General features: G+C 53.5%; 46 protein-coding genes, 1 tRNA gene and 1 other RNA gene (1 of these 48 running past the window's edge). 15 read left to right on the top strand and 33 right to left on the bottom strand.

Going from position 1 to position 57,671, the window contains the following annotated elements; translation table 11 throughout:
• Nucleotides 1-1,065, bottom strand: partial view of a TolC family protein gene (locus ABQ298_02165; protein MEQ9823168.1) — the 5' portion only. It extends 117 nt beyond the left edge of the window; the window shows 1,065 of its 1,182 coding nt (coding positions 1-1,065); it begins with the start codon at nt 1,063-1,065; its stop codon lies beyond the left edge, outside the window.
• Between the two features lie 1,109 nt (nt 1,066-2,174).
• Nucleotides 2,175-2,249, bottom strand: a tRNA-Asn gene (locus tag ABQ298_02160).
• A 192-nt stretch (nt 2,250-2,441) separates the two neighbouring features.
• Here ABQ298_02160 and ABQ298_02155 point away from each other — a divergent pair.
• Nucleotides 2,442-3,101, top strand: a complete 660-nt coding sequence (locus ABQ298_02155) for a M50 family metallopeptidase (protein MEQ9823167.1) — start codon at nt 2,442-2,444, stop codon at nt 3,099-3,101.
• 67 nt (nt 3,102-3,168) lie between these two features.
• Here ABQ298_02155 and ABQ298_02150 read toward each other — a convergent pair whose 3' ends face one another.
• The gene (locus tag ABQ298_02150; protein MEQ9823166.1) at nt 3,169-4,434 is read right to left on the bottom strand and encodes an MgtC/SapB family protein; all 1,266 of its coding nucleotides are present in this window, start codon (nt 4,432-4,434) and stop codon (nt 3,169-3,171) included.
• Between the two features lie 186 nt (nt 4,435-4,620).
• Here ABQ298_02150 and ABQ298_02145 point away from each other — a divergent pair, with 186 nt between their 5' ends.
• The gene (locus ABQ298_02145) at nt 4,621-6,810 is read left to right on the top strand and encodes an alpha-glucuronidase family glycosyl hydrolase (protein ID MEQ9823165.1); all 2,190 of its coding nucleotides are present in this window, start codon (nt 4,621-4,623) and stop codon (nt 6,808-6,810) included.
• A gap of 58 nt (nt 6,811-6,868) precedes the next feature.
• Here the strand turns inward: ABQ298_02145 and ABQ298_02140 are convergent, their stop codons facing one another.
• The 5 genes from ABQ298_02140 to ABQ298_02120 form a co-directional block, all read right to left on the bottom strand.
• On the bottom strand, nt 6,869-7,333 hold the full coding sequence (locus ABQ298_02140; GenBank protein ID MEQ9823164.1) for a hypothetical protein: 465 nt from the start codon (nt 7,331-7,333) through the stop codon (nt 6,869-6,871).
• 185 nt (nt 7,334-7,518) lie between these two features.
• The gene (locus tag ABQ298_02135) at nt 7,519-8,568 is read right to left on the bottom strand and encodes an IS630 family transposase (protein ID MEQ9823163.1); all 1,050 of its coding nucleotides are present in this window, start codon (nt 8,566-8,568) and stop codon (nt 7,519-7,521) included.
• Nucleotides 8,569-8,592: 24 nt separating this feature from the next.
• Nucleotides 8,593-9,390, bottom strand: coding sequence for a nucleoside phosphorylase (locus ABQ298_02130; GenBank protein MEQ9823162.1), 798 nt, complete (start codon nt 9,388-9,390; stop codon nt 8,593-8,595).
• A gap of 63 nt (nt 9,391-9,453) precedes the next feature.
• Nucleotides 9,454-10,068, bottom strand: coding sequence for a molybdenum cofactor guanylyltransferase (locus ABQ298_02125; GenBank protein ID MEQ9823161.1), 615 nt, complete (start codon nt 10,066-10,068; stop codon nt 9,454-9,456).
• Nucleotides 10,061-10,567: a molybdenum cofactor biosysynthesis protein gene (locus ABQ298_02120; protein ID MEQ9823160.1), complete on the bottom strand. Its 507-nt coding sequence runs from the start codon at nt 10,565-10,567 to the stop codon at nt 10,061-10,063. The genes ABQ298_02125 and ABQ298_02120 overlap by 8 nt, the downstream gene beginning before the upstream one ends.
• A gap of 158 nt (nt 10,568-10,725) precedes the next feature.
• On the opposite strand from ABQ298_02120, the gene ABQ298_02115 reads away from it, so the two are divergent.
• Nucleotides 10,726-10,971, top strand: coding sequence for a hypothetical protein (locus ABQ298_02115; GenBank protein MEQ9823159.1), 246 nt, complete (start codon nt 10,726-10,728; stop codon nt 10,969-10,971).
• 113 nt (nt 10,972-11,084) lie between these two features.
• Nucleotides 11,085-13,262 carry a serine hydrolase domain-containing protein gene (locus ABQ298_02110; protein MEQ9823158.1) on the top strand — a complete coding sequence of 726 codons (2,178 nt, stop codon included), beginning with the start codon at nt 11,085-11,087 and terminating at the stop codon, nt 13,260-13,262.
• A 19-nt stretch (nt 13,263-13,281) separates the two neighbouring features.
• Here the strand turns inward: ABQ298_02110 and ABQ298_02105 are convergent, their stop codons facing one another.
• The 3 genes from ABQ298_02105 to ABQ298_02095 all read right to left on the bottom strand — a co-directional run bounded on the left by ABQ298_02105 (nt 13,282) and on the right by ABQ298_02095 (nt 15,467).
• Nucleotides 13,282-14,172, bottom strand: coding sequence for an NAD(P)-dependent oxidoreductase (locus tag ABQ298_02105; protein MEQ9823157.1), 891 nt, complete (start codon nt 14,170-14,172; stop codon nt 13,282-13,284).
• A 177-nt stretch (nt 14,173-14,349) separates the two neighbouring features.
• Complete coding sequence (locus ABQ298_02100) at nt 14,350-14,643, bottom strand: hypothetical protein (GenBank protein MEQ9823156.1); 294 nt, start codon at nt 14,641-14,643, stop codon at nt 14,350-14,352.
• A 179-nt stretch (nt 14,644-14,822) separates the two neighbouring features.
• Nucleotides 14,823-15,467: an MBL fold metallo-hydrolase gene (locus ABQ298_02095; GenBank protein MEQ9823155.1), complete on the bottom strand. Its 645-nt coding sequence runs from the start codon at nt 15,465-15,467 to the stop codon at nt 14,823-14,825.
• A gap of 146 nt (nt 15,468-15,613) precedes the next feature.
• Between ABQ298_02095 and ABQ298_02090 the strand changes: the two genes are divergently transcribed.
• Genes ABQ298_02090 through recD form a run of 3 tightly spaced genes read left to right on the top strand, consistent with a single transcriptional unit; the run spans nt 15,614 to nt 24,128 of the window.
• The gene (locus tag ABQ298_02090) at nt 15,614-18,799 is read left to right on the top strand and encodes an exodeoxyribonuclease V subunit gamma (protein ID MEQ9823154.1); all 3,186 of its coding nucleotides are present in this window, start codon (nt 15,614-15,616) and stop codon (nt 18,797-18,799) included.
• Nucleotides 18,799-22,305, top strand: coding sequence for a UvrD-helicase domain-containing protein (locus tag ABQ298_02085; protein MEQ9823153.1), 3,507 nt, complete (start codon nt 18,799-18,801; stop codon nt 22,303-22,305). Before ABQ298_02090 ends, ABQ298_02085 begins: the two co-directional genes overlap by 1 nt.
• Nucleotides 22,302-24,128, top strand: a complete 1,827-nt coding sequence (recD, locus tag ABQ298_02080; protein ID MEQ9823152.1) for an exodeoxyribonuclease V subunit alpha — start codon at nt 22,302-22,304, stop codon at nt 24,126-24,128. Before ABQ298_02085 ends, recD begins: the two co-directional genes overlap by 4 nt.
• Before the next feature lie 27 nt (nt 24,129-24,155).
• On the opposite strand, the gene ABQ298_02075 is transcribed toward recD, so the two are convergent.
• From ABQ298_02075 to ABQ298_02065, 3 genes are read right to left on the bottom strand one after another with little or no spacing between them, the layout of a single operon-like run.
• On the bottom strand, nt 24,156-26,024 hold the full coding sequence (locus ABQ298_02075; protein ID MEQ9823151.1) for a hypothetical protein: 1,869 nt from the start codon (nt 26,022-26,024) through the stop codon (nt 24,156-24,158).
• A 22-nt stretch (nt 26,025-26,046) separates the two neighbouring features.
• On the bottom strand, nt 26,047-27,123 hold the full coding sequence (locus ABQ298_02070) for a glycosyltransferase (GenBank protein ID MEQ9823150.1): 1,077 nt from the start codon (nt 27,121-27,123) through the stop codon (nt 26,047-26,049).
• Nucleotides 27,120-28,385: a beta-ketoacyl-[acyl-carrier-protein] synthase family protein gene (locus ABQ298_02065; protein MEQ9823149.1), complete on the bottom strand. Its 1,266-nt coding sequence runs from the start codon at nt 28,383-28,385 to the stop codon at nt 27,120-27,122. Before ABQ298_02065 ends, ABQ298_02070 begins: the two co-directional genes overlap by 4 nt.
• Before the next feature lie 133 nt (nt 28,386-28,518).
• Here ABQ298_02065 and ABQ298_02060 point away from each other — a divergent pair, with 133 nt between their 5' ends.
• Nucleotides 28,519-28,854, top strand: a complete 336-nt coding sequence (locus ABQ298_02060) for a glutaredoxin (GenBank protein MEQ9823148.1) — start codon at nt 28,519-28,521, stop codon at nt 28,852-28,854.
• A 127-nt stretch (nt 28,855-28,981) separates the two neighbouring features.
• The gene (locus ABQ298_02055; GenBank protein MEQ9823147.1) at nt 28,982-30,421 is read left to right on the top strand and encodes an FAD-linked oxidase C-terminal domain-containing protein; all 1,440 of its coding nucleotides are present in this window, start codon (nt 28,982-28,984) and stop codon (nt 30,419-30,421) included.
• Between the two features lie 214 nt (nt 30,422-30,635).
• Here ABQ298_02055 and ABQ298_02050 read toward each other — a convergent pair whose 3' ends face one another.
• From ABQ298_02050 to ABQ298_02015, 8 genes are read right to left on the bottom strand one after another with little or no spacing between them, the layout of a single operon-like run.
• Nucleotides 30,636-32,042, bottom strand: a complete 1,407-nt coding sequence (locus tag ABQ298_02050; protein MEQ9823146.1) for a tetratricopeptide repeat protein — start codon at nt 32,040-32,042, stop codon at nt 30,636-30,638.
• A gap of 25 nt (nt 32,043-32,067) precedes the next feature.
• A complete protein-coding gene (locus tag ABQ298_02045) occupies nt 32,068-32,721 on the bottom strand; it encodes an energy transducer TonB (protein ID MEQ9823145.1) in 654 nt (217 codons plus the stop codon).
• 16 nt (nt 32,722-32,737) lie between these two features.
• On the bottom strand, nt 32,738-33,391 hold the full coding sequence (locus ABQ298_02040) for an energy transducer TonB (GenBank protein ID MEQ9823144.1): 654 nt from the start codon (nt 33,389-33,391) through the stop codon (nt 32,738-32,740).
• A 48-nt stretch (nt 33,392-33,439) separates the two neighbouring features.
• A complete protein-coding gene (locus ABQ298_02035; GenBank protein ID MEQ9823143.1) occupies nt 33,440-33,835 on the bottom strand; it encodes a biopolymer transporter ExbD in 396 nt (131 codons plus the stop codon).
• Between the two features lie 21 nt (nt 33,836-33,856).
• The gene (locus tag ABQ298_02030; GenBank protein MEQ9823142.1) at nt 33,857-34,261 is read right to left on the bottom strand and encodes a biopolymer transporter ExbD; all 405 of its coding nucleotides are present in this window, start codon (nt 34,259-34,261) and stop codon (nt 33,857-33,859) included.
• A gap of 23 nt (nt 34,262-34,284) precedes the next feature.
• Nucleotides 34,285-34,884 (bottom strand): MotA/TolQ/ExbB proton channel family protein, encoded by a 600-nt coding sequence (locus ABQ298_02025; GenBank protein ID MEQ9823141.1) that lies wholly within the window; start codon nt 34,882-34,884, stop codon nt 34,285-34,287.
• Between the two features lie 40 nt (nt 34,885-34,924).
• On the bottom strand, nt 34,925-36,316 hold the full coding sequence (locus tag ABQ298_02020; GenBank protein ID MEQ9823140.1) for a MotA/TolQ/ExbB proton channel family protein: 1,392 nt from the start codon (nt 36,314-36,316) through the stop codon (nt 34,925-34,927).
• Nucleotides 36,317-36,337: 21 nt separating this feature from the next.
• A complete protein-coding gene (locus ABQ298_02015; protein MEQ9823139.1) occupies nt 36,338-37,234 on the bottom strand; it encodes a DUF3450 family protein in 897 nt (298 codons plus the stop codon).
• Between the two features lie 221 nt (nt 37,235-37,455).
• On the opposite strand from ABQ298_02015, the gene ffs reads away from it, so the two are divergent.
• Both ffs and rny read left to right on the top strand, forming a co-directional pair.
• Nucleotides 37,456-37,554: signal recognition particle sRNA small type (gene ffs / locus ABQ298_02010), an RNA gene on the top strand.
• 117 nt (nt 37,555-37,671) lie between these two features.
• Nucleotides 37,672-39,174 carry a ribonuclease Y gene (gene rny / locus ABQ298_02005; GenBank protein ID MEQ9823138.1) on the top strand — a complete coding sequence of 501 codons (1,503 nt, stop codon included), beginning with the start codon at nt 37,672-37,674 and terminating at the stop codon, nt 39,172-39,174.
• 559 nt (nt 39,175-39,733) lie between these two features.
• On the opposite strand, the gene ABQ298_02000 is transcribed toward rny, so the two are convergent.
• On the bottom strand, nt 39,734-40,627 hold the full coding sequence (locus tag ABQ298_02000; GenBank protein MEQ9823137.1) for an IPT/TIG domain-containing protein: 894 nt from the start codon (nt 40,625-40,627) through the stop codon (nt 39,734-39,736).
• Between the two features lie 70 nt (nt 40,628-40,697).
• Between ABQ298_02000 and hemW the strand changes: the two genes are divergently transcribed.
• Complete coding sequence (gene hemW / locus ABQ298_01995) at nt 40,698-41,912, top strand: radical SAM family heme chaperone HemW (protein MEQ9823136.1); 1,215 nt, start codon at nt 40,698-40,700, stop codon at nt 41,910-41,912.
• Nucleotides 41,913-42,081: 169 nt separating this feature from the next.
• Here the strand turns inward: hemW and sucD are convergent, their stop codons facing one another.
• The 4 genes from sucD to ABQ298_01975 form a co-directional block, all read right to left on the bottom strand.
• A complete protein-coding gene (gene sucD / locus ABQ298_01990) occupies nt 42,082-42,957 on the bottom strand; it encodes a succinate--CoA ligase subunit alpha (GenBank protein MEQ9823135.1) in 876 nt (291 codons plus the stop codon).
• 11 nt (nt 42,958-42,968) lie between these two features.
• Entirely contained in the window at nt 42,969-44,168 is a 1,200-nt protein-coding gene (gene sucC / locus ABQ298_01985; protein MEQ9823134.1) for an ADP-forming succinate--CoA ligase subunit beta, read from the bottom strand.
• Nucleotides 44,169-44,278: 110 nt separating this feature from the next.
• Nucleotides 44,279-44,677, bottom strand: a complete 399-nt coding sequence (locus tag ABQ298_01980; protein MEQ9823133.1) for a response regulator — start codon at nt 44,675-44,677, stop codon at nt 44,279-44,281.
• A gap of 63 nt (nt 44,678-44,740) precedes the next feature.
• Complete coding sequence (locus ABQ298_01975; GenBank protein MEQ9823132.1) at nt 44,741-45,589, bottom strand: hypothetical protein; 849 nt, start codon at nt 45,587-45,589, stop codon at nt 44,741-44,743.
• 66 nt (nt 45,590-45,655) lie between these two features.
• On the opposite strand from ABQ298_01975, the gene ABQ298_01970 reads away from it, so the two are divergent.
• Nucleotides 45,656-45,979: a hypothetical protein gene (locus ABQ298_01970; GenBank protein ID MEQ9823131.1), complete on the top strand. Its 324-nt coding sequence runs from the start codon at nt 45,656-45,658 to the stop codon at nt 45,977-45,979.
• 31 nt (nt 45,980-46,010) lie between these two features.
• Here the strand turns inward: ABQ298_01970 and cobA are convergent, their stop codons facing one another.
• Entirely contained in the window at nt 46,011-46,775 is a 765-nt protein-coding gene (gene cobA, locus ABQ298_01965) for a uroporphyrinogen-III C-methyltransferase (protein MEQ9823130.1), read from the bottom strand.
• 179 nt (nt 46,776-46,954) lie between these two features.
• Here cobA and ABQ298_01960 point away from each other — a divergent pair, with 179 nt between their 5' ends.
• Nucleotides 46,955-48,847: an assimilatory sulfite reductase (NADPH) flavoprotein subunit gene (locus ABQ298_01960; protein MEQ9823129.1), complete on the top strand. Its 1,893-nt coding sequence runs from the start codon at nt 46,955-46,957 to the stop codon at nt 48,845-48,847.
• Nucleotides 48,837-50,564, top strand: coding sequence for an assimilatory sulfite reductase (NADPH) hemoprotein subunit (gene cysI / locus ABQ298_01955; GenBank protein ID MEQ9823128.1), 1,728 nt, complete (start codon nt 48,837-48,839; stop codon nt 50,562-50,564). Before ABQ298_01960 ends, cysI begins: the two co-directional genes overlap by 11 nt.
• Nucleotides 50,565-50,762: 198 nt before the next feature.
• On the opposite strand, the gene ABQ298_01950 is transcribed toward cysI, so the two are convergent.
• The 5 genes from ABQ298_01950 to ABQ298_01930 all read right to left on the bottom strand — a co-directional run.
• Nucleotides 50,763-51,494 carry a phosphoadenylyl-sulfate reductase gene (locus ABQ298_01950; GenBank protein MEQ9823127.1) on the bottom strand — a complete coding sequence of 244 codons (732 nt, stop codon included), beginning with the start codon at nt 51,492-51,494 and terminating at the stop codon, nt 50,763-50,765.
• Nucleotides 51,495-51,637: 143 nt separating this feature from the next.
• On the bottom strand, nt 51,638-52,228 hold the full coding sequence (gene tsf / locus ABQ298_01945; GenBank protein ID MEQ9823126.1) for a translation elongation factor Ts: 591 nt from the start codon (nt 52,226-52,228) through the stop codon (nt 51,638-51,640).
• An 83-nt stretch (nt 52,229-52,311) separates the two neighbouring features.
• Nucleotides 52,312-53,355 (bottom strand): 30S ribosomal protein S2, encoded by a 1,044-nt coding sequence (gene rpsB, locus ABQ298_01940; protein MEQ9823125.1) that lies wholly within the window; start codon nt 53,353-53,355, stop codon nt 52,312-52,314.
• 191 nt (nt 53,356-53,546) lie between these two features.
• Nucleotides 53,547-56,585 carry a DUF4214 domain-containing protein gene (locus ABQ298_01935; protein ID MEQ9823124.1) on the bottom strand — a complete coding sequence of 1,013 codons (3,039 nt, stop codon included), beginning with the start codon at nt 56,583-56,585 and terminating at the stop codon, nt 53,547-53,549.
• A 212-nt stretch (nt 56,586-56,797) separates the two neighbouring features.
• A partial coding sequence (locus tag ABQ298_01930; GenBank protein ID MEQ9823123.1) for an HDOD domain-containing protein occupies nt 56,798-57,671 on the bottom strand: 874 nt, incomplete at its 5' end.

The raw sequence follows: 57,671 nt of genomic DNA, 5'->3' as shown, positions 1-57,671 counted from the left end.
CAATACGGCCAATTGCGTGAACTGCCCGCGCTCGTAGCCAGCTTCGGTTTCAAGCAGTGTGGCTTCAGCAGAAGGGATGAGTTCGGTTTGAATCGCCATGGCCTCAGCGTGTGCGCTCAACAGCTGCTGATAGGCTCGATTCAGGGCGATCAAAAGCTCACGGTGCTGAGCATCCCGCTCCTGCCAGACGGCCCGTAGTTGTGCCCTTGCCGTGCGAATGTTGCCCTGATTCTTATCAAATAGAGGCCAAGGGATTTCGACGCCCATCCGAAACCCTATGTCACCATTCCTCTCATTGAAGTAGCGACTGCCCGCAAAAACCTCAACATCGGGGGTGGCACGGGCTTGCTCCAGTTCGAGCGCGGCCTCGCGCGCCCGCTCCTCCGCCGAATAGCGTGCCAGTGTCGCCGTATTGACCAGCTTGGACGCCAATTCGACAAACTCCGGCGTAGTCGGTTGGATCCGAATTTCACCCTGCACGGAGAAATCGGAATGTGCCTCTTCTTCCCAATAGCTTGAAAGCACCGTTTTTGCGGTCTGATATTTCCTCTCGGCTTGTTGCAACACAAACTGCTGACGCCGCACAGCAAGTGTTGCCCTTGCCTGCTCTACCTGAGCGGAACGTGCAGCCTCGACCAGTCGGGCAGTCTCCTCGGCACTCCGCTCCGCCAGGGCAAGCTGTTCGGTTCGCAGATTGCGTTGCTGTTGCGCCAGCAACACATCCATGAATGCCGAGCGCACAGACGCTTCAATGTCGGCCAGGATACGTTCGCGTTCCCAGCCGATCAGATCTCGTTCTGCCTCTGCGAGAGCCTTTCGTTTTTCAAGTTTGTCCGCCGTTTCGATCAGCTGTCGTATCCCGAGCGAGATCTCCAGACCATCGACACCCGATAAAGGTCCTGTGCCGAGGAAATTCTCCAACTCGGCACCGACAACGGGATTCGGGCGAAGCCCTGCCTGAGTGATCTGTCCTTCGGCGGCATCCTCAAGGGCGGTGTACCACTCCAGCCGAGGGTCGGCGGCAAGTGCACGCTGTAGAACCTGCACATAGGAAAGGGTCTCCATATCGGAACCCACGCTTGTCTGAGTTGTAAGGCTTCCCAAAGGAAGCAACAAGAAAAGTGGTGTGAATCTAATTTTTTGAGAAAAGTACATGTGAAATCCTGATTACGTAAGTCCATGATCACGGGCACGTTGCCCGATGAACGAAGACGGGAAGTTCGCACTGAACCACCGTCACGACTTATGGAATCAGGATTTTCAGAGACGCAGCACGATGAAACGGCTGACGAGCTTGGACAAAGCCTCACAGACTGGTGGTCCTCTGGGAAGCTGAGGTCTCACAATTGCTGACCTCAGATGCAATGCAGCTTCAGGTAGATTTCCTGCAATCAGGGGCAAAGCAACGGGTAGTGGAGCCTGCACCGATTCCAGATCACTTGACCGGAAAGAACCCAAATCTACCGAAGCGAGCGAGATGTCTGTGCAAGGAGGGCAATCTGAATCAGAAACCCGGGTATCAGAACCCGCGCAGTTACTCTCCTCATCGGGTGCATCCTTCGCCAACAGTTCAATGTGCGCCTTCCCTTCCTGATGAAGGCAGAGCACAAGCGCATTCATTCCACAAAGAAGCGAGTTCCAAGTGAAAACGAATAAAGAAATGGCTGTGAGAAATGAACTCAAGGATTTGCAGACTACCACAAATGCTCACGAGGGACAAACGATCTTTCGCAGAATCTACTGGGTGACGTTTGTGCCCTTTGAGAAACCCAGCCCAAGCCTTGCCAGGGTTCTTCCAATACAATTCGTTTGCGAGGTTCGAGATGAGGGGATATGGCTGCCCGGGCTGGGATCGAACCAGCGATCCCGACACGTCGGGATTAACAGCCAGGTGCTGCAAAAACGGCTCGAACCTTGCCAGGATTCTTCCATCGCTTCAGTTCTCTTTCCCGAAGCACAGCTTCGGACCGTGTCGAGTAGCTCTCGCTTCCCAACAGTTTCCACGGTCCATGTTTGTGAGTCCAACTCGGTGCTATCGTTTCCGTCTCCGGAGAGTTGTGCGAGTGCAGGCGATGCACAAGATTCTCGGTTTGGCCAATGTAGAGCCGACCTTCAGCGTTTTCCAAAACGTAGACCCAATACAATTCGTTTGCGAGGTTCGAGATGAGGGGATATGGCTGCCCGGGCTGGGATCGAACCAGCGACCAATCGGTTAACAGCCGATCGCTCTACCGCTGAGCTACCGGGCAACGCCTGAGCTTCAAGCTCAAAAACCTGACTAAAAGCCATGGGTTGGGATTCGTCAAGAGGAGAAAATTGGAAACTCATTTTTTTATACTACTTCCTGGAGATCCAAGCTTTGCTCTGATTTGCATCCATTAAGACGATTCTCAATCTGCCTTGCGAAATGCCAGGGACCTCACACACTTCCAGCCATCATCATGATTGAATTCCGACTTTTCCGTATTCCCATTTCCATTCACTGGACGTTCTTTCTGCTCACCGCATTTCTGGGAGGTGCATTGTACGCACAAGCGGCTGACGACTGGTTTCGTGTGCTGCTCTTCATGCTCGCTGCAATTCACTCGGTTTTGATTCACGAACTCGGGCACGCGCTGGCTGGAATCAAGGTGGGGGCCAGTCAGGCGGTGATCCAACTGCATGGCATGGGGGGCACAGCCTCTTTCCCTCAGCAGCAATTCAATCGCGGCAAGAGCATTCTCGTCACAGCAGCCGGCCCCGCTGCGAGCATTTTGCTCGCCCTGCTCTTTCTCGGCATCAGCGAATCCAGCTCTGGATGGCTGGATCTGGAATCCCGTGCGGGCTACTTCATCGGGTATTTCATTTCGGTGATGGTGTTCATCAACATCTTCTGGTCCATCATCAATCTCATGCCCATTCTGCCGCTCGATGGTGGACAAATTCTCCGCACCGTTCTGGGTCCCCGTCACCTGAAACTCACCTGTATCATTGGTTTTATCACCCTGGTGATTCTGGCGATTCTGCTCTGGATCTACACCCGATCCCTCTTCAACATGGTGCTAATGCTCATTCTGGGAAGTTATACATGGCGCGTATGGCAACAAGAGCGACAATCGTAGTGGTTGCTTGAAGGCAGCCCCAAAAAATCAGGTGCGCTCCTGCTTCCCAGACGGGGAGCGATTCATCTCACAGCATCCACCAGCCTGCAACACCGGCCAGCACCATGCTGCCCATGCCTACGAACACAACGCCGCGAAGTGCTTTCGAACCCGCATAAATCGCAAATCCTGCTTTGAACAGCGTGTTTGCGATGGCACCGATGACGATGCCTTTTGCCGCGAGTTCAAGGCCAACCGTTTCCTGTTTCACCATATCGGTCAGGGACAACGCAATCGCATCCATATCCGTCAACCCCGATAGAAACGAAACCAAATACAACCCTTTGTCGGCACTCCATTCCCGCGACAGCGTCACCAACAACACGATCACAGCATAAAGCAGTGCAAATTTTATCGCGACGCCGAGGCTTAATGGATTCTTCAATTCGGGGGTATCGATCTTGCCTTGATCCCACCCTCTGATCCATACGACCAGAAGCGTCACGACACCCGGTGCGGCCATCAGGCAAAACGGGAGGATCAGCAGAAAGGCCAGCTCGGAATGCAAGGTCAGCAAAATCGCCCAAACTCGCGCAAACATGATGGTGCACGCGAGCAAAATGCCAAGTCCCAGACTGGTTGACAATTCCGGCATCTGCCGACTCGCCCGGGATAGTGCCAGTGTCGTTGCTGTGCTGGACGCAAACCCACCTGCCACCCCGGTCATCAGGATGCCCGCATTGGCACCCAGGACCCGAATACCCAGGTACCCGGCAAATCCCAATCCAGAAATCAGCACGACCATCCACCAGATTTTGTAGGGATTGATTGCGTCTGCTGGACCCATTCCCGCATTTGGCACAATGGGAAGGATCAAACCTGTCACGACCAGAAACTGCAGGGCGATGCGCACATCTTCTGGACGAATGTGGCGGGTGAACGCATGGGTCGACTGTTTCACTGCAATCAACACCCCAAGCGCGGCCGCAATCGCAACTGCAACGCGAAGCTCTCCCCACATCACCATCGCCCCCATCAGAAAGGTAATCAGCCCAGCCGCATAGCTGGTCAACCCGATCCCGGCCTTTCCGGTATGTTCAAGCGCGTAACCAACGATGAGGTAGCTCCCAAACAGTGTCAGCACGATGGGAAACGTCCAGCTATGGAATTGCACACTGCAGTACACTGACAATGTTCCCAAAAAACTCCAAAGGGCATAGGTCCGCAGTCCTGCACTGGATTCCGCAGCACCGTCCTCTCCAATCTCAGATCGGTCTGCCCACTGGCGAACTAAGCCTACCAGCGCACCCAGGGAGAGGCTAAAAAGGAACAGGCGCAACGTTTCTCCAAGCATGGTTCACTCAGCCTACCGAGGCTGAACCCGAGATCAATTCGAATCCATCATGGAGTTGAGCAGATTTTCTCCATTTGCCATTGCCCCAAAATCAATTCCGCCTAGGTTCGTTGATTAAACATTTAATTCCCCTGAAACATCGGGAGTTGTCCGCAGACAACTCCATTCCGATCAACCCAAGTGACCATGACTGCATCCCATTGCCCCACACCCTTCTCCGCCATGCTGCGAAGCAGCCTGCTGTTCGTTTTGCTTACGAACGGCTTTTTTCAGATCTTCGCCGAAGATGGGTATGACCTGTGGCTTCGCTACGACGCGCTGCCAGAAACCCATGCATTTGTCAGCGATGCACATGTAATGGGTAGTGTGCAGGTTCACGGAAGTTCCGACACACTCGAAGCGGCTGCGAGTGAACTCCACACCGGACTGTCAGGGTTGCTGGGTACGACCTATAACCATGTGGGGTCGCCGCTGCATGCGGGTCCGGTTGCATCACTCCCGGCTGAGATTCGTGACCGCGTGGAATCCCGGTTGACTGACCTGAATGACGAGGGATTTCTGATCGCTCGCCTTCACGATCTTGAGGCAAAACCATGGGTGATCACCGGGCAACGGGATATCGGAGTGCTGTATGGAGCCTTCGCATTTCTGCGTTCACTGCAGGACGGCAGCATATCAACCCACATGGCTGAACCCATGCTCGACCAACCCCGCATCCAACACCGCATGCTCAACCACTGGGACAACCTCACCCGTACCACTGAGCGCGTTCAGTCTGGGCAATCGATCTGGGAATGGTTTCAGCTGCCAGACTACGTTTCTCCCCGCTACCGGGATTACGCACGCGCGAACGCCTCCATCGGGGTGAATGCAACCGTTTTGACCAACGTGAATGCCAACGCGGTCGTGCTCACTCCTGATTTTCTTGTCAAAACTTCGGCCATTGCCGATGCACTGCGTCCGTACGGTATCCAGACCTATCTCACTGCCCGCTTCAGTGCTCCTATGGAGATTGGCGGACTCGACACTGCTGATCCGCTCGATCCTGGGGTGCAGGCGTGGTGGAATGCCAAAATCAACGAAATCTACCAGCACATTCCGGATTTTGGAGGATTTCTGGTAAAAGCAAACTCGGAAGGACAACCCGGCCCGCAAGACTACGGGCGCTCCCATGCCGACGGGGCCAATCTACTTGCCGATGCTCTGGCTCCTCACGGGGGAATCGTAATTTGGCGCGCCTTTGTCTATACGCACGAGAATACTGTCGACCGCCACAAACAGGCGTATGACGAATTCGTTCCACTGGATGGAGCATTCCGAAAAAACGTCATCATCCAGGTCAAGAATGGCGCGATCGATTTCATGCCGCGAGAACCCTTCCACCCCATGTTTGGGGCCATGCCTCATACTCCATTGGGGCTTGAGCTTCAAATCACGCAGGAGTACTTGGGAGGTGCAATTCACCTGGCATTTTTGGCACCACTTTTTGAGGAAGTGCTCGATGCCGATACCTATACTTCTGGAGAGGGTTCAACCGTTGCACGCATCATCGAAGGTGCCTACTCCGATGTGGAACACTCGATGATCGCAGGTGTATCCAACATTGGAACTGATCGCAACTGGACTGGTCACCCGTTGCTCCAGAGCAACTGGTACGCCTTCGGTCGCCTCGCCTGGGACCCCGGACTGCCCAGCGAGCAAATCGCAACCGAATGGATTCACCAGACCTTCGGTTCCGATGAAGTCATCCATCAAACTTTGAAACCGATGTTGCTCGAGTCCCGGGAGGCCGTCGTAGAGTATTCAATGCCACTGGGACTCCATCACATCATGGCACGGGGACATCACTACGGTCCCGGACCCTGGGTAGAAGGAGGTCGCCCCGACTGGACTTCGGTTTATTATCACCAAGCCAGTTCGCATGGCATTGGCTTTGACCGCACCGCATCGGGGTCTAACGCGCTTGAACAATACAGCAAGACCCTCCAGGAGCAGTGGTCCGATCCCCAAACTATACCGGTTGAACTGCTCCTGTGGTTCCACCATCTTCCATGGGACCACCCCATGCCCAACGGATTGACACTTTGGCAGGAAATGGGTCGCTACTATCAACGAGGGGTGGATACCGTGCGCAGCTGGTTACCGCAATGGCAGTCACTGAAACCCCACATTGACGCGCAGCGGCATCACCATGTGGAGGTATTGTTGAAGCGGCAGGAACGGGAGGCTGTGGAATACAAGGATGCCTGCCTTACCTATTTTCACTCCTTTCACGATCATCCCTGGCCGAAAACCGCAGAACCCGCGGAGCATGGACTCGACTACTACCGTTCCATTCACCGCCATCATGTTCCAGGAAATCCCTCAGAGCACTGATCTGGCAATCCACTGATACCAATCCAGAATAATCACCCCCGGCAACTGCCGTGGGTGATTATTTCTCTGATTCAGACGAATCACGGGAGATCCGCTCCTTGGGTCTGGTGGATGCGGAATCCCCTGCAACGGACTTGAGAACAGCGTCAAACTGAGTGATGCGGGCAGTGGTTTTGCCAACTTCCATCCGGTAGTCCTGCATCTCACCCGAATCCCGGATATACCCGATTCGATCCAAATGAACCGCAAGTTCACGGGCAGCTCGTTCAAGCTCTCTTGATGGTTCGGGCGAAGCCGGATGGCATGCCCGATCAAGGATCGCTTGCAATCCTTTGGTCAACCCAGCTAACGCCTCCTGTATGCCCACTGAATCCTCTCGCATTTCTGCCAGAATCAACGCTGTCGTGTGCTGGTGCAGTTGATCCCGCAACACTGCATAGGGTTGGGCTGCCTGCTCTGAAAAGGAGAACACACTGGCGTCCAGATTTGCACTCTGATTCGACTCGTGCAAGGGATCATCCATTTCGTTTCCATTCCCCATCAATGCTGAAATCCCAGTTTCCAAGAGGAATACAAAACACAATAAATGCCAGGATTGCATCACAGCCCATCCTTGCTTCTGGAGCCGACTGTAATCTGTGTCCTGCATGATGGGGATGCAAAAACTATATCATACCGATTCGATTTAACTTTGGTATAGTCGTGATTTTAAGAAGCGTTTGCTGAAGCGCGTATCCAACCGTTACCGACCAAACGTATGACCCGTCCCGGATCTTCCCACCAATCTTTCAGAAGAAGTGCGACAACCTGGTCGAGCCTTTCGATGTTCGGCCAGAGTTTGTTCGAGGTATGATCCTGAATCAGGTCCCATAGTCTTTCGATGGGGTTCAACTCCGGGCTGTATGGCGGAAGCATCACGATGTGCACATCGGCGGGCACCTGTTCATGGTAGCTGTCTTTCGGGTGGAAGCCCGCACCATCCCAGACAACGATATGCTCATGCTCGGGATACTGGGATTTGATTTGCAGTAGGAAAGCCTCCGTCCAATCCAGATTAACGGTTGGGGTTTGCACAAACACTGTGCTGCCGTCGACCACGTCGATCGCTCCGTAGCAATAGCTCCATTTGTATTCGCTTTTCCAGCGCTTGTGGGGACGATGGCCTTTCTTCGTCCAGACACGCCGGAGGTTCGGCAATAGTCCGTAGCGGCTCTCGTCGGCAAACCAGACCTTCACCGGCTTATCGCCTCTCAAAGGCAGGTTTTTAAGGATGCCCAAGAAGCGGCGCTTGAACGCATCCGCTTGGGCCGGGTCCCTTTTCTCATGCACGGGGCGGGGAACCCGAAGCACCCCCGCGCATTTTTTTGCCCAAGTCCAGACTGTCTTGTAGTCGAAGCGACGCTCAAAACGACGCTCAAGCTCTGCAGTCGCTTCCACAAGGGTGTTCCAGCGCTGTGCCTCCAACCCGTCCTCCAGATAGGCCAGCACTTCATCGTTGGCTTTGCTCGGACGATGGTTGCGATCCGTGCCACGCTCCAGAGCCGCATCAAGACCGCCATCCTTGTAGCTTGCGATCCAGCGGTTCACTGTCGTCACCCCCACGCCGCAACTCTCGGCGATCAGGCTCACGGGATTATCAGGCGAGAACGCCATCTTCAGCGCGGTTAAACGGGTCTGTTTCCAGCCCGGATTGTTCTTCTTCAGCAGTCTTTTGATCTTACGGCGGTCTGCTGCGTCACCGATTCGTCGTCTCCTCATGCAGACAACATGTCTACTCTATAATTAAATGCCAGTATTAAATCGAATCGGTATCATACCCAAGCGAATCGCCTCAACAGCCACCTGAATCGCATTCGACACAGCAACATCTTTGTGTTCCATCACCACTTCCTCGGAATCCGTGCGCTGCGCGATAATGGCACACACACAAGCTGCTCGAAATCCGTAAGCCCCCGCCATTTTGAAAAGGGTACCCGCCTCCATCTCAAAATTCAGAACATTGAGGTTGGCGAATTCTTCAACCATTCCATGGTGGCGACGAAGCAGATTGGGGTTGGCGCTGCCCTTGCGCCCTTGCCCCTCATAGAACGTATCAACACTGGCCGTGATGCCGACATGCGAGGGAATGGCGAGGCGTTCTGCCGCATTCGAAAGTGCTACGGTCAGAAAAGGGTCTGCGACTGCGGGATATTCGGCCGGGGCGATGTCAAGCGCAGCACCCTGCAGGCAGAGAGATGCCGACGAAACCACAACACTTCCCACCTTCACATAGGGTTGGATGGAGCCACTTGTGCCCACCCGGATGATCGTCGTCACTCCCAACTGCACCAGTTCATTGACAATGATTGAAAGACTCGGAGCTCCCATTCCGCTCGTTGCCGAGATCACTGGCCGACCGTCAATCGTGCCGAGGTAGCTGTTCAACCCGCGATTCTCCGAAAGACATCGCGTGTCCTCAAACGATTGCTCTGCAATCTGTAAGGCCCGACCCGGGTCCCCCGAGAGCAGTGCTGTTTTTACGGGTGAATCACCAAGGTCAGATCGACCAAATCCAAGATGATATAGCGTGTCATTAACCATAACCCAATGGATGCCAGCATGGCTCAAAAACGGGACAGGTCAATGGCGGACACCCGCTGCGAACTAGCCAGATCCGTCCCCATAGTCCACCCAATCTTTCGGGCAGTTCACATTCATGAATCGGGATGCATCCACAGGACGAATTTCAAAGCGCTTGAGCAAGCCTTCTCGAATAGCCTCCGGTATCAACTCCTGCAGGGATCGCTTTCCCGCGTCCAGCCATCGCCCGATCATCGGTAAAATCTCAACGGGATACACTGCTGCCAGAGGTTCAAAAAATGCGGAGTTTCGGTAGACAGGAACCACTCCAACGCCCGGTTCACACTGGTCAATCAACTCACGCAGGGTTGGTGCATCCATTCGTGGCATGTCCACACCGAGCACCACAACGTGTCCAGCCGCGCATTCCTGCAAACAGGTGTAGAGTCCCATCAGCGGACCTTCATCCGGACGCAGATCTTCCACGTATCGTGCATGCTCAGGCAAATCGAGTTGTCCGGACTGCCGTACCGAAACAAGGATTTCAAAGGATGACTGCTCCTCAAACAGAGCATAGAGTTTCAGAACCTGAGTGATCAGCAGGGGAACACCAAGGATTTCAATCAACGCCTTGTTTTGACCCATGCGCCGGGAACTTCCGCCCGCCATGACGATTCCGTTGAGAGGTCCACTAAGCATCACAGCGCAGCACTCCATCACTGAGAATTCGGCAGCGAAGTCCGCCCCTTCCTTCTAAAAAATCGCGGGCACCTTCACCAACTGCAAGTTCCATCCAGTCACAAGGTGCGCAGGATTCGGTCCCCTCGAAACCAAGTCCCTGAACTTCGAAGGTTTGGCCGATGAATGCATTGAGATCCACCCCGGAAACAAACACGTTTCGGCGCACGGAACTGGGGCGAATCCACTGCAAGGCCAATTCCCGGCACATCTCAGCGAACACCTCCATGGAAAAAAAAGTGATCTGCCCCTTATAGTCAGGCCGATGGTCAAAATAGCGATCACCCACCAACCCACGACCTGCGGCGCAAGTCACAGCCTCCACCTCGACCATTTCCTGACCAGCTGCGCCTTTGCCCCATCGTCCGACAAAATTGTGTCTGGGAGAGAGATAGATGTGATGGACCTTCATCTGCTGGGAAATGGTAGACTCAAATGGCATGCGAACGACTACTCCCATGATATCACAGGCTAGGATTGCTGCAAGTCATGCTGTTGAAATCAAAGCTCTACAATCCCGGCGAGGAACCACGGTTGACTTCCAGTTCGAAACCTTCCCGCTCACATCCGCATGTCTGAGGTTGAATCCCTTACAAGGAAGGTCTAAATTGATATGCTATGGCTCTGGATCCCGAATTCATCAAAAAAGTCCAAGAACGCAAAGCCAAGCGTGAAGCGCTCGAAAAAAAATATGCTGCGGGCGCGTCTGCAGGGCGCAGTGTTGGGTCGCGCAGCGGATCGAACAGCGGTCGTCGCAAATCCGGCCCCGTGTACCGATCCGTCTCCCTGCTCGATGGTCATGAAGTGATCATCACAGGAGAAGACGCCAAAAAACGTGCGCAAAAAGCCGAATACAAGGGCTGATTCGCAACCATCCGCACGCTGGCCTCATTCGACAATCTCGTTGATACGAACAAGTTTCATCCTCTGACTTGAAACCGGGGTTACTCAAACCCCTGCCACCAATCCCCAAAACCATGCATTCCATTCGTTCCCTTTGTTCCGCAGTCCGTCTGATTTCCGCCACGGTCACGCTCACGATATCCGCTTTCGCTTCCCAGCAACTGACTCAGCAGCCAGATCTCCAGGTCATCGGGGCGGACTCCGAAGCCATCGCTGAGATGGATGCGTTGCTTCAGTCCTTTGTCGATGACGGACGCCTCAACTGTGTCAGCGCACTGGTGGCCAAGGAAGGGAATGTGGTCTATCACAAGGCATTTGGGTGGAAAGACCTGGAAAACAAAATCCCTGCCCGCCCTGACGACTACTACGTGCTTTTCTCTCAGACCAAAGCCATTACAAGCGTTGCGTTCATGCTGCTCGTAGAGCAAGGTCGAGTGTCGATTGATGATCCCGTCTCGATGTATTTCCCCGGTATTCCCAATACCGTTGTCACCAAAGTGCATGAAGATGGAAGCTATGAAACCCGCCCCGCTGCGCAACCCATGACTTTTGTTCACTTGTTGTCGCATACCTCGGGACTTGGAGCGGGACTGGTTCGTGAGATTCGTGCGGCGCAAGGTGCTCCGAGTGGAGCGCCTGCCGGGTTCGGAGGTCCGATTCCCGAGAATCCACCAGCTGGCCAGCGCACTGGTGGCGGAAATTCGGAATCGCAGACTCTCGAAGAGGAAATGCTCGCCCTCGCCGAGTATCCGCTCGGATTCGATCCCGGTGAGCGCTGGGAATACCACGTGAGCACCAATATGCTCGGTTATTTGATTGAGCGCATCTCAGGACAGCCGTTGAGGGATTTTGTCAAGGAGCACATCCTCCTACCACTGGGAATGGAGGAAACGGACTGGTACTACGAACCCGAGCAGCTCTCCCGCTTCGTCAAACCCTATCGATTGGAGGACGGAGAGTTGAAAGCTGCAACCACCCTCTACAGTGAGGCAACCATTCGCACGCCGCACTCGTACGCCGAAGGTGCCATCGGTTTGAATGGACCTATCGAAGATTATGCAAAATTCTGCCAGATGCTGCTCAACGAAGGAACTTACAATGGTGTTCGCATCCTGAAACCCGAAACCGTTCGAGCCATGACGCGCATCAACCGTCTACCAGTGGATGCAGAAAACGACAACGGGTTTCGCTTTGGACTGGGGTTTGAACTGCATACACACCAAAAGCCCGTACCTGCAGTTTCAGACCTTGCATTCGCTTGGGGTGGCATGTTCGGCACCGCCTATCTCATCGATCCGGGACATGATCTCATCGCCCTCTTCTACGTGAACATGATTGACCAGGAGGCACTCTACCCATCCTTTCTTGAACAGGCGTACCAGCTCGTCCCCACTGTTCAATCCCCCGCACCTGACAACGCATCCTCCAACCCGGCCAACGTCATGATCGAAGACGGTGGCAGCGGAGCCTATTCTGCAGTTGCTACCGAGCGCGAAGCACTCCCGGGCATGACCCTTTTTCAGCCAGCAAATCTTGATGTTTTTGAGAGTAACCTCACGCTCCCGGTCCTGTTGTGGGGAAACGGAGCCTGCGCCAACACCACTCAGGAGCACAAAAATTTTCTTTCCGAAATTGCCTCACACGGGTATCTGATTCTCGCTATCGGGAGACTTGATCAAATCCATGAACGCGACGAGCGCTCCCGCGAACCAACCCACTCCGGGCAGCTTCTCGAAGCGCTGGATTGGATCCTCCAGCAAAACCGAGATCCTCAAAGCGAGTATTACGGCAAAATCGACACCCATCACATTGCGGCCATGGGCATGTCCTGTGGTGGACTTCAGGCAATTGAAATTTCGGGAGATCCGCGCATCAGCACCACCATTGTCTGCAACAGCGGCGTTTTGCCTACCCCTTCTCCCATGCCCCTGATGCCATCACTCGACAAGGATGCATTACTGCACTTTCACGGCCCCGTGCTCTACCTCATGGGGGGTCCCTCTGATATAGCCTATGGAAACGCGATGGATGATTTCGCACGCGTGAATCACGTGCCCATTGCCATGGCCAACCTTGATGTGGGACATGGTGGCACCTACCACGAACCACATGGCGGCGCCTATTCCCCTGTTGCACTCGCTTGGCTCGACTGGCATCTCAAGGGTCAATCCAGCGCATCGCAATGGTTCCTCGATGAATCGAAGTTAAGGGAGCAAGATGCAGGGTGGACGTTGGAAACCAAAGGCTTCTGAACCGTCAGCAGCCCGGGATTCAATCCAAATCGAGGAAAAACTGCTGTCGCCAGCCAGTCAAAGCCTTGATTCGGGCGTTAGAGATCAGTGCCTCACGCCCGGAAAAATCTCCCCGAATATCCTTAACTCCCGGTAAATAGGAACGGATCAAATCCGCAGACGGCAAGCTCGACGAAGTGTCATCTGCCGCAAGTATGGCTGATTCACAGCCGATGCCATCCTTCTCTATGCCCAGGCGACAGACGATTGCCACATCCCGTGCATCGATGTAGGACCAGAGGATGCGCTTGCGCATTTCGGGTTGATCGGCGATTTCGCGAATCGCGGTATGGTCTTCAGGGCACAGAATGTTGCCCAGTCGCAGCGACAGGATCTGCATGCCAGTGCGACGATGGAATGCAGCGGCTGTCGCTTCATTGACAACCTTGGACAAACCATAGGCATCTTCGGGTAGCTGCGGATGCGCTTCATCCACAGGAAGGTAGTGCGGTTCAAAAAAATCGCTCGCAAAACAAATGCCGTAAGACGACTCACTCGACGCAATAACCACCTTCTGTATTCCCAGAATCGCACAAGCTTCCAGAACATTGTAGGTGCTCATCACATTGATGCGAAACACCTCAGGGTTTGGCACCATGTGCGCCCGCGGAATCGCTGCCAGGTGAATCACTCCACAATAGGGACTGCGGTCACCAGTTCCAAACGGCGAAAATGCGGACACAACCTGCCCGGCATCCGAAAGGTCACACACGATGGTATGGCACAGTTCTTCCGAAGGCATGCGTTGATCCACATTGATCACTTCATAACCCTGCTCAAGCAGATGGCGAATGACCCAGGGTCCTGTCTTTCCGCTGCCACCTGTAACGATGATGCGTTTGGGTTTTGTAGATGGAATTGTTGCTGCCATGACATGACTACCCTACTGACAGTGGGCCGGCAATTCAAAGGGAAATCCGATGAAGGGTCCGACGGTCTCAGGGACATCCTGCATGCACGCGTTTTATTTTCCAATGGCGTACAAAAAAACACCGCCGCAGCAATGCCAGGGCGGTGAAAAAGAATGGGGATTGGGTTTTAACCCTGCTCAGAGAGCCTTAAACCAATCCTGAAAGAATTTGCCGATGAGTGGAAGTTCTTTGGGCTGACCACCGATGGCGCCAACCAGACTGATGATCCAGAATACAAAGGATACGATCCAGAGGATCCAGCCGATGACCGGAATAAAGGAGAGGATAAAACTCGCGAGCATCAGACCGAGCATTTGTCGGATGTAGAAGCTTGCAAGCTCATCCTTCTGCTCGTTCTGATTCACAACCAGAGCGATGATCCAGCCGATGAGAGTTAGGTGTGCAACGATTGCTTTTGTTTTTCCGTCCATGGAGAGAGTTTGTGATTTAATAGGTTATTGAATGCACCGACGAATCGGTTGCTTTGAACGGCATTCAATTGGAAACCTTCCAATCGTTCAGCCGGTGATGCTAGAGTTGACGCAAACCAAACACATATTCTTCATTTCCTCAAGGTGAAACATCGGTTTTCCATACGGATTCATGCTTGCTAATACCCTCGAATAAAAGGATTTAGGCCGCGTTCCTTTCCGATTGTAGTCTTGGGTCCATGTCCCGGATAGAGCACATAATCATCCTCCAGAGGAAGAATGTGCTCGGCAATCGATTGCATGAGAACTTCATGGCTGCATCCCGGGAAATCGGTGCGGCCAACGCTGCCCGCAAAAACCACATCGCCCGAAATGACCCATCTCAGATCTGGAAAGACAAACGCCACGCTGCCCGGGCTGTGTCCCGGCACATGGCGAACTTCAACTGTATGTCCCAAAATCGTTAACACCTGTGCATGCTCAAGGTAACCATCGAGTCGAGCGGGCTGAAAGCTCATCCCCGGAATCGAAAATGCAGCCATGCGCTCCGGATGGTTAATAAACCGCTCATCCTCTCGGTGACCATAGACCGGAATTCCTGCTGTATTGAACGCGTGAGCATCGAGCATGTGATCCCAATGTCCGTGGGTGAGCCACACACCAGTCAGCTCCGACTGTGCTCGCTCGAGCACCTTGTCCACCTCCTCATACGCCCCAAAGGGGGCATCAAACAGGGCTGCTTCTCCAGTGCTCTCGTTCAGCAGCAGGTAAGCGTTGGTTCCAATTGGCGGCAGTTCAAAAATTCGGAGTTTCAAAGCATTCATGACAGATGGGCAGGTGCGGAAATCGAGGCGATTTGAGATTCTCACAACTATCCACGCGGCGGAAGCAAAAAACTACCCGTCGCGGACTTTACAACAGAGTTCACAATTCGGATACTGGGATTGCTCAAGTCGAAGTTCCATCTCCAATGCCCCTGATCGCCATCACATCGCAATGCTATGAACGCCTGCTGGAACCGTGGATCGACAACATCCGCTCCGAGCAACAACAACTGGGCGTACACGAAAGTCAGATCCTGGTTCCCAATCATCGCCTCGCTGGTTGGCTCAACCAATCCCTCGCGCAGCATTGCGGGATCAGCATGAATCTTCGCTTTCGCTACATCGATTCACTCTTCGAAAGTTCAGAAGACGGTTCATTGTCCGGACACAACGCACCCGCTTCGCGTAACGCACTCATGATCGAATGGGCCGCATGGATATGGCACGGACTGCAATCCGGAGCATTCGAATCTTTCCATCACCTACTGCAACCCCGTTCCGCTACCTCAACACCCGTCCAACCAATGCAACTGGCCTGGGAATATGCCACTCAGCTGCAACGGCTCGCACTGCACCGGCCCGAATGGCTGCAGCAGTGGGCAAGAAACCTTGTTCCCCCGGGATTGCATACAGAACAGGCGCAGTTACAGCAACGTCTCTATCAATACCTGCTGCAAATGGGGGCGACTCCACACCCATGCGTGTCAGCTCCGCAGAGGGCAACATCCTCGGCACCCCGGGGCCCCAACCTGCATTGTCTGGGTTTCTGGAATTTCCCGCCCAGCGTGTGGCAGGCGCTTGAGGCACAATCTCAGGATCGCACCATCTACCTCTATTTGCCGTTTCCCAGCGCTGCATTCCTGGTCGATCTCACCCGCCAATCCCTCAGGGAACCCCAGATTCTGGATCTCGATTCCCCGGTGCATCCGACACGGTATGAACTGCTTTCAAAGCTGGGGCAACGGGCGCGCGCGATGCAGATGAATCTGCTCGACCGTGAACTCCAGAGTATGGAGTATTTTTCCGAACCCTACTCCCACACAGATGCAACGCGGTTGCAGCAACTTCAATCCCACCTGCTCGACCCGGAGCGAAGTCCCAACCGACTGCACTTTCTTCCCTTTTCCCAAGATCACAGCATTCAAGTGCACAGTGCCTGCAATCCGCGCAGGCAGGTTGAAATTGCAAAAGCCTGCATCCACCGCTGCCTCACAGAAATCCCAGATCTGAAGCTTGAATCCATCCAGGTGGTCGCACCGGACATCACCCCTTTTCTGCCCGCCATCAACGAAATCTTTGGAGGCGAATCGGAAAAAAACCATCTGCCTTACCACATTCAACGCACCAGCGAAGCCGAAGAGAGTCCGGGCATTCGATCCGTGCTCGAATTGTTCACTTGGCTAACCACCGACTGGGAACGCCCGGCCTTGCTCGACTGGCTCGCAACCGAACCCGTTCGGGAATCATTCGAATTTTCGCTTCGCGATCTGGAACTGATGGATTACTGGACCCGGGCGGCGGGCATTTTTCGGGGCAACCCTGCCCAAGGAGCCGACACTGGCGACATCAGCTGGGAGCGGGGCCAATCCCTGCTGGTTCAGGCCTACGCTGGAGAGCTGCAACCCGATGCCATCGGATTCCACGCATTCGCTGCAGATCCGCCTTACGATCATTCCGAAACCTTTTACCGCTGGGCAAATCTCTACGACTGGCTCAAACAGTGTGCCGTTGCTCTTCGCTCCGCGCCCTTTTCGATGGAAACCTGCTGTGAGGTTTTCACCCGAATCGCCAATCGCGTGATACCCCCAAGTCGGGAGTTCGAAAAACAGGTCTTGCTGAGCACACTCTCCCGCCTTCGTGAACAATGGCCACTGACAGAGGCCATCGAGCTTTCCGTCTTTCGATACCTGCTGCGCAAGTCCCTGCCACAGCTTCCTCCACCACAGGTCATGAACCGCAAGTCCGGCATCGCCTTTGCTTCCATTCAGGCCGAAGAACTGACGCCCTGCCGCATTCGCATCCTCATGGGCATGAATGAGCGGGATTTCCCCACTGCGGACACCGAACGCAGTCATGATTTACTGCAAACCGGAAACCCACAGCCCGGCGATCCTTCACTGCGCGAGGATGGCCGATACTGGCTGCTCCAGTCGATCCATCAAACCCGGGATCAATGGATTGTGATTTACGAGGGTCAGGATGCATCGGGTACCACCACTCCGTTGCTTTCCCCTGCCGTACAAGCGATTCTGGATGCATTGCCTTCACTTTTGGAAACCCCTCCTGCAGAACCCGTCGTGCCCGTCATCCAACATCCTCGCTTTGCCTACGATGCCGAATGCTTCGGAACAAATCCCTGGCTGCGCCACACATCCGGATATGACTTCGCAGTAGCACAGGCACTCCAGCAAGCTGGGAAATCCACAACACACACTGTTAGCCTGCCCACCGCCAACCCATCCCTGACGGAAGATCTGACCATCTGGGATCTCGCCCGGTTCTTCAGGCACCCCAATCAATTCGTTTGTGAACAATGCCTTGGCATGCGCTTCCCTGACACTTTTGACGACACCCCCATGCACGAACCGCTCCTGTGGTTCGGAGCGGGTGCCTCGTATGCCCTGCGATCTCATTTGCTAAAGGCACAGGCAAAGGGCCTGTCCCGAAGCGAACAATTTACCCTGATTGAATCCCACGCAGCGCAACTTCCCGGCAAACTGTGCGAACTGGGGTTCGATGCGATTCTGCAGGACCTCACAGGAACCCGAACGCTGGTGGATCCAGACCGACTGCATCTTCTGGACAGTCAGGGCATTGTCGCAACCGAACTCGAAGTCATGCCCGGACATCGACTCGCTTGCGCTGCCCTGGCGGAGCCTCTTCCTTCCAATGCATTTCTGGCCGCTGTACACGGCTCGCGCAAAGCCGAAAAATACGAGATCGAGGCATGGGTTCACCTCTTGGCAATCTGGGCACAGCAAACACCGGAGCATCGACGCAGCTTCGTCCTGCTCCACCGCGATGCGAGCTTGTGGCTGCAACCTCCGTCGAATCCCGAAAGCATACTTCGTGAGTTGTTTGAACTCTACCTCGAGTTCGGCAGCGGACCGGTTCCGTTTTTCCCTGCCACAAGCAGCTATGCACTTCGAAAACCGGAAAAACGGAACTCGATTGCGCAAAGCACTGCCTGGGAAGGAGAACGCGGTGAAAAATATGATCCGTATAATGAATTTCTCTTTCGTGGGGTATCGCCTTTTGAAACCCAGTTCGACGAGCTTGCACATGCGATTCTCAGTCCGCTCAGTTCAAGCCGTATCCAGAATCCGATGTGATGAGCACACTGATGAACCCACAACGCCTGGATCTCCGTCATTTTGTTCCTGCTCCGGGAATCACACTCATCGAAGCGAGTGCGGGCACAGGTAAAACCCACAACATTACCCACATCATCTGTAATCTGATCGCCTCGGGAAAATGCCGACTGGACCAGGTGCTCGTGCTCACGTTCACCGAAAAGGCCACGCAGGAGCTTCGCGACCGTACGCGGCGTGCATTGCAGGAGCAGCTACAGGTCCATATCCAATGTGGAAATGATCGGGAAATCCGCAGCCTGAGCGAAGCCATTGACCAGTTCGACTGTGCTGCGATTTATACCATACACGGTTTCTGTAATCGCATTTTGCGGGAGTTTTCCGTGGAAGCAGGGCTTGGCAGTGAGTTTGCAATTCTTCAGGACGCCCGGTCATTCGAGGATCAAATCGAGATCGAGGTTGCGCGTTCGGTGCAGGCGAGCGCAGCCCACAATCCTTGGATTGCATTGGGAATGAATGCGCTGGAACTCAAGTCCAACTTTTTTCGCAATGCGCTGCGCCTCAAGGAGTCGGATGACTTGAAATTCACATCTGGGAACTCACCCCAAACGAACCTTCAGCAGTGGTTCACCCATGAATTTCAACACCTGCAATCTGCATGGAAACAGGATCGCGATGCCATTCGGGCAGAGTTGCTTTCCGACACACCCCCTCTCAAAAAATCCCGAAACTGCTACAAGCCCGAACACATGCAGCTGGCATTCGAGAACTTTGACCGTGTCTTCTCGGGAGTCCCGGCACACCTGTCTTTTCTCACCGAGCTTCTTCCCTTTCAATACTCCAGCATGGTTGAACAGCTGCGCAAGGGGCAGTCAATTCAGCAGTTATCCTTCTACCTTGCCCTCGAAGCCCTGCCAGAACAGCTCGATTCCCTTGCGCAATTCCTGATCACCCACGCTCTCGAGGTCAGGGATCAGCAAGTGGAACGGCTCGTGCAAGAACAGCAAACCCTTCGGTTTGATGAACTGCTGCGTTACGCCAGAGAGATCGTGTGCATGCCTGACGGCCACTTCGCTAAACACTTGTACGATGCCTACCCCTATGCGCTCGTAGATGAGTTCCAGGATACCGATCCCACTCAATTTGCCATTCTCGACCGGATTTTCCTGCAACCTCCTTCAGGACTCGCACCCCGTCCTCTGATTTTGATTGGTGACCCGAAGCAGGCGATCTACAGCTTCAGGGGAGGTGACATTTTCACATATGGACTGGCAAAGTCCAAGGCCCAGCAAATCTTTTACCTCGACACCAATTGGCGCTCCAGTCCTGCGATCAATGACGGTGTCAACGAACTGCTCCAAGGTCCAAATCCCTTTCATTTTGAGTGGATTGACTATCAGCCCGTCAATTCAGCGCCCCGCAATCATGAATCCTGTCTGCTCACTCCCCGTTCGGATGCGGAGACGCTCCGATCCAGCGGCATTGAGTGGCGTGTGGTCGATCCTACCCACGGTCCCCATGCCAGCATTCAGGAAACTGCTGAGGATATTCGCCAATTGCTCGAGCGACCTCACTTTCTGCACACCGCCTCCGGGTTGCGCCCCCTCCGTCCAGGTGATATCGCAGTTCTCGTTCCCGACAACAAAAGCGGGGGCCGCATGCATGAGGCGCTTGGTCAGCATCGTATCCCTTCCACTCTGTTTGGTGGAGCCAGTGTGTTCCAAACGCCAGAAGCCCTTCATCTCAGTGCCATTCTTGAAGCCGTTCACCAACCTCGTGATTTCCAGCAAATCCGGGCGGCACTCTCAGCGAGTTGTTTTGATCCAAACCTGCTCAATCAGGCAACCGAGGACAACCATTGGGCTGAGATTTTGCGAGCCTTTGCCCACGCAAACCAACTCTGGCAACTCCATGGTCTCGAAGCCGCCTTCGCTGATCTGGACCAACGTTTTGAATGGAGGCTTCATCTGTCCCGGTCCACTGCAGCAGATCGGGCACTTGCCAACCATCAGCAATTGCGCCACCTCCTCATCGCCGAAGCCTGCAACACAAACCGGGGGCCACACCGACTGTTGCAGTGGTTACAGGAGCAGATCCGCGAACCCAACCGCCAAGACCCGGAGCAACTGCTGCAACTCAGTTCGGATAAAGACGCCATCACCATCCTCACGATGCACAAATCGAAGGGTCTCGAATATCCAGTAGTTTTTATCCCCATCCTGCCTCAGAAAGCCAAGCGACGCTCCGAGTTCCCAAGACAATTTCATGATCCCAGCTCCGGAAAGCTGCGAACCAGCCTGACCCGGCTCAGCACTTCCGAAAGCGATGCAACCGCATTTGCCAACGAAGTCTTTGGTGAAGCACTCCGCACCCTCTACGTCGCCATCACCCGTGCAGAAGTGTTGTGTACCCTCTATCTGGATCCCGATATGATCGAAAGTTCGGCTCTCGACTTCTGGCTCCCTGCAGGCGAAGACCTCTCATCCCGGCTAAGTGCTTTGCATCATCGTGCAATGCATGCTCCAGCATCGGAGATCCAGCAGTCGCAGTTACAAACCCTCATTCACTCGCAACAAACCTGCTTGCCCGTCGAACTGCTACCCCCCGATTCGCCTCCTGTAACTCCGGCACCTCTGGCACACCTGAGCTTCACGGGCATCGCACATGGAGTGCTGAACCGGGATATCCCGGACAGCGACGAACCCGAACTGTTGGAGCGTCGCCCTGAAGCCGCTCAACCCACAGCCCCATTGTCACTCAGCATCGCCAATTTTGATCGCGGTACCCAAGCCGGATTAATGTTTCACGATTTGCTCGAGCATTTGCCCTTTCAGGATGCGTCGTCCTGGCCGGAACATGTCAAGACAAGTTTGAGACGCTATGGATACGAGTCGGACCGCTGGACTCCCGTGCTGTTGCCGTGGCTTCACGATCTCGTCAACAGTTCGGTGCAGATGCCGGATGGCGTTTCCCTGTGCTTGGGAAATCTGCAGGAGTCTGACTGTTTCCGCGAAACTGAATTCAGCGTGTTCACGACCTGGGGAAATGAAGCATGGAACGGTTTGAGGCAACTCGTAGCGCGCTCCAGCTGGCTGCAACAGTTTTCCTTTGAATTGCCCGACACCCCGATTCATTGGGATGACCGCAGCGCATTTCTCAATGGGGTGGTGGATTGCTGGTGTCGCTATCAGGGCAAATACTACCTGCTCGACTGGAAAAGTAACTACCTTGGTTCAGAGCCAGATGCCTACACCGCCAATGCAGTGGCAGCGTCCATGCAGGAACATTACTATCACCTGCAATATCTGCTCTATATCTGCGCCCTCAACCGCTACCTGCGCTGGGTCGACCCGAACTATCTCGATGAACGCGACTTTGGTGGAGTTGCCTATGGTTACCTGAGAGGAATCCAGAGTGAGGTGCCCAACGCAGGGTGGTTTACCGCACGACCGCCTGGTGAACTTGTCAGTGCCATGGAAAAGCTGCTTCCGTTTCCTGAACTTCAGCTGAAAGGAGGAATCTCATGACTGCAATTCCATCCCGGCTCCTCACATCCATGCGTTATTGGATGGATTTGGACGGCAATGCGCTCTTCGACTCCATGGACCTGCAAATCGCGGAATTGGGCATGAAGCACCTTGGACCTGAGGCAGATCCCTCACATCTGCAGCACGCCGCATTTCTCTTTGCATGGTGTCACCGTCTCACAAGGCAGGGACATCTTTTGCTCGATATCCAGGAACTGCCATCCGACCTACCCGAATCCTGTCAACCGATCCCCACACCAGAAGCGATTCATCACCTACACGAATCGCTCCCGCCCAGCTTCAATGATAACAGGCAAAATCCCATCGTCTGGGAAACTCCCGGGGTCCTCTACTTGCGTCGACTCTGGCAAGCGGAACGCCAATCTGCCAGCCAGCTTGTCCAGATGGCTGCACAGCCCATGCTCAACGATCTGCAATTACGGGACATTCCGCTACCCGACACGCTCACAGACACACAGATTGAAGCGTGCAGGGCTGCACTTACACAACGCCTCTTGCTTCTGTCTGGAGGACCGGGAACCGGCAAAACCTTCACCATTTTTCAGATTCTGCGTACCCTTAGCCGCCACTGGCCCAATGCCCGCATCCAATTGCTCGCTCCCACAGGCAAAGCCGTTGCGCGAATCCAGGAATCCATCCGAAACTCCCTTGCCGTTGAAGATGGAAGCGATCCTTTCATCCACTCTTCGCAGGTGCAGGCCGCTACGCTGCACCGCTTTCTCCGTAGTCGTGAGTCCCGCTTCTCACGCAGCCCCATGTTTCCACGCCCAGTCGAACCTGTGGACGTGATCATCGTGGATGAGGCATCCATGGTCGATCTCACGCTCCTGTATCGCCTCCTGGGCAGTCTCGATGCAGGCAGTCGACTCATTCTCATGGGCGATCCTTACCAGCTCGCATCTGTTCAACCGGGAGCCGTATTTGCTGATGCATGCGAGGCATTTCGCGCCCATCCGTCAACAACCTTGGAGCTTCGGGCACCCTTTCGATTCAAGTCGGACTCAGCACTTCATGAGCTGTGTGAAGCTATTCGCGCAGGCGATGCACAGCGAACCCTTCAATGTCTGCGATCCGATTCGGAAAACGCTGCAATCCGATGCGTGGATCCCACTCAGCCCGACCACGTGGAGCGCACCCTTCGGGAATGGATCTCCCGCAACCTGCTGCCAGCTGCGATGGAGCTGGACCCCGCTAATGCCGCTGCGCTTTATGCACGATGCATGGTACTCTGCGCACAGAATGAGGGTCCGCTGGGGGTACACACCCTCAATCAGACGCTTTTGCGGCACTGTCGACACCATGTGATTCACTCTACCCGGCCGGAAATTCCAGCGTTCTTCTGGAAGCCCATCATGATCCGCAGGAACGATCCCGTGCTCGGATTATTCAACGGTGACGTGGGAGTTACCCAACAATTTCTCACCCCCCATCCTGCAGGAGAGGCCATCGCGTGGTTTAACAGCCCAGATGGAACATCCCGCTCACACGCAGTGCATCTGCTTCCCGAGCACAGCGATGCTTTTGCGTACACGGTTCACAAGAGCCAAGGATCGGAGGCCAACGAAGTGTTACTGCTGTTGCCAGAACGAATCAACCCGGTCCTGACACGGGAACTGCTCTACACTGCCGTCAGCCGTGCGCGCCAACACATCACATGGGTAGCGAATGAGTCGATCTGGCGTCATTGCATTTCCACCCCCACCAAACGAAACAGTCGGTTGCGCCAACGCATCGAACTGGAATGGAATCACACCACCCGTCAGGCAACAACTCCAACTGACCCTGACAACCCGTCACTTTGAAGCAGGAGAACTGACCCTCAGGTCAAATCAACCAGGGATCAGGCGCGTACCTGGAGGTTTGGGCCGAACCTTGAACGCAGACGGGATCTTTTGCGAGAGTGCCCACAGTGTCGGAATTTCGATCAAGTAGGGTTTGATGCGCTCTGGATTGGGAGCCAGCGAACCACTGGGCAATCGCGTTGGGGAATGACCAAATGCACTCACCGGAAAATAGAACACCTGACGTGCAATGCTCTCCGCATTGGCAACAATGGTCGGAGCAAGTTCAAGCAGCAGTTGCCTCACAAGATTGGAATTGTGCAATAAAGCTTCTTGGCTGAGCAGATTTCCTTCAATCGGTTGCCGGAATTGGGTGCGGTCAATCAAAGACATCCAAATGTCACATTTGCCTAACAGGATGGCGAGGGGCTTCTGAATCTTCTCGTTTACCGACAACCCCAATGCCTTGTGGATGCGAATCTCCAGTTCGGACAACAGGACATCCTGCTGATCAATGCGGCCCTGTTGTTTGAGCTGCGGATCCGGATGAAACTGCAGGCGTTGTCGAAATCCTGGCAGGGTCGTCGGATCAACGAGGAAAAACAGCGCATCCGCCGAAGCTACATGCTGGGCGCCCGGAGAAACCGATGTCTCGATTCCGGGTTCAAAGTGTTCACCAGCATTATCGTAGAACACCATGTTGCAAAGTCCCTCATGCGATTCGGAGCGCGCCAGAGTGTAAATAAAAGGTCGGGGGTAGGCCAGAACGCGCTCCCCACGCTTGATCTTGAGATACATCCTCCCTTCCATCTGTGTTTTCATGAGTGCCGCCTGTTCAATGCTGCCCCCTCCAAAAAGACAGTTCTTCATGTCATTGAGTGGAGCATTCTGAGCGGGATCCGCATCCTTGAGCACCATGCCAAACTGGTGAAAGAGCGAATTTTGAAGCGCATTGATCAAAATGCTGAGGTAGTTCGATTTCCCGGATCCCGGAGCACCGACGATGGAAAAAATAAATTGCGGTAGTTCGAGAAACCCCTGTGGGAGTCGATGGCGCGTGTGAGGGTCCGCAATTGCGGAACAGGAATTCCCATAGGCATCGATGGCATTCCCTTCCCGATCAAAGCGTGTGCTGAGAAATCGGGATAGCTCATGGGTTCCGAGCACCGGATCTCCCATCATCCGCTCATCCACAGCAATATGCATGATATCACCGTAGTCGAAACGCTCCCAGCAAAAGGGAGAGAGCAGGGGACCATCCAGTGGTTCAGTGCCAGTTTCATCGAGGGCAAGATCGATGCGACCTCCTGTGGAAAACGGATTTGGATCCGCATCCTCAGATTCAATATCCGACTCCTTCTGAAGATTTCGGAACATCGGCATGCGCGCGATCTGATGCAATGTAAATGCTCCCTCCATGCCTTCAATGCTCACCCCCATGTGGTTCCACTCGAGCGTCTCCGAAGCAATATGGGCACAAAGTTCCTCAAAACTGAATTCCTTGCCCTTTTGATCCTCGCGAAAATCAAAGAGAAACCAGCGTTTGACATCCAAGCGCTCAAGCCATTGCAGTGACTCGCAAGCATAGCGAAACACAAACAGGTGATCATCGACCTGCAGGTGGTATTCAACCCCTGGTTGCAACTGCTGATCCTCGTCCCACTCCCGTGAGAATAACAAAGAAGCATGGTTGGGAGCTACGGACCCCTTGCGCAGCATCACCGTGCCCGACTCCGTTTCAAAATAGAAGGCACGGGGCGGATCCTGTTCACGATGTTCTCCGTGGCTCCATTCCCCCGTCAGGTGAAAATGCGCGGGCAGGGCCTCCAATACCGTCGACTCTCCAGACACCAGCTCCAACAGCACAATGCTGTTTTCGGGTAGTCCATCCTGGGCGAAGAGCGTTTTGAGATTCATAGGTCGATCCGATTGAGTCGGCTCAGGAAGCAGTGCGGTATTTCATAACGCACTCGATAAAGGCGTCAAACCTAAGATTCGGCTCAAAAGTGAGATGAGCGAAGCGGTGGGCGGACTCTGCCATGGAACGCCAGCTCGCTTCATCCATCAGCACTGAACTTACGGCCTTCCCGAATTCCTGCATGTCTCCTGGAGGTACAAGCAAGCCAGACTGCCCGTGCAGCAGGCATTCCCCTACACCCGCCACCTCAAATGCCACCACCGGAAGTCCTGCATATTGTGCTTCAACCAGCGCATTCGGGAGCGATTCCTCCAGCGATGGACTGATGGCAAGATCCGCCTGCGCGAGCAACTCGGGGATATCCCGGCGATAGCCTGCAAAAACGATGTTCGCATCGAGACCCAAGCTCCGGACAAGCTTTTGCATCCTGCCCTGGAGAGGTCCTTCCCCCACCAACGTGAGGGTTAATCCCTTAAACCGGGTGAGCAAGATCGGCATGAGTCGAATCAACGATGCATGGTTCTTGCCCGGAACAAAGGCCGCTACATAAATCAAGTGCCCGTTCGCTGAACGAGGACGGGTGTGTCGCGGCGCCAGTGCATCGATATCACTTGCACGCAGGCAGGGGTTCGGGTGCACTGCAATGCGATTCCGAGCGATGCCAAGCTGCTCCAGTCGGCGGGCAGCGAAGACACTGTTGCAACAAATCAGCGGCGCGGATTTGAGCGATTTTTGATAGGCACGCGTAAAAGGACGTCCGGTGCGAACAGTCGAGACAACCAGCGTATTTCTAAGCTTGCGCTGCAGCAGCGATCCAGTTCCGTTCGCATTTCGACCCATGAGCAGCACAATTTCCGGTCGAAGGTTTTGTAACTGCCGAACCAGATCTGGTGCGAACCAGTTGAGGTGAAAGTCGAAAGCCTGCAAATTTTTGACCGCCAATCCCGATTCAAATGCCTGCGAGCGCAACCGCCCCCCTGGTCGGTTGGTCAACACGGTCACTTCATGACCCATATCGAGCAGTCGCTTCGCCAAGTAGAGACTCTGGGACTCTGTCCCACCCACACGCAGATAATCCTGATAAATGACTATCCTCACCGGGACACCACCGATTTGAACAGCAAACTAACATTTGCCCCGCCAAATCCACTGCTGTTGGACAGCGCAATGGTGGGTCGAAAATCATCATTTGCCTGTAGCACTCGCAATTGTCCTACCTCTGGATCCGGTTTCTCAAGGTGAGCAGTTCCAGGACAAAACCCTTCCTTCAAAGCTACCAGTGTTAGCCCCGCCTCCAAGATCGACGACAGCGACAGTCCATGCCCTGTCAATGCCTTCGTCGCACTTATGCGCACACTCGGAGCTTCTCCAAAGACAGTGCGAATCGCCCGCAGTTCGGCAACATCACCGGAGGGCGTTCCCGTCGCATGTGCGTTAAGATAATCGACTTGAGCGGGACCCACATCGCTCGATTTCAATGCCAACTGCATGGCTCGCGCGAGTCCTTCACCATCGGGTTCAGGCAATACCGCACTGTATCCATCCGAAGTCTGAGCCCAGCCAAGCATTTCCATGAGTGGGGCAGCATTACGAGTCGTAATCGAAGTTTCCGATTCCAGAATCAATGCAACTGCCCCGCCAGTTCCGACAAATCCACTTCGGTCCACGTCAAAGGGTTTGCTGGCCTTCAATGGGTCATGCTCCAGCGACATTGCCCTCATGCTGGCGAACGGCAACAAGGTATCCAAATCTCCGTCCTCTGCTCCTACCACAATGATGCGCTCCTGCCTTCCAGCGCGGATTTCGTCAAACGCATACCCCAGTGCATGGCCCGAAGATGCACATGCAGAAACAAATCCACAGGAATTTCCTTTAATTTTGTAGTGCGATACGAGACAGAAATTGAGCGTACCTGCAATGGACGTCACAACTGATTTGGGGCTGAGTCTCTCGACCCCAAGCTCATGCATGCGATTCATGTGATGGCGTAGATTGCGCGGAGAACCTGCCGAAGCGGTGTGAATTCCAGTGTTGGGATCGGAGAGTGTTTCTGCATGCAATCCGGCCTGCTTCAATGCCTGCTCGACCGCACAGTAGGCATACAATCCATGAGGAGCCAGAGAGCGCAAAAGGTTGCGCGAAGGTCGATAGTTCTTGGGATATACCCAATCTTCAGGATCGTCCGATTCGAGATCAAACCCCTTGATCGTTCCAACGACCTTGACAGGAATCTTATCAGTATCAAATGCTGGATAGCGTTCAATGCCAGTGGTTTGTGTGCGCAGGCTATCGCAAACTGCATCGTAGGAATTTCCAATGCTAGTGATAAATCCGGCTCCAGTGACGTAAACTTTGTTCATGAATCCAATTCGACTGCTTGGTGATGCAGCAAGTTAAGTTAGTGCAGCAATCAACCTCACCTCAACCCTATTTGACTACTGCCAAGTCGAAACCTTCATTTGACAAACCGGAAATTTCTCGGAATTTGGCCGTATGAATATCAAGGCCTATTTAAAACCCCATTGCGGATGGAGTCGTGGCGTCCGCGCGATCATGGAAAAATATCAGCTCAACTACGACGATATCGACATCATTAATAATCCATCAAACTATGCAGAAATGGTGGAGAAGTCGGGACAACCCCTCTCCCCTTGTGTTGAAATTGAAGGTGTAATGCTTGCGGATGTGAGCGGCGAGGAGGTGGAAGCCTACATGCTCGAAAATGGATTGGTTCAACCCAACGACGCCAAACCTTCGGTTCCCATCAACGAAGCTTGTTCCGATGAGGAACACGAAAAGATGCGCAGCCAGACGATTCGGTTCTTCTGATTACAAGACTCTTGATAACAAAACCAGAGCACGCCTGCAGGAGGCGTGCTTTTTTGTTGTACTTTGCCTGAATTCGGGTGAAGCGAACGCTTTACAGCCAGGGTTAACCCGCACTACGCTTTTGAGCATGCTGTCGCCATGGAATTCGGTCACAAGCGAATTGAAGCAGCGGTTTCCGCAACACGTTCATACTGACGTCGAAACCCTCTATTCCAATTCCTTTGATGGTCTCAAGATCAGTTTTCTGCCTCAGGCCGTGATTCGTCCTGATGAGGTCGGCATGATCGCACCGGTACTACGCCTTGCAAACCAGCATCGCATCCCGGTGACCACCCGCGGAGTGGGTTCCACGCTCACGGGCGCCGCCACACCTGTAAACGGAGGATGGGTGCTGGACCTGCACCAGCTCAGCCAGATCGAGATCGATCCGGTTCACCGGATTGCCAACGTGCAGTGTGGTGCCGTTGTGAAGGATATTCAGGACTCAGCAGCAAAAGTGGGGTTGTTTTACCCACCCGATCCATCCTCCTACAAGTGGTGCACGATCGGAGGCAATATTGCATGCAATGCAGGAGGTCTGCGCTGTGTAAAATACGGCGTCACCCGCGACTACGTGATGGGACTAAAAGGATTTCTCGCTGATGGCAGTGAGGTGGAATGGGGCAAACCTGTGCGAAAATTTGCAACAGGCTACAACCTTCGGGATCTCTGGATCGGATCGGAAGGGACATTGGGGATCATCACATCCGCTACCCTGAAGTTAATTCCACTGCCCACACACCGTCGAACCGCCTTGCTCGGCTTCCGCTCAGAAAAGGCAGCCCTTGATGCAACGCTGGACTTGATGACGAGCACTCTGACACCTTCCATCCTGGAGTTCATTGATACGCTCAGTGTCCGTGGAGCTCAGGAATCCATCGGGTATCCGCTTTTCGAGGATGATTCTGATATTTGCGTGCTGCTTGTCGAAATCGATGGAACGGACGCGCATTTGCTGGATGCAGAGTTGAACTCCCTCAGGCGTTGGATGGACCAGCATTCATCCCTGCAGAGTATTGCGGCAAGCGAAGCTGAGGCAGAAGCCCTTTGGACGGTACGCCGACAATGCTCGGGGGCCATGTTCAAACTGGGAAATTCGAAACTCAATGAAGATGTTGTGGTGCCTCTCAGTAAGATGCAGGACCTCATTGCGCATGTCTCGCTTCTGCGCGAAACCCACCACGTCCCTATCGCTGTATTCGGACACGCCGGAGACGGCAACCTTCACGTCAACATCATGTACGACCGCGAGGACAAGGAGATGTCGCTTCGGGCGCAAAACTGCCTCCAATCGTTAATGGAAAAGGTAGTCGACCTCAATGGTGCTATCAGTGGAGAACATGGTGTTGGATTGGCCAAATCCCATTTCATGGAACTGCAATTCAATGAGGCCCAATTGCGTCTGATGCGTGAGATCAAAGCCGTCTTCGACCCCAATGGTATTCTCAATCCTAGAAAATGGTTCGAACCCTTCTCTCCGTGGAACTACCAAAAGGAATCATTCCGATTTCCCTGGGATAAGCATTAATGGAATAAAAAAAGGGACGCTGTCTACCCCATAAACAGCGTCCCACTTATTTTCTACTTTATTCTGTTACCCCAAAACTCTCCTAAGAGAGAAATAATATAATTGAATTCATAGCACAGAGTTTTGGGTGCGCAAGTCTTTTTTTAAGAAAATCGAAAAAAAATACCATCTCCGATTTGGAGACGGTATTTTGTGAACAAAGAACCTTTGTTTGTTAACCCTGGCGGGCAGCACGCTCCACGCGAAGCAGGAAATCCTGCACGTTTTCGCGGTAGTCGATTTCCTGAGCACGGCGCAACATGCGGGCAGCGTCTTGGTACTTGCGCATGCGCACCAGCAACTTGCCATGTTCCACATAAGCTTGAGCAGCAAAATCCGTTACGTTGGCAGCACGCTCATACATCGTGGTCGCCTTCTGGTAGTCCGGTGTTTCCAGCCCAGCGTAGTATAGACCCAGTTCGATCAGAGCGCGACCGTTCATCGGATCTTCGAGAACGATTTTTTCAAGAATTTCAGAAGCCTGATCCATGTCGTCCAATGCGCGCAGACAGGTTGCCTCGAGCACCAGAAGATTCAGGCGTTTGTCCTTGTCAGCCTCAATATCACGGCTGAAGCGATCCCGCAGACGAGCAATCAAGTCCATTGCTTCTTCATAACGACCAACCGCCGCAAGTGCGTTGGTGGAATTGTAGAGTGAATCAAAGCGAGCCCCATTGGTTTCGATCGCGCGCTTATAGACGTCGTATGCGACATCAAACAACTGGTTGTTGAAATAAATGGAGCCAAGCATCTCAAGACTCTGTGCATCTGAACGACCCATGCGGTCACGAATTTCCAATACTTCCGCTGCCTCAAGGGGACGCTCGAGTCCGACATAGACATTCGCCTGGTATTTCCAGAATTCTGCGTTGTTGGGTTCAGCGGCAATCAGGGTGCGGAGCAATGCGTTGGATTCTTCGTAGCGTTCCTGGAACATCATGCACTGGAACAAATTCAATTTCCAGTTCTTGTCCTGGGGTTCCATCAGCAGAGCATTGCGGAAGGCAGATTCTGCTGCGATGTAATTTTCCTGGTTCATGTAGGCCACACCCATCATGCCGTAGAGTTGTCCAGAGACTTCACCCAAGGCAATCGTGCGGGAAATCGGCTCCAGCGCCTGTTCCCCACGGCTGGTGGTCATGTAAATCAGTGCCAGGTTTTTCCATGCACGACGGTAATTTGGAAAGCGCTTGATCGCAGCCGTGTAGGCTTCTTCCGCCTGAGCAGTGCGCGAGTTCTGAAGGTAGATGTTTCCGATCAGAAAGAAGATTCCAGCCGAAGCATCCTCCTTGCGGCTGAGTTCCTGAAGAATCGGAATCGCTGCCATCGGATTGTTTCCCTGTAGAATGGGCAACAGCTGGTCACGGATGACGATTTTTTCTTCGTTGGTAAATTCCGGCTCCAATTCCTGCAAGGGAATGTAGGAACCGAGGAAGGCGTCACGGAAAGCCGGGTCAGCCCACTTCTGGGCGGCCATCTGATTCAGGGTCGCAGTTTCAATCGGCAGCTGTCTCAAGTCTGCCTGGGCCGACAGACTGAGTCCTGCAGTGGTAGTTGCTATGAAGAATAACAGTTTTTTCATGTTTAAAGGTTCTTTTTTAAATGGGTTAGTTCACTTTGAAGATCAGCGGAGCGCGGACCCTCACCTTCACGGCCTCGCCATCCTTTTTACCTGGGGTAAATTTCCAACGGCGAATCGCGTCGATTGCCGGTTTTTCAAATTCCATGTGTGTGGACTTTTCCACACGAGGCGCAACCACGTTACCTTGTTCGTCTACGACGAATACAACCGTCACGCTGCCATTGATCTTCTGTCGCTTCAGCGCAGGCGGATAGGTGGGTTCGATTTGTCGGGTCGGAACGGGTTTCTCTTCCACATCACCGATTTCAAAAATGATGTCGGAAGTTCCCAATGACTCGGCATCCAGACTCAAGTCGATGGCAAACCCAGACATATCCCCCATGCTGGGGTTCAGGGCCAGATCGAGTTGATCGAGGGAAAGTCGCGGTGGCTCCTTCTCCATTTCCATCTGCTCCTGCTCCTCTTCCTGTTTGGGCGGAGGTGGGGGTTCCATGTCCAAAACCGGAGGTGGCGGAAGGATGAAATCAATCTCGTTGAGACGGTTGGGATCCTTGAATCCGGTCGAAATCGCCTGGATGAGCGGAATCGCCACAAAGAGTGCGAGAGCCGCAAAAAATCCGGATGCGGTGACCAGTCCTTTGGTGAAAACAGAATCCGGGGTATGAATGGTTTCGATCATAACAAACTTTCTAGGGTTAGGGTACGAACTGCAGTGGTAGGCGCACACGAACTTTGACGGCCTCGCCACCGCGTTTTCCTGGGGTGAATTTCCAGCGACGGATTGCATCGAGCGCTGGTTCCTCAAACTCGACATGTGTCGAGCGTTCAATCGTGGGAGAAAGCACGCTTCCGTTGGTATCGATCACGAAGATCAAAGACACGAGTCCTTCCACATTCTTCCGCTTCAGTACGGCTGGGTAATTGGGTTGAATACGACGAATCGCACGGGGAATCTCTTCCACATCATCGATCTCAAAAATGAGGTCGTCCGTTCCCAATGACTTGGAATCGATGCTGAGATCCACGTTGAGTCCGCTTCCCACATCCCCCATGCTCGGATTCAGCGCCATTTCCAGCTGATCGAGTGACAACCGGGGAGGTTCTTTTTCCATCTCCAATTCCTCGGATTCTTCCTCGGTCTCGGGGGGTGCAGGTGGTTGCAGGTCCAATACCTCAGGCGGAGGAATCACAAACGATACTTCGTGGATTTCATTGGGGTTTTTCAGCCCGGTTGAAATCGCCTGAATCATGGGAATCGCTACAAACAGCACAACAGCAGCAATGATGCCGCCCACAATCAGGATTCCCCGAGTTGTGGAAGATGGAGTGGACTCAAGTTGCGGATGCATGGTTCAGGATTCGGATAACACCGTTAGAGAAATTAGTCCTCAGGGTTGTCAGTCCAGGGTTGAAAAGCTGATTTTTTTGGCTCCTGCGAGCTTTGCCTCCTGGTAGACGTTTCGAAAGATTCCATGCTCCGCTTCGCGGTCTGCCTGGATGATCACGGGCATGTCTTCCTCGAGCAGCAGTTGTTTCACGACGTTGCGAACGCCCGAGATCCCAACATCTCTACCTCCATAGACCACTTTGCCTTCCGGGGTGACTGCAATGAGGATACTGTTTTTCTCGAGTCGGACTGAGCTGAACGCCTGAGGCTTGTCCACCTCAACGCCCGAATCCTCAACAAACACAGTCGTCACAATAAAAAAGATGAGCAGGATAAAGACACAATCGATCATCGGTGACAGATCAATTCCGACTTCTTCCTCCTCTACACTGGATCGGCTTAACATATTAAATTTCCTTCCAAAGGGTTATTTAAAGGATATTTTCTCCGCCCCAGCCATGCGAACCTCGCCATATACCTCGGCAAAGATGGTGTGCGGGGTTTTCTCTTCTGCCTGGATGAGAACCGGAATTTCAGGATTGTTGACCCGCATTTGCTCGACCAAACCGCGAACACCCTGCACGCCAATGTCACGACCGCGAAAGCGCACGACACCCTGGGCACTGATGTCCAGCTGAACGATATCAGCGTCATCCAGGGAGTTGGCAGCTCCAGCTGCATCGGGACGGTTCACCTCGATTCCACTCTCCTCCACAAATACCGTCGTGACGATAAAGAAGATCAGCAGAATGAAAACACAGTCGATCATGGGCGAGAGGTCGATGCGCACCTCTTCATCACCCTGATCAGATAATCTACGACCAATTGCCATGGTAAATACTTTCCTTGTGTGGGTTATGAGTCCTTACGCTGGCCAAGCACGAGTCCTTCCATGCGATTGATCGCATCTCCGATTCCCCGCATCCGGCGGCGAATCATCAGGTTCAGGAACAGCCCCGGTAGCGCAATCATCAGCCCGGTTTGGGTCGTGATCAGTGCGGTCGAAATGCCTTTCGCCACCATGTCAACAGTTTGATTGCCACCGGAGGTCGCAATGCCCTGAAACGTGGTCAACATTCCCATCACCGTGCCGAGCAGCCCCATCAATGGAGCTACAGCGACCAGTGATTTGAGGAAGCCCGACTTGCGTTCCACTCCTCCGAGCAACATCTCGCGCAATTCCATGAATCTGCGCCGGACCACATCGGGTGAGCCATGAAACGGACGCGTGTATCGCAATACAATGCCTTCCGTCCCCTCAGCTGTCTCCGGATTTTTCGCCCACTCCACCCATTTGTGCTCGTTTCGATAGTCGATTTTCTTGTTGCGTAGGTAGAAAATCATCTCGAAAGCGACCACAAAAATGAACATCGCGAGCGAGAACAGGAAAACCATCATGATTCCCCCGCTGACCCAGTTGTCCCAGATCGTCTCTTTGATGTATGCAAAATCCATAATTCCGGTTCCTAAGGTTTAAGACCGCTCTAACCGAAACTTAGTCTTCTTTTACATCGTTGAGGAAGACAATGGAGTCCTGCTCGAGTTGACCCCATTTCGTGCGAGCCATGCGGTTCAGAATTCCGTGAATGATCAAAGACGGAATAGCAACAAACAGTCCGAGCTCCGTCGTAACCAGTGCTTCGGAAATACCTGACGACAGCGAGCGGGCGTCACCCGTTCCGAACACCGTGATCAACTGGAAGGTCTTAATCATCCCCACAACGGTTCCCAACAGTCCCATCAGCGGTGCAGCGGCAGCGATGATGGCCACAAACGGGAGCAGGCTTTCAAGCTTGCGGCGCGCGATGATGATTTTCACCGAAAGATACTCTTCGATCAGGCCACGGGGTTGATCTGCATTGGCAACGGCTTCCTGGAACATGTCTCCCGCAAGTCCACCAAACGATTTTGCCTTCTCCAGTGCCTTCTCTTTTTCGCCTCGTTTCACCATCTCGGCGAGATCCAGCACAAACGAGCCGCTCGGAACGCGGAATGTGGTAATGGTCGCAATCTTGAAAATTCCGATCAGCGCAGTCACCGCACCCAGACAGAGAATCATCATACCCACAAAACCGCCCTTTGCTACGTGCTCGAAGAAGGTGTCCTTGGTTTGCAGGATAGTGAATGCTGCACCAAGCGTCGCATCCATGGGCAATTGCCCGCTGCCATTGTCAATGGTGGAGCCAATTGCTGCCACATTGAAAAAATCAGCCGTGCGAATGGTGGCGTCCGTGACTTCACCCGAAGCCATCTCCAGGTCTGCAACACCTGCAGCAAGACCATTGTCGGAGCGGAAATAAACCGTGGGTCCAATCAATGCAAATTTTCCGGGGATCTTTTCACCCTGATTGATTGCCTTCCCTTCAAAGGTATAGCCACCGATGGTTTCGGAGAGACGATCCAGACCCTTCGCAACCACACCCATCTGGATGTCGAACAATTCCTTCTCGGCAAGGTTTCCAGCGAGTGCTGCGGATTCCGCGTTCTTTACCAAGTCAGCGTAGAGTTGCTTCTCACTGACATGGATCTGTGCACCAAAACTGCGGACAAAGTCACGCAACAGGCCGCCTACGTATTCGATTTCTTCTTTCTTCGAATTGACCTCATTCTGCAGCTGCTGAAGTCCGAGTTCCCGATTGTCTCGCAAGCTCTGCTGGCGGGAAAAATCGTTGTTCAATTTAAGCACGGTTGCCTCAAGCGAGTCCACTTCCTGACTCAGCGGAATGCGCTCGGCTGCAATTTCTTCGCGCAACTGCGCGAGTTCCTGAAGGGCAGACTCAAGGTCGTTATCAACCGATGCAATCGCTTGACTCAAGCTCTGCGCCTGCAATGCACAGACCGCCATGAGCGATGCTGCAGCAAACAAAATTTTCTTTGAATGTTTCATCTGAAAGGTAACAGTTTGGGGTTAGTTGATGGTGACCGGAATCTCAACGAACTCGATATTTGGATTCTTGCGTTGATACATGTCTACGACCTTCCGGACCTGCGGAGCGATTTCCACCATCACTTCTGACTCCCAACCATTGGAAGTCGGGTATTTGTAACCCGCGTAGGTGCTGTTCTGATCTACAAAATAGGCAATGCCCATGCCCCAATAAAGCACATCCACCTGAACTTCCAGGCCGTCATGAGCAACTGTTTCACGGAAAAGGTGAAGCGTTGAGTTGAACTTGCTGGCCGCCTGGATGATACCCACGATGTTCGGAAGGCGTTCACCCACGCTCAGACGACCGGGACGATACGGATCTTCCGGAATGCGGCGCAAGAGCGGATCAATCTGCTGAAGGAAGGCTTCAGGGAAGCGCTTACTCATCTCCTTGATATTGACTTCCATGTCAGCCATCCGATCCCTTACAGAACTGGTTGCAGCTTCCAGACCTTCCTTTTCTTCGGTCAGTTCGGCGCGTCTGGCATCTGCTGCGGATTCGTTCCCTGAAAGTCCAGCCAACTTTTCTTCAACATCTGCAAGCTCCTGCTCCAGCAATTCTTTCGTGGAGAGCAATGTTTCCTTTTGGATTTTCCAATCTGTGCGCTCCTTGGAGATCACCTGGCGTGTCTGCACCCATTTCTGGATTTTTTCACGAGCCAAATCAACCTGCTGAGAGCTTTGCGCGGAGAGTCCACTGGCCAACGCCAACCCAGCAACGATGGGTATAATTTTTCGAATCATAGGTTCTTGTTTCTTAATTGGTAAATGGGTTACAGTTGTAGAATCGATTAGGAAAAACCTAAAGCGGATTAGGGAAAGTAATCCCCCATGAAAAAAGCATAAGAGAAAGGCTTGCAAGCCTTCTTTCTTCAATCGGGGGAAAAGAATTGTGACGTTTTAGGCACACAAATTGTATGGAAATCGAGTTCAGAAAGCAGATGTGAACAGGGTGGGTAATGCAGCAAAAATTCCAGGTCGAAAAAACCCTTCATCGCAGCTATTACGATGGCACTGGAAAAATATTAGAAAGTTTCTCAAAGGATCATTCAAATTTTACTCTTGAACCCCGTCATCGATGAAAATACGTTTAAATTGGCTGGGTCCTATGCAACATGACTCCAGTGAACTCCGCCAGGTCCGGAAGGAAGCAACGGTAGCTCGGAAGCATGGGTGCAGTAGGGTGCCTGGCCACCTTTTTTACTGTAAGTTTACTGTAGGTGCTGCACTTACAGGTTTTGTGGGTTGGTGAGCGTCGGGTGATCGGTATTCTGGTTTGACGCACTGGAAAGCCAGAGGTTCGAAAAAAAATTATGGGAGCAGAATGGTTGAACATCATCGCCGCTGCAGGAACAGGAGCGGCAACAGCCATCATTCTTTTCCGATGGATCTTTTCGGGAAGTCTGAAACAGGAACGTACCCGGAATGATATCGCGTGCCAGCGCCTGCTGTCCGATGCTGAAATCGCAGCCAAACGCATTCGCGATGATGCTGAATATGACATCAAACGCCATCGCCGCGATGTTGAACTGCGTGAACAGGAGCTTCAAAAAAGCCTCGAGCGGCTCGCACAGGAAAGCCAGCGCCAACAAAGCATTGAAATGGAGCTACAGATCCGCGAAGCCGCGCTGGCGCAGCAGAAAACAGAACTCGAAGAACTCAAGAGCAGCTACCTGAACCGTTTGCAGGAGGTCGGTTCGCTCAATCAGGATGCACTCAAGGCCGAACTCATCTCCCAGATTGAATCCACCTGTGAGCAGGAGCTGAAAACCCTGCAGCAAAACCTGCGCGACCAAACCGACAGAGAGATTGAATCCATGGCGCGTGAAATGCTCATCACCGCCATGCAGCGCGTCAGCACCACGCCTGCTACCGAAGCAACCGCTACCATTGTCGATCTTCCAAGTGAAGACATGAAAGGACGCATAATTGGTCGAGAGGGACGCAACATCCGAAGTTTCGAAGCCGTGACAGGCACAACGCTGATGATTGATGAAACCCCGGACTCCGTTCTGATCTCCGCTTTTGACCCCGTAAAACGTGAAATTGCGCGTACGGCACTGGAATCCCTGCTCAAGGATGGACGAATCCACCCTTCCACGATCGAAGCCGCCCACGAAAGAGCAAAAACGGATATCCTGAAAAATGTTCAATCGCTGGGTGAGGAGGCCATGACCCGCCTGAAGCTCAAACCCGCCCATTCTGAAATCCTCAAGCTACTGGGACAGCTCCACTTTCGCCTTTCACTCAATCAAAACTCACTCGAACACTCCATTGAGGTCGCCTACATCGCCTCCATGCTCGCATCGGAGCTGGGTCTCGACCCGGTCATTGCGAAGAGGGCAGCCCTCTTTCACGACATCGGAAAGGCCATTGATCATGAGTTCGAGGGAAGCCATGCCCTGATTGCAGGCAAGATGTTGCGACGCTACAATGAAGACCCCCGAGTGGTCAACGCAGTGGAAGCCAGCCACGAAGAAGTGCCGCCCGAATCGATATACGCACCGCTGGTCACGATTGCAGACCGGATCAGCGCTATGCGCCCTGGCGCAAGAAGCGACTCCCTCGACAGCTATGTGGACCGGGTGAAAACTCTTGAGCGGATCGCCAAGGGATTTGAGGGGGTAAAAGACGCATTTGCCCTGCAAGCTGGCCGCGAAATCCGTATCATCGTTGAACCCAGCCAACTGACTGATCAGGATTCACGCGAACTCGCGCGAAGCATCAGCCGTGAAATCGAGAGTTCCATGAATTACCCTTCAACCATAAAAATTACTGTTATCCGCGAACAGCGTTTCTGCGCAACTGCCAAATAACTCTCAGGCACCTCCGCCACATTTCTCCTCCCCTCCTTGCTCCGATTCTTCCAGTCCTTCATGCACTCACACAAGTCCCGCTGCTCTAGCGTGTTGTGGACCCTCGCCATTGCGTGCTGGATGATCGGAAATCACTTCACATTACTTTTACCTCGCGAACCCTCAGTCCACCCAAGGGCATGGACTCAACTTGCATCAGGGTGGTGCAGCTGGGTAGCTCATGCGATCTGGTTGTCACAAATCGACGCCGGACGTAAACCCCGACTTGCCGACATACACACAGTGCTGTCCTGTTGTCCGTCCAACCGGTTTTTCCGCATCCAATCTGCCGGGATCATCGCATTCAGCCGATCTGATTTCATGACCAATCCCACGTCCGATTCAAATGCATCACCGGGCAAGCAAGCTCTCGCCATTCTCCAGGACGGATTGAGCCGCGATCCGGATGGAGCCGCTCACTATCATTACGAAATCGCAAAACTGCAGTTACTGCTCTTCCGTGATCGCAACGCAGCGATCAAATCCTTCCGGCGCGCCAGCCAAGCACCCGCGCCTGCCTTCAGTCCAGCAATGCCGCATCGACCGAAATCGGTAGCGTCACCGTATTGTGAGCCGGAGCCTTCACCGTGAGACTGCCGCTGCCTACGTTCAGTCCGGTAAACTGCACATGCATGGAACGCTGGCCCGCAGCAATGGAAACCGGTTCGAACTCAAGAAGAGTTGCATCAGAGATTTCCATTTGGAGAGGCATGCCCTCGGGTGGTGCATCCTGATCGATGGTGAATACCACAGTGACAGTCTCTCCTGCATTCATCCGCAATCGAGACGGCATCGCCCTGAGTTCACTGAAATCCACGCGAAATCGAGCGATCGGGATGATGCCGCCCGAAGTTTCAACCGCAACCGGATATTCAGTACCAGCCGCCACCGCAGGAACGATAAAACTCAACTGATTGTCTGACAAAAACCGGGTTTCCAAGGTGCGACCCCCGAACTGGATGCGATCCGTATCGCGAAATCCTTTTCCCAGCACTGCCACAGAAGCACCAGGTTTTGCACGCGAACTCTCCAACTCAACCACGTAGCGATTCGTAAGCCGCAAATCAAAGATTTCACTCTTGGTCACCACCTCCCCACGGGGATCCAGCAATTCAAAATAGTACCTCGCCCGGTTGCTTCCCGAGGGAACTGAATAGTCAAAGGTGTAAATGTTGGGTTTGCCCGGTACCTGCCGCATGGAGTAGGTTTCTCCGCCAATCACCACGCGGGTCCCCCCGATCTGGCGGGAAGCGGCTTCACCATCCAGCATGAGGGACATGGTGTAAATGCCCGACGGATTGGTGGGCATGAGTTGAGGGGTGAGGTTGACCCATCGCGGCCCCAGGGTGCCGCATCCTGCCAACAGCGCGCACAGGGAGGCAATCCCAACCAGCTTCAAGCGTCCGAAATTCATAATTTGCGTTGTTGGCAACTTTACATCAGGTTCGACTGTTGATTTCAAACCTTTTGCTTCAACAGTTTCCATGAACCTAGATCGTCAGACCGAAGCATCCGCACTCGGGCTTAGCGAAAGCAACGCAGATGCAACATTGCACTGCGAGGGTCTGCAGCTGGGACTCTATGTGCATGTGCCCTTTTGTGCCACTTCGTGTAATTTCTGTGCATTCGTTCAGGGAAAACCGGACCGGATTCGAATCCGACGTTATCTGGAGGCCATCAGCAATGAGTGGAATCACCGTTTTCAAGCGTCTCAACCGCAGTTTTCGACCGTTTTCTGGGGCGGTGGAACACCGGGACTCTTACTGCCAAAAGACCTCGAACACCTGGCACAGGCAACCGTGCTTCGGGCTGACCGGACAGCACTCAGGGAATGGACCGTGGAGATGGCACCCGCCACGGTGACCCCAAGCAAACTCCGCATGCTTCGAGAGATGGGAGTGACCCGCATTTCCATGGGTGTGCAGACATTTGACGATGCAACCCTGCGCATCATGGATCGCTTTCACTCCGTTGCGCAAATCCACCGGGCATGGGACTGGATTTGCGAAGCAGGCTTTTCCAGTCGAAACATTGACATGATCATTGCTTATCCCGGACAAAAACCGGAGGCGTTGATGGACGACCTGCAGAAGGCAATCCATCTGGATCCTGACCACATTTCCACCTACTGCTTGACCTTCGAAGAGGATACTCCGCTCTACGCAAAACTGATGCAGGGGATCTACAAAATCGACCTCGAGGCGGAAGCAGAACTCTACCGACTGACCTGGCAATTTCTCGAATCCAATGGCTATGCCCAGTATGAGATTTCAAACTTCGCACGCCCCGGACACGCCTCGATCCACAACTGCAACACCTGGCAAATGCAGGAATGGGTCGGACTGGGACCCTCGGCCGCATCCCAATACAATGGCCAGCGATGGTCCAACCACCCCGATTTTGCTACCTGGGAGTCCGGTTGCCTCAACGCACGATTGAACACGGTCGACCCGCAAGAGCTGACTCCCTCTCTGTTGCTCTGTGACAGCTTGATCTTCGGACTTCGCATGAATGCGGGAGTGGACCTCACGGCATTGAGTTCACGCTTTGCACCCCTGACAACCGAACGCTGGAAATCGCTGTTTGATCGCCTTGTAGAAGAGGGTCTTGCAGAACAACACGGCACTTGTCTTCGCCTGACTCTCAACGGCCGGCTGCTTGCCGATGCCATCGCCGTCGAAATCCTCGAACGCTCCTGAGCAAAGCGAGCAGCAATCCCGCACGCTTAATGCTCATGAACCTGCCGATTGCAGCAAAAGGCTGACGTGGTACACCAGAGCAAAAATGACCACCGCGATTGCCACCCACTTAAGGGGGATCGGTTTTTTCTCAATCAGGTCGTTTTTGCCCGGTTCCTTCACCACATCCTCAGGGTTGGTAGATGGACATCAGCGTGCTTCCGATCTCGGAGGGGGTCGGTGCCACTGCAATGCCTGCATCCTTCAGTGCGGCGATCTTGGATTCTGCACTTCCACTGCTACCCGAAACAATGGCTCCCGCATGCCCCATGCGACGCCCTGGAGGAGCCGTGGTGCCTGCAATAAACGCAGCTACGGGTTTTTTAACATGGTCTTTGATGTAGGCAGCCGCAGCTTCCTCTGCAGTTCCGCCAATTTCTCCGATCATGATAATCGCATCCGTCTCAGGATCCTCATTAAAGAGTTTGATCACATCGAGGTGACTTGTGCCGTTGATGGGATCTCCGCCAATGCCCACGCAGGTCGACTGGCCATGCCCAAGAACAGTCGTTTGATACATCGCTTCATACGTCAACGTGCCAGATCGACTGACAACACCGATGCGACCGGGCTTGGCGATGTATCCCGGCATGATGCCGATGTTGCACTGCCCCGGAGTCATGATGCCCGGACAATTGGGTCCGATCAGGCGCGTCTTGCTCTGCTGCAATGCCTTTTTGACAAAGGCCATGTCTTTGACCGGAATTCCCTCGGTGATGCAAACCACCAGCTCGATGCCTGCATCAATGGCTTCGAGAATTCCGTCAGCTGCAAATGCCGGCGGTACAAATATCACTGACGTATTCGCGCCCTCCTTCTCCACCGCCTCGCGCACGGTGTTGAACACGGGAACCTTTTCTTCAAAACGCTGTCCGCCCTTTCCCGGAGTCACCGCAGCGACATAACGGGTTCCATACGCCATGTTGTTGATCGCGTGCTTGGACCCGGCTTTGCCTGTGATTCCCTGACCAACGACTCGAGTTTGTTTACCAACTAGGATACTCATGATGTTTGAACTTATGCAGGATTCGCGATGGGGTTGACCAGCTCCACAATCTTGCGAGCCGCGTCGCTGAGGTCATCTGCCGAAGTCAGACGGATGCCGCTCGATTCAAGCAGCGACTTGCCTTCTGCCACTTCATTGCCTTCGAGACGAACAACCAGTGGGATATCGAGGTGCACGTCTTTCGCTGCAGCGATGACTCCCTCCGCAATCGTCTTGCAACTCATGATTCCTCCAAAAATATTCACCAGAATGCCCTTTACCTTCGAATCTTTTAGAATGATGCGGAAGGCCTGGGTGACCTGGTCCCGATTTGCACCTCCTCCAACATCAAGGAAGTTGGCGGGTTCACCACCAAAATGCTTAATGATGTCCATGGTGGCCATGGCCAAACCTGCTCCGTTGACCAGACAAGCAATATTTCCATCCAAAGCCACATAACTCAGGCCATGCTTTGACGCCTCAACCTCCTTCGGATCCTCTTCGTCGAAATCCCGGAGTTGTTGAATATCCTCATGCCGAAACAGCGCATTGTCCTCAAAATTCACCTTCGCATCAAGTGCATGCAGATCCCCATCTCCTGTAATGACAAGCGGATTGATTTCGACCAGCGAGCAATCCTTGTCCATGAAAAACCGGTATAGATTCTTGAGCAGCACATCCGCCTGCTTGGCCAGTGCTCCCTCAAACCCCATGCCAAACACAAACTGTCTCACATGGTAGGGCTGAATGCCGACCCCCGGATCGATGCAAATCTTGAGGATCTTCTCAGGGGTTTCTTCCGCAACCTTTTCAATGTCAACTCCTCCCTCACGAGAGGCAATCACGACCGGACTGGAACTCTCCCGGTCCATCACCACTGCAAGGTAAAACTCGTCACGGATTTCTGCAGCTTCCGTAAAATACACGGTCTTGACGACACGACCAGCAGGTCCCGTCTGCACGGTTACCAGCGTATTCCCAAGCATGCGCTGTGCAATTTCTGCCGCCTCGGCACGGCTTGCAGCCACTTTAACCCCTCCCTGATAACCATCAGAAAATGTTCCTTTTCCACGTCCTCCAGCGTGAATCTGAGCCTTTACAACAACCTTCCCTTCTGGGAAATCATTGAGAGCTTGCTGGATCTGACTGGCATCCTGAACGGCAACTCCGGTTCCCGTATTGATACCATACTGGCTAAAAAGTTTTTTCGCCTGGTACTCGTGGACATTCATGAGTAAGTCCTAATAAAAGGACACCGTGCAAGTCCATTGTAAAAGCCGGATTTGAGGCCTTGTATTCAGCTTAAATAAATCTCGGAATGCTTCGATTAGAAACACTTATGTCAGCTTGACAGAAGCTTCGACTCTGTCCGGGAAAGCACTTCGCGAATGAGTTTCTCGAATTGTTCGAGCTTGATCGGTTTCTCCGCCCATCCGTCGATCGCAACCGTGTCCCACTCGCCTTTTGCATCCCGATACAGGGAAGCGGTCATCACCACAATTCGGGGTTGACGCTCGGCTGGCAACTCGGCGCGAATCCAGCGGGTTGCAGTTATGCCATCCATCACTGGCATCTGTGCGTCCATCAGCACAAGCGGATAGTGCCGCTCCGTCAGGAGTTCTGTTGCAATTTTGCCGTTGTCTGCGACATCGGAATCAAACCCGATGCGCTTCAACATCATCTGGGCAACCTTTTGGTTCACCGGATTGTCTTCGACAATCAATATCAATTCAGAACTCATGACTGGATTTGCGGGACACGAAAAACTAAATAAAGCCATTCCGATGCGACTCATGGAAAGGTTTCATCCAGTTGCCACAGCAGTTAATCGACGAAGCAACAGGGATATTAAGTCATTTTGACGAAAAATTTGCCTCGGCTGGTGCACGGCAAGGGATGCATGCTCGTTAGAAACCCTCTCGAGGATCGCCTCTATGTCTCCTCGCCGTCCGCTGTGCTTGCCAGGCTGCAGCAACATTTTGGCCACCACAACATCGCTCACACCCCTGCGCGCTGCGTCAGCAAGCGCAACTTCCAGCAATGGATCTGCAAATGCAAAAGCCTCACCTTCGCGCCGTTCCATGGATGCAGCAACCACACGCTCCGCGATGCCCTCGGGCAGCTGCCGCCTCACTTCGTCGGCTACCCAATCCCGCAGACGAGCTACCGCTTCGACTGGACTGCCATGATCGACAATGATGACTTCCGCTCCCCGCAGCTCACGTTCCTGAATGATGCGCAACACGGCACTGGCCATGAGATGCGGAATGGAACCTTCACTCCGTTCGCAGGGATCCACCAGGGCTGGAGCCATGCTCACATCGACATCCGGACGCCGGTTTGCGAAGGTCGCAGCAGCGGATGCGATTTTCCGGTAAATTATTCCTTCTCCCACCATCAGGAGTGGAAGGATCCGGAGGTGTTTCAGCGATTTTGCTTCTTCCAGTGAATGCAGTGTCGGGACCAGCAGCGGCACCGCCTCGCCGTTGAGCTTGGCCAGAGGAATACGGTCGCTGTGCGCCAACGAAACCGCCATTACGCTTTTTCCTGACTTGAATGCAAGGGTTGAAGCCAGCTTTCGCGTAAACAATGCAGCATGGTCCCGTATGGAACCATTATCCACCAGCAAACACAGTTCAGATACAGCAGTCATCAGTACTCCATTGAAAAGCAGTAGCCATGCTTGCTTACTCAACACAACAACGCTTGTGTTTCAACCATGTCCTATCAGGCTACAGACATTCATGGCACCACGCGTCTGCGCCCCGATCACGCACAAATGGTTCGCATCGTGAACGAATTGTACGCCGCACCGCCCGATGTATTTGAGGAGGTGACCATGACCCACAGTTCGGGCACCAGCATCTCGCTCTATGCCAATGGCACTGCCGTTCTCGATGAACCCGAGCAAACCCACTATGCGCTATTGAAGGATCTCAGCCGCTCTGAACAACTCACCTTGTGGCTGCAAATTGCTGCGGGGAACCTGCGCGCCATTCGTCGACTGGATTGGATTCCACAGGGAAGCGAACCCGAACATTAATCGACAAGAAATTCCGGTCGTATGGAATTGCCTACGATTCCATTTGCGCCCGGTCAAATCCGAGAACATCTCCAATGATGACAATCGACGGAGCACCGAGCTGCAACCGTTGCACGTCCCGGGGCAAATCCACCAGTATGCCCCGGTGCTGTCGCTCCCGAGGCGTGCTGACCCACTCCACTACGGCCACTGGTGTTTCCGGAGATTTGCCAGCCTGCAGCAGCTCTCGCACAATGTCCGGGAGGTGCTTCATGCCCATGTAGATCACCAGCGTCGAATGGGTGACCACCACATCGTTCCAGTTGATGCGCGGTCGGTGCTTGAGAGGATCTTCATGTCCTGTCACAAACAGCAACGTCGACGCACGTTCACGGTGCGTCAGAGGTTGCTCCAAACTTGCTGCCGCAGCGATGCCAGCCGTCACCCCTGGAATGACTTCAAACGGAATGCCCTGCTCGCGCAGCACAACAATCTCTTCACCGCCCCTTCCAAAAACCAGGGGATCTCCTCCCTTCAATCGCACCACGTTTTTGCCTTCATTGGCCAGTCGAACCATCAGTTCATTAATGCGAAACTGCTCCATCGAGTGCATGCCGCTGCGTTTTCCCACGCAGATTTGTTCACAGCCCGGCTTGGCCCAGGTGAGTAACCGGTCATCGACCAGATAGTCGAAGAGAAGGGAATCGCAGGATTCAATACGACTCCTGCCTTTGACCGTGATCAGATCAGGATCCCCGGGACCCGCCCCCACAATGGAGACAAATCCTTTGGACAAATGCTTTGGGTTCGAACTCATGAAAAATGAATGCTTCTGAAATGAGTCGCTCCTCGCATGGAACGCAAGCCTGGATCAAATCGTGCGGCGATTCGGAAATCTGCTATCCGGTCGTTGCCTTACAAGCGTTGTTAAAACTTTGAGCGAGCGGTCAGTCCGTGGTTGACGATGCGAACAATGGCAACACATTTTACGCACTTATGCCCAGCAAGAGGAAAATCATTCCCGATAATGCTCCATTCAGTCCGCAGGAGGCGGAATGGCTGGATCATTTTTTCACCCAGATGTCGCATGAACAGGCGACTTGGCTCAATGGTTTTGTGTCGGGCTTTCAGGCGCTTCAACTGACGGGCACTTCTACCCGCACACCGTTGTCTGCACTGGACGCTTCAAAATCGCAACCGAACAACCGCACATCGACGCAAACTGCCGCATCCTTTGAGAAGCCGAAGCTCACCATTCTTTATGGTTCAGAATCTGGAAATGCCGAAGGCCTTGCAGCTGAAGCCAAAAAACTGGCGGGGAAGCGGAACCTGAAGCCCACCTTATTGGATATGGCGGACTCTCATCCATCAGAGCTGGCGAGGGAAAGCAATCTTCTGGTATATGTCTCGACCTGGGGTGAAGGTGATCCGCCGGAGCGTGCGACAACATTCTACCAGCAACTCATGGCCGACGACGCGCCCAAACTGGACGGACTCCAGTTCGCCGTGCTGGGGCTGGGTGACACCAGCTACGAGCAGTTCTGCAAAATGGGAAAAGATTTTGACCGCCGCCTCGAGGATCTGGGAGCTTCGCGCATCCACCCCCGCGTGGATTGTGATGTCGACTACGAGGATACTGCGGCCTCCTGGACAAAGGCTGTGCTCGATGCCTTCGAGGCAACCGCAGAACCCGGCCCCGACGCAGAGGTGGTGTTCGAAGTTCAGGAAGAACGCGCAACCGCTGCAACTCCGGCAAGTGCTGTCGTTTACGGCAAAAAAAACCCGTTCCCCTCCACTCTTACGGACCGGGTGGTGCTCAACGGCACCGGTTCCACCAAGGAAACCCTGCATCTCGAGCTGTCACTCGAGGGGTCGGGTCTGACTTATGAACCCGGAGACGCACTCGCCGTGCTGCCCGTCAACTGTGACGAAGTGGTCACCGACATCGTGCGAGCCGCAAACCTCAGCAACGAACAGACTGTAACCAACAAAAACGGAGAGTCCGTCGATTTGCATACCTTCATCATGACCGAATGCGACGCAACGGTCCTGAGCAAGGTGTTCCTGCAGAAATACCACGATCTTCATCCCAATGAAGAACTCGCGCGCCTGCTTCACCCCGACAACAAATCCGAGCTGCAGCAGTTCATCTGGGGCAGGGAGATTTTAGATGTTTTGATCGATTTCCCGATTCCCAATCTTTCGGCAGAAAATCTAACGGGCCTGCTCAGACGCCTGCCGCCACGCCTGTACTCGATCGCTTCGAGCATGAAGGCTGTCGGGGATGAGGTTCATCTGACAGTCGCTGCCGTTCGATACTACACTCACCGACGGCACCGCAAGGGTGTCTGCTCGACTTTCCTTGCAGATCGCGTGGATATCGGTGGCGAGCTGCCGGTCTACGTGCAGCCCAACAAGCATTTCAAGCTGCCATCAGACGGTGACACTCCCATCATCATGGTAGGTCCAGGTACAGGGATCGCCCCTTTTCGTGCGTTTCTTCAGGAGCGGCAGGCCGTGGAAGCCAAGGGCAGAAACTGGTTGTTTTTTGGTGACCAGCGTTTCTCGTATGACTTCCTCTATCAACTCGAGTGGCAGGATTTCCATAAGGACGGGATTCTCACCCGAATCGACACTGCCTTCTCGCGCGACACTCCAGAGAAGGTCTACGTGCAACATCGCATGCTGGAACAAGGCCGGGAACTCTACGCCTGGTTGCAGGAGGGTGCTTCCTTCTACGTCTGTGGAGATGCTTCCCGGATGGCCCATGATGTGCACCAGGCCCTGAAATCCGTTTTAATGGAACAGGGATCCATGAGCGAGGACAACGCCGATGCGTACCTCGAATCGATGAAAAAAGAAAAACGCTACCAACGCGATGTCTACTGATCCAAACAAACTTCACGCCAACGAGGGAATCAAAACCCGAAGCAACTACCTTCGTGGTACATTGGCGGAATCGATTCAGAATCCTCTCACGGGAGGCATTCCTGAAGAGGATGCGCAACTCACCAAATTTCACGGCTTCTACATTCAGGACGACCGCGATGTACGTGCGGAACGCCGCAAGAAGAAGCTCGAGAAAGCGCATTCGTTCATGATCCGCCTTCGCATCCCCGGAGGAGTCATCACACCCGAACAATGGATTGCAATCGACCGGATCGCCGATACCTGGGCAAACGGACAATTGCGTCTGACCACGCGGCAGACTTTCCAGTATCACGGCGTCATCAAGGGCAATCTCAAGCGCACGATTCAGGACATCAATAAGGCCTGCATCGATACCATCGCTGCGTGCGGTGACGTCAACCGCAACGTGATGTGCAACCCCAACCCATATCAGAGCCACCTTCACGCCGAGGTGCACAAATTGGCCGAGGCGATCAGCTCCCATCTGCTTCCACGCACCCGCGCCTACCATGAACTCTGGCTCGACGAAGAAAAGGTTAGCGGAGGTGCAGAGCCAGAGGAACCGCTCTATGGCGCTACCTATCTGCCTCGAAAATTCAAGGTGGTCATTGCAGTGCCACCCAGCAATGACGTGGATATCTACGCGCATGACCTCGGTTTTATCGCAATTGCCGACGACCAAGGTCAACTCGTTGGCTACAATGTTACTGTCGGTGGCGGTATGGGGATGACTCATGGCAGAGAGGACACCTTCCCACGACTCGCAGATTTGCTTGGATTTTGCACACCGGAACAGGCAGTGGATGTTGCCGAAAAGGTGATGACCACACAGCGTGATTTTGGAAATCGCTCGGATCGCGCGCAGGCTCGTCTCAAATACACCATCGAACGCATGGGTCTGGAGGCATTTCGGGCGGAGGTCGAACAGCGCCTGGGTTACCCGCTGCAAACCGCACGCGAATTTTCATTCGAAAGCAACGGTGATCGCTATGGTTGGACTCAGGGTGCGGATGGAAAACAACACCTGACGCTCTTCATTCAGAATGGTCGCATCAAGGATAGCGCAGATTATCCACTCAAAACAGGTCTGCTCGAAATCGCCAAAATCCACAAGGGGGATTTCCGCATGACCGCCAATCAAAATGTGATCATTGGTTGCGTTGCGCCCGAGGACAAACCTGCAATCGAGCAACTGATCAATCAGTACAAACTGTACAAGGGCTTGCACCAGACGGGCATGCGGCTCAGTTCCATGGCCTGTGTGGCGCTGCCGACCTGTGGCCTCGCGCTCGCGGAAAGCGAACGCTACCTGCCGGACGTGGTCACTCAGCTGGAGGAGATCATGAAAGAGCATGGACTGAGAGATGATTCGATCGTGATTCGCATGACGGGCTGCCCGAACGGCTGTGCCCGTCCGTATCTCGGCGAAATTGCCTTTGTGGGCAAGGCTCCTGGCGTTTACAACGTCTACCTGGGTGCAGCGTTCAACGGGAATCGTCTGAACAAGCTTTACCGGGATGCCGTGCCTCAGGATAACCTGGTTCCGCTGCTCCGGCCCATCCTGATTGACTACGCCACTCACCGAAAAAAGGGTGAGCATTTTGGAGATTTTGTAATCCGCGCAGGCTACGTGGCTCCCACTCGCAAGGGATCAGAGTTTCACAATGATGTGAAATACAAGGAATACATGATTTGATGCGTTCCCCCACCTAGGATTGTGAGAGGCAGAAGCCATCAGCTCTGCCTCATTCTTCCATAAGGAATTCTTGCGCAATGCTACCTGGGGTGCAGTGGTCAAAAATACATGACCCCATTTACCCCGAATTCTCGAGGGCTTGACCCCGTCATCAGACAGCACGAGCCAGGAAAAGCCTGCACGTTGTGGGGTAAATGGTCAGATCTGAAAGTCGGGCTGACCGGACAGTTCATGCAGTCCGCACTCACGCTTCACTCCCCCAAAACGCGTTGCCTCCTCTGAACCAGCGTCTGACAGTTTTGAAGTGCTGTGCCAGTCACCAACCGAAACATAGCCTTCTTCCCAGAGCGGGTGATAAGGAAGGTCATGTTTCGTCAGGTAGTGGTACACATCCTTTGCACTCCAGTCGATGATCGGATGCACTTTCACGACCTTGTTCTGCCGCACCATCACCTCAAGGTGTTCGCGTGTGCTCGATTGTTCCCGACGCAGTCCCGAAATCCAGGCGAGCGCATTGAGATCCACCACAGCGCGGTTCATCGGTTCCACCTTGTTCAGACGATTGTAGGCCTCGATCCCTTCTTTGCCGTCTTCCCATCGCTTGCCGTAGATGGCCTCCTGGTGGGCCGAGGTCATGCGCGGAACATAGGTCTGCAGATTGAGGTTTAGGCGCTCTCTGAGGACCTCAGCAAAGCGATAGGTTTCAGGGAAAAGATAACCCGTATCCACCCAGACCACTGGCAGATCCGGACGAATCGAAACTGCCATGTGCAGCATCACGGCAGATTGCACTCCAAAGCTGGTTGAGAGAAAGATGCGATCTCCAAAAAGGTTCAGCGCGCGTTCGAATCGACCAGTTGCTGGCAGATCTGCCAGTTCCTGATTCAAGGTGTTGATGTCGAGTTCCTCGACGTTGACTAAAGTTTGCATGATGTTGAGTTGCTAAAAAGTACCAAGTCCGAGGGGGAATCAACCTCCAAGCATAGATGCCTTTGCGTCGATTCCGAAAACAACAAAGGCAACCAGTCGAAACTGATTGCCTCTGCAAATTCGGTAGAGCTTCGATAAAAACCTTACTCACCCACCTGAAATCGGGCAAAACGCTTGATCAGCATATTTTCCCCGAGCAGGGCAATCTTTTCGGTCAAGAGATCCTGAATCGTCTGATCCGTATTCTTGACGTAAGATTGTTCCATCAAACAGTTTTCGGCGAAGTATTTGTTCAGCTTGCCTTCCACAATCTTCTGGATGGCTTGTGCGGGTTTGCCCTCGGCTTGCTCAGTTGCGATTTCGCGCTCCTTTTCAACCAATTCTTCGGGCACGTCGTCACGTTTCACATAAGTCGGGTTTGCTGCAGCGATGTGCATGCAGAGATCCCGGGCAAACTCCTTGAAACCCTCGTTTTTTGCGACAAAGTCGGACTCGCAATTGATTTCGATGAGCACGCCCACTTTTCCACCCAAGTGAATGTATGACTCGACCAAGCCTTCAGCGGCATTGCGACCGGAGCGCTTGGCTGCGTCGGCTACACCCATCTTGCGAAGAATGGTCGTTGCTTTTTCAAAATCTCCTCCGGCTTCCACGAGTGCTTTTTTGCAGTCCATCAGACCTGCACCCGTTTTTGCACGAAGTTCTCCTACTTGTTTTGCGTTAATCTGGCTCATGGCTCAATTCCTATCGTTCCTTTAGGGTCTTCTGCGATCATTGCCGAGCAAATTCGACCGCTGACACCAGGTTGTTACCTTGCTTACTCTTCTTCTTCTGAAGCAGCCTTCTTCTTTGTGGTCTTTGCTTTCTTGGCTGGTTTGCTCGCTTTTTTCTCAGCAACTTCCTCTTCTTCCGGCTGCTCGTCGGCTGCTTCTTCGACAACTGGAGCTTCTTCAGTCTCCTGCTCAACAGGTGCCTGCTCTGCCACTTCTTCAGCGACGGGAGCTTCTACGACAGGTGCTTCTTCGACAACGGGTGCCTCAACTGGCGCTTCGACAGGTGCAGCAGCACTGTCTCCAAACTCTTCATATCCCTCGGGAAGGGTAACTCCCGTTTCGTGCGACGGATCAACCTGTTCTTCACGAATGCGGGGAGTAAATCCGCGGGATTCCACAACCGTTGTGCGCCGCGCGAGACCATTTTGAACCGCCTCGCTGATCGTTTCCACAATCAAGCGGATCGACTTGACCGCATCGTCATTCCCCGGGATCGGGTAGTCCACCTGTGTCGGATCGGAGTTTGTGTCCACCAATCCCACAACCGGAATGCCAAGAATACGTGCTTCCGCAACCGCGATTTGCTCGTTTTTGATGTCGACAACAAACATTGCCGCCGGAAGTTCCTTAACCTCCTTCAATCCTTCAAAATTCCGGAACATGCGCTCCATCTGACGACGGATTGCCGCCGATTCTTTTCCGGGCAGCTTCGCCAGGCGACCATCGGTCTCCATTTCAAGAAACTTGTGGTACTTCGCCAGACTCGACTTGATGGTAACAAAATTTGTCAGGGTTCCACCCATCCAACGATTCACGGAAAACGGCATGTGTACGTTGACGGCCGCCTCGCGGATGATGTCCTTGGCCTGTTTTTTCGTTCCGACAAAGAGCACGTCCTTGCCCTTGGCAACCAATTCTTCAACGTACTGGGTTGCAATCTCGAGTTGCTCATACGTTTTCTCGAGGTCGATGATCGAAACACCGTGGCGGTGATCGTGGATAAACGGCTTTGAGCGCGGGTTCCAGCGGCGGATTTGGTGTCCAAAGTGAACACCGGCGTCAAGCAGGTCTCTTACAGTAATATTCATGGCTTCAAAGCTCCCGTGAATGGGAGAGAAATCGTTTTCTTATGGTGAGTGTTTTTGGTTATCAGTTTTCCCGGAAAGACTTCCGGTAAAATGGATAAAAGAACGGAGGCTAGCTTCCACTATAATGAAAGCAAGCCTCTTTTTATAAGGAATGTGTTTTTCCTGCCGTAGCCGAACTCACGATCACTGGATCACCAGTTCCACCAACCCGTTCCGTAGGCAATGCCAATGGGGCGGGAATAGAACGACTGGGACGACAAATTCCAATTCCAGCTCGCCTGGGGATTGCCAAGATTTGCAACGCCTGCAATCGAACCGTTTCGGAATAGGATGCTTAGCAGGGTTCCACCCGGATCCACCATTACCAGATCGTCCGTGCCGTCACCATTCACATCGGTTAATGCAACTGGTTTGTAGGGACTTGCGCTGTCGGAAGTCACACCAAATCCGAATCGTTCCATCGGATTTCCAACTGCCACGGCCTGCTGCAGTGCGCCCCCCGATGATTTCACAATGAAAAGCCCCCCTGAAGGGCCGACAAAGAGAAGCTCTCGCTTGCGGTCGCCATCAAAATCACCGGAACCAATCGACTTGATCGGAGAGTTCAGATCCGCAGTGGCACCACTCAGCCCAATGTCACGGGCGTTGACCAGCTTCTTGCTGTTTGCCAGTCCGTTCTCTGTGACAAATCCCACCTCAAAATTACCCTCACGGTCGATCACGATGAGATCCTCGGTTGAAGAGTTGCCCATGTCCATGAAGCCTACGGGCTTTTCCCACGAGTCCAGCCGTGGACTGATATCCCAGCCAAAGGTCTCGCGAGTGCGCATGTTTCCGATGTTGCCGCCAGTTGTGTAACCATCCTCGGTCATGAAAGTGACATAGAAGCCCCCATCCGGACGGATGTATACGGTGTCCATGCGCCCATTCCGGTTGAAATCCATCTGCCCGATCGGCTTGAAGCCACTGCGATCATCCGAATAGAGATCGAGGGACAACGTCACTCCCGGGTTACCCGCACTGCGATCCTCAAAAATGCGAGTCGATTCAAGGTAGAGTTTAAACACTTCACCCAATGGATTCAGGAACATCAACTCCGGTTGGCCAAAATCAAAGCCGCGTTCCTCAATGCGCTGAAATTTCCAGTTGAAGGACGCATCACCTGCCACGGCTGAAGTGAACACTTGCCCGAATCCATCCCGTCCAAGGTATTCTCCGGTCATCTGGTTCACCAGCCGCATTCCTGCACCCGCAGCACTGCCTTCAAGTTGCTCAAACCTCCAGTATTGCTGGGGTTGTCCGGAAAAGGGCTGCACGCTAACGGTTTCAGGAGCAGTCGCTTCCATCACCTGGTGGTTCCCCCGATTCTGGAGAAGGTAATACTGGTAACCGTCTCCAAAATTCCGCTCGGAGTGAAGAATGGTCCAGCGGTCCGTCAGGCGTGTTCCGTTGAGTTCGAGCACCTTGAGTTGTGTCTGCTCCATTCCAATCGCCTGATCATCCGTGCCAGTCGGGTGCAGCTTGTATTCTCCAAAGATGTATCCATTCGATTTCGCCCGCAACATGCCCCACGCTTCACCGGCCTTGAATCCTTCCTGCACCATCGAATGCGGCCCTCCCAAAGCCGTGGAAAGCGGATCAAACAATAGATCTGTCGAGAAGCAGGAAATGAGGCTCTGATCGAGCTTCAGGTGCAACTCATTCTCCAGAACAATGGGTTCCCGGATTCCGGCAATTACCATGCCCACGCCCGTATTGAGCGGTTGCGATGGGGTTCCGAGTCGATTTTGCAGAACCTGACCTCCCTGGCCAAACATGCGCAGCCCCCACAAATGAACCCCCAGAGAAATGCCCACGTTCACAAAACGATCATCGCTGCTCCAAATCAGATTGTTCTGAATAAGGGTGCCAGTGAAATCAGAGGTGATGGCAGGGTTACTGACGTCAAAGCAGTTGTAAAATCCATCAGGATTCACACCCAGGCAGAAATCATTGATCTTCACTGAGTGGTCCATCGTGATGCCGCCCCAACCTTCAACTCCGGCAAAAAGGATGTCGTTGCCCACCACGTGGGAACGCTGCCCGGTAACCATGCCGGGGTTGAAGATCACGATACCAACATCGGAAGGATCGACGATGTCGTTGTTGATGATCACACCATCTGAGCTGGCATTGCTGATTCCGTCGGTGAAAAACGACTCTTCAAGGTCGCGATTGGATGAGTAACAGGTGATCAAATTGTTGTCTATTTTTGAAAACCCCACACCGACTCCACCATCATGTCCGAGCGCATGAATCGAAGTCCACCCCGTCGAATCCGAAACCTTGCAAAAGGAAACTTCCGTAACCTGATCCCCCGTCAAGCCACCACGAACCAGAATGTTATGAGAGTCAAAAAAGCGTTCCTGTCGGGACAAATTTACGTTGCGCAGCGTCGGGTCATTCACCCGCAGTTGGCTCCGGCGCCCATCGACCCACACACCGATTAATCGGCCACCCGGCATGATTTCGATCATCGGTCTGGCAAACATGCCCGCACGCACTATGCGCCCCATTGCTCCATAGGCCTTGCGCACTCGGAAAATGCGATCCGTCGAACCACTATCATATGTTGCGAGCGTGACCCCGGCTGGAATGATAAGCGGTTGATGCGTGCGTACCAGTGCTCCACGTGAAAGAAATACCGTTTCTCCCGGCGAGGCCGCATCAAGAGCGGCCTGAAGCTGTGCACCCGTGATATTCCCAAGTCCACCAGTTCCGATGAGCGAACGTTCACTGGGTCCGGAATTCACCCACGAGTGGGGACGGGCACTTTTCACGGGACCAAGCAGAAGGTTGCGGAATTCCGCTGAGTTCATCATGTTGGATGCCACAGTCGCAACAGCTGCACTGCCGCCAAGCTGATTGGCTGCCGATGTCAGTTCCAACGCGCTGGGTTCGCGAAGCAGGATGCTGCGATATAGCACAAATGCTTTCTCAGTGGGGGTATAGCCCAGGCGGGAGAACTCCGTCGACTGCAACAGTGAAACAATCACGCTGCGGGCATTCTCCACACTGATGGATTCCGCTGTAAAACGGTACTCGTTTGCCACCCATTCTGCTGGTGTCGGGGTTCGACCAAGAATTTCGGTATAAACCTGGGCATAATACTGTGTGGGAGAGGCACTACCTTGCAGAAAACTCAGCAAGAAAAGGCCTGCCACTTTCCAGAAACAGGGGTAACGCGACATGGCAGATTCAGATTACATACATCAAAAAGCGGAACACCGTGAACTCCTCAAACCGAAATATCGCCCGTCGAAAAACGGGAGTTCGATCCGAAAAAACCACAATCAAACGGTTAATCCATACAGAAAGCCTCTCAAAAATCAAGCACGAGCGCTCGACTTCCGAACAACGCATGCGTCATCCCATGCCGCAACCCTGCACCGGTGTGCCATCATCACGATCCCATCGCGGCAAGGTTATCCTGAACCCGTTGTTGAAGTTCGGATTCCAGATCCTGCAGTTCTTCAGGATCACGTCCCAGAACATCACCAATATTGGCCAGTGTTTCCTTTGATTTCTCAAAGGGCGCGAGCAGCTCGGACCCCGCATCCCATTTGTCGTTGTAGAGTTCGGCCAGCTGCAAAATAGCCTTGAGGGATTTGCTTCCTTTCGAAAGTGAAGCATCCATCTCGGGACGGTGATGATACCGAAGCGCAGCCAGTATGTCTTCGTGCAAACCCCAATTTCGGCAAAACAATTCCCCCACAGCACAGTGATTGGTCTTCACCATTTTGTACTCCAGTTCCGTTATGCCAAAATACAACGGCAATGCCCGGTGGATGTGCTCCACATAGTCCCGGTTGTGGAGGGGGATGATCACCGCCCCCACGTCGTGAAAAAGCCCGAGTGTGTAAGCAAGATCTACCACCCTGCGCGCCAACAGGTTCGCAAGTTCCCGGCACAGCACAGCCACTCTCCGGGAGTGGTCCCAGAAGCCTTTATAAGGGTAGCCCACCTGCGACATGAAATCACTGAGAGTCACAGAAGTGAAACAGTTGCGAAACTCCTCAAATCCGATGGCCATCAGTGCCTCTTGCACCGAACCGAATTTTTGCCCGCGTGAATACATTGGAGAGCTGGCCAGCTTGAGCATTTTTGCCGACAAGCTGACATCCTGTGAGATCAGGTCTGCAACCACGTCAAAATTGACTTCTTCCGAACGAGCCAGTCGGTTGAGTTCGATCAGGACCTTGGGTTGGGCCTGCAGATTCACTTTTGCGAGAATTTTTTTCGCCTCATCCAGGCGTTCCTGCTCCTCCAGAGTCGTC

Source organism: Puniceicoccaceae bacterium (genome assembly GCA_040224245.1).
Taxonomy (GTDB): Bacteria; Verrucomicrobiota; Verrucomicrobiia; order Opitutales; family JAFGAQ01; genus JAKSBQ01.
The sequence above is the reverse complement of the archived record's forward strand: the minus strand, read 5'-3'. Positions and strand labels throughout refer to the sequence as shown.

Excerpts from the sequence above, each read along its gene's own strand:
- ABQ298_02065 (MEQ9823149.1), bottom strand. The coding sequence starts at position 28,385 with ATGAACAAAGTTTACGTCACTGGAGCCGGATTTATCACTAGCATTGGA.
- ABQ298_02000 (MEQ9823137.1), bottom strand. The coding sequence starts at position 40,627 with ATGAATTTCGGACGCTTGAAGCTGGTTGGGATTGCCTCCCTGTGCGCG.
- sucD (MEQ9823135.1), bottom strand. The coding sequence starts at position 42,957 with ATGAGTATCCTAGTTGGTAAACAAACTCGAGTCGTTGGTCAGGGAATC.
- ABQ298_02050 (MEQ9823146.1), bottom strand. The coding sequence starts at position 32,042 with ATGAAAAAACTGTTATTCTTCATAGCAACTACCACTGCAGGACTCAGT.
- tsf (MEQ9823126.1), bottom strand. The coding sequence starts at position 52,228 with ATGAGCCAGATTAACGCAAAACAAGTAGGAGAACTTCGTGCAAAAACG.
- ABQ298_01970 (MEQ9823131.1), top strand. The coding sequence starts at position 45,656 with ATGTCCTATCAGGCTACAGACATTCATGGCACCACGCGTCTGCGCCCC.
- cobA (MEQ9823130.1), bottom strand. The coding sequence starts at position 46,775 with ATGAGTTCGAACCCAAAGCATTTGTCCAAAGGATTTGTCTCCATTGTG.
- ABQ298_02115 (MEQ9823159.1), top strand. The coding sequence starts at position 10,726 with ATGGCTCTGGATCCCGAATTCATCAAAAAAGTCCAAGAACGCAAAGCC.
- ABQ298_02060 (MEQ9823148.1), top strand. The coding sequence starts at position 28,519 with ATGAATATCAAGGCCTATTTAAAACCCCATTGCGGATGGAGTCGTGGC.
- ABQ298_01950 (MEQ9823127.1), bottom strand. The coding sequence starts at position 51,494 with ATGCAAACTTTAGTCAACGTCGAGGAACTCGACATCAACACCTTGAAT.
- ABQ298_02145 (MEQ9823165.1), top strand. The coding sequence starts at position 4,621 with ATGACTGCATCCCATTGCCCCACACCCTTCTCCGCCATGCTGCGAAGC.
- cysI (MEQ9823128.1), top strand. The coding sequence starts at position 48,837 with ATGTCTACTGATCCAAACAAACTTCACGCCAACGAGGGAATCAAAACC.
- hemW (MEQ9823136.1), top strand. The coding sequence starts at position 40,698 with ATGAACCTAGATCGTCAGACCGAAGCATCCGCACTCGGGCTTAGCGAA.
- sucC (MEQ9823134.1), bottom strand. The coding sequence starts at position 44,168 with ATGAATGTCCACGAGTACCAGGCGAAAAAACTTTTTAGCCAGTATGGT.
- ABQ298_02020 (MEQ9823140.1), bottom strand. The coding sequence starts at position 36,316 with ATGAAACATTCAAAGAAAATTTTGTTTGCTGCAGCATCGCTCATGGCG.
- ABQ298_02040 (MEQ9823144.1), bottom strand. The coding sequence starts at position 33,391 with ATGCATCCGCAACTTGAGTCCACTCCATCTTCCACAACTCGGGGAATC.
- rny (MEQ9823138.1), top strand. The coding sequence starts at position 37,672 with ATGGGAGCAGAATGGTTGAACATCATCGCCGCTGCAGGAACAGGAGCG.
- ABQ298_02140 (MEQ9823164.1), bottom strand. The coding sequence starts at position 7,333 with ATGGATGATCCCTTGCACGAGTCGAATCAGAGTGCAAATCTGGACGCC.
- ABQ298_01980 (MEQ9823133.1), bottom strand. The coding sequence starts at position 44,677 with ATGAGTTCTGAATTGATATTGATTGTCGAAGACAATCCGGTGAACCAA.
- ABQ298_02125 (MEQ9823161.1), bottom strand. The coding sequence starts at position 10,068 with ATGCTTAGTGGACCTCTCAACGGAATCGTCATGGCGGGCGGAAGTTCC.
- rpsB (MEQ9823125.1), bottom strand. The coding sequence starts at position 53,355 with ATGAATATTACTGTAAGAGACCTGCTTGACGCCGGTGTTCACTTTGGA.
- ABQ298_02110 (MEQ9823158.1), top strand. The coding sequence starts at position 11,085 with ATGCATTCCATTCGTTCCCTTTGTTCCGCAGTCCGTCTGATTTCCGCC.
- ABQ298_02130 (MEQ9823162.1), bottom strand. The coding sequence starts at position 9,390 with ATGGTTAATGACACGCTATATCATCTTGGATTTGGTCGATCTGACCTT.
- ABQ298_02075 (MEQ9823151.1), bottom strand. The coding sequence starts at position 26,024 with ATGAATCTCAAAACGCTCTTCGCCCAGGATGGACTACCCGAAAACAGC.
- ABQ298_02035 (MEQ9823143.1), bottom strand. The coding sequence starts at position 33,835 with ATGTTAAGCCGATCCAGTGTAGAGGAGGAAGAAGTCGGAATTGATCTG.
- ABQ298_01935 (MEQ9823124.1), bottom strand. The coding sequence starts at position 56,585 with ATGTCGCGTTACCCCTGTTTCTGGAAAGTGGCAGGCCTTTTCTTGCTG.
- ABQ298_02100 (MEQ9823156.1), bottom strand. The coding sequence starts at position 14,643 with ATGGACGGAAAAACAAAAGCAATCGTTGCACACCTAACTCTCATCGGC.
- recD (MEQ9823152.1), top strand. The coding sequence starts at position 22,302 with ATGACTGCAATTCCATCCCGGCTCCTCACATCCATGCGTTATTGGATG.
- ABQ298_02055 (MEQ9823147.1), top strand. The coding sequence starts at position 28,982 with ATGCTGTCGCCATGGAATTCGGTCACAAGCGAATTGAAGCAGCGGTTT.
- ABQ298_02045 (MEQ9823145.1), bottom strand. The coding sequence starts at position 32,721 with ATGATCGAAACCATTCATACCCCGGATTCTGTTTTCACCAAAGGACTG.
- ABQ298_02105 (MEQ9823157.1), bottom strand. The coding sequence starts at position 14,172 with ATGGCAGCAACAATTCCATCTACAAAACCCAAACGCATCATCGTTACA.
- ABQ298_02150 (MEQ9823166.1), bottom strand. The coding sequence starts at position 4,434 with ATGCTTGGAGAAACGTTGCGCCTGTTCCTTTTTAGCCTCTCCCTGGGT.
- ABQ298_02030 (MEQ9823142.1), bottom strand. The coding sequence starts at position 34,261 with ATGGCAATTGGTCGTAGATTATCTGATCAGGGTGATGAAGAGGTGCGC.
- ABQ298_02025 (MEQ9823141.1), bottom strand. The coding sequence starts at position 34,884 with ATGGATTTTGCATACATCAAAGAGACGATCTGGGACAACTGGGTCAGC.
- ABQ298_02090 (MEQ9823154.1), top strand. The coding sequence starts at position 15,614 with ATGCCCCTGATCGCCATCACATCGCAATGCTATGAACGCCTGCTGGAA.
- ABQ298_01960 (MEQ9823129.1), top strand. The coding sequence starts at position 46,955 with ATGCCCAGCAAGAGGAAAATCATTCCCGATAATGCTCCATTCAGTCCG.
- ABQ298_02095 (MEQ9823155.1), bottom strand. The coding sequence starts at position 15,467 with ATGAATGCTTTGAAACTCCGAATTTTTGAACTGCCGCCAATTGGAACC.
- ABQ298_02135 (MEQ9823163.1), bottom strand. The coding sequence starts at position 8,568 with ATGAGGAGACGACGAATCGGTGACGCAGCAGACCGCCGTAAGATCAAA.
- ABQ298_01975 (MEQ9823132.1), bottom strand. The coding sequence starts at position 45,589 with ATGACTGCTGTATCTGAACTGTGTTTGCTGGTGGATAATGGTTCCATA.
- ABQ298_02085 (MEQ9823153.1), top strand. The coding sequence starts at position 18,799 with ATGAGCACACTGATGAACCCACAACGCCTGGATCTCCGTCATTTTGTT.
- ABQ298_02155 (MEQ9823167.1), top strand. The coding sequence starts at position 2,442 with ATGATTGAATTCCGACTTTTCCGTATTCCCATTTCCATTCACTGGACG.
- ABQ298_02120 (MEQ9823160.1), bottom strand. The coding sequence starts at position 10,567 with ATGGGAGTAGTCGTTCGCATGCCATTTGAGTCTACCATTTCCCAGCAG.